Below are 55846 nucleotides of genomic sequence, written 5' to 3' on the forward strand. Positions count from 1 at the left end.
CGGGAATCACCACGGCCCAGCCCTGCTGCAACGCGCCCTGGGCGATCACGAATTCGGCCGGGGCCACGATCTGGCCCAGGAACGGACCGGCCGAGAAATGCTGGATCGCGTAGGAGGGTGCGCAGTAGCCGGCCAGGGAATCCTCGGCGATCTGCATCGAGACCAGTTTGCCCGGTGCCGAACCGCGTGGTTTCAGAACCGTCGCGACCGCCGGGATCGGTCGGTCACGACTGTCGTTCGATCGGTACGAGATCTGCCACGCGTCGACATTGACCGGGATCAGCCCGAGATTGGCCACCCGCACCTGCCGCGCGGCGATGATCTCGCCGGGCTGCGTCGCCGCGACGATCTCCGGTGCCGGATGGTAGAAGCCCGGGTCCAGCTCGGGCGGTAGCGGAATCGGGGCCGCGGGTGCGACCGGCGCGGGTTCGGCGCCGGCATGCGGCGGATGAGCCACCACTGCGGCCGGAACGGTCAATGCCGCCGCCGCGGCGAGGACACAGGTCGTCCGGCGGATGCGGCGCGTCCAGGATTCGGTCACACTCGGCTCCTTCACTAATGCGAGACTGCTCCGTCTCACATATGCAGCGAACTATGGCACAGGTGTGATCGCCGTCGCAAGAATGTCGCACGCCGGCCGGCGATGCGCGGCTCGACGAGGTGCGGTCGAATGTGGTGTGGCTAGGCCGATTCCTCGGTCGGCGCGGGCGCCCAGCGCTCGTCCACCTTCGCCAGCCGCCAGTAGGCGATCGCGACGACCCAGGCGAGGACGAACAATCCGACGATCGCGAATCCCGCGTTGTTGAGGTCGATACCGGCGATCCACTCTCCGACCGGGCCGCCGAAACCGGTGTCGTCGTGCAGCACCTTGATCAGCTCGATCGAGCCGATGAACAGGGCCACCGCGATCGACAGGCCGGTGATGGCCAGGTTGTAGAAGATCTTGCGCACCGGATCGGAGAACGCCCAGTCGTAGGCGACGTTCATGAACAGGCCGTCGATCGTGTCCATCACGCTCATCCCCGCCGCGAACAGCAGCGGCAGCACCACGATCGCGTACCAGGGCAGTCCCGCCGCCGCGCCGGACCCGGCCAGCGCGAGCAGCGCCACCTCGGTCGCGGTGTCGAAACCCAGTCCGAACAGCACACCGACCGGATAGACGTGCACCGGCCGTCCCACCATCCGCATCACCGGCGCCAGCAGGCGTGCCAGGAATCCGCGCGAATCGAGCGCCGCCTCCAGTTCCGCGCGATCGTATTCGCCGCTGTGGCGCAGACGGCGGAACACCCGCCAGATGCCGATCAGCGCAACCACATTGAGCAGGCCGATCAGATACAGGAACGATCCGGAGGCCACGGTCGAGATGGTGCCCAGCGTCTTGCGGGTCGACGAGTCCTCGTCGACCAGGGTGCCCACCACGTGCGCACCCGCCACCACCAGCGTGGCGAGGACGAACACGATCGTGGAATGCCCCATCGCGAACCAGAATCCGACCGATTTGGGGCGTTTGCCGTCGCTCATCAGCTTGCGCGTGGTGTTGTCGATGGCGGCGATGTGGTCGGCGTCGAAGGCGTGGCGCAGCCCGAAGGTGTAGGCCGTGATGCCCAGTCCGATGCCGAAGACCTCCGTGCCGATGCGATAACCGTGCGGGGCGATCGCGCCGAACAGCAGGCCGAATCCGATCAGATGCATCAACGCGACCACACCGAGCAGCACCGCCGCTTCCAGCCAGTCACGCCGGGACCAGTCCCGCAGCACATCGCGAAGCAGGCGACGACGAGTGGACATGTGCCACAACCCTTCTGGGGAACCCGCGTCCCCGTCCGTGCACAGCGACGAAAGGGGTCTGGCTGACAGCATGAGCTGAACACAGTGGCGCGACCGCACCGGATTGGCACCGGTTTCCCGTTCCCATCGCGAGAACTCTGCGGACTATACCAACGGACCGCACCCGTGCGGCCACGGTCTTCGCAGGTCGCAACGAGGGTGGTGACAGGATTCCCGATCGATGAAATGTCGGGTATGCCCCCGTGTGCCCGGGAAATCGAGGAGACTCGGCGTAACACAGTCCGTAGTGCGACGACTCTGTGCGGGTGCCAGCTCCACAGGGTCAGCGTTTCAGCAATGCCGTTTCTGCAATGCCAGGGGAGCCTTCATGTCGCAGTCTTCTGCCGCGTACCCGAGTATGGTGCCGGTCGGGGTGGATACCGCTCGGGTGTACTCGAGTGATCGACGCGTATTTCCGGCAACCGAATCGTCGTGATTCAAAGGGGAGGCTCGGCAATTCACAACACCTAGGCTCGGCCGAGCCGACGCGCACCACCGTGCCGTCGTGCGCAGTGTCGAGAGGAATTACCTGATGTCCGGACGTATCCGCACCGCAATATCCGTCTTCGCAGCCGGTACGGCTGCCGCTGTGCTACTCACCGCCTGCGGCAGCGGAGGATCCGCCCACACCGAGAACGGGGTGACCTCGCTTCGGTATCTCGGCTGGACCGATCAGGTCACGCTTCCGGAGCTCGCGGAGAACCTCGGATTCTTCGACGGCAAGATCGAACTCGACTACGTCGGCAACACCATCAGCGGGCCGCAGGAAATCCAGACCGCCGCGACCGGGCAGGTCGACTTCGGCGGGGCCTTCGCCGGTGCGGTCGCCAAGCTGGCCGGCGCCGGGGCGCCCATCACCGCGGTGGTCAACTACTACGGATCGGACGAGAAGTCCTTCCAGGGCTATTACACGCTCGACAACAGCCCGATTCGTTCGGCCGCGGATCTGGTCGGCAAGAAGGTCGGCGTGAATACGCTCGGCGGCCAGAACGAGGCCGATATCCACGATGCGTTGAAGAAGGCCGGACTGAGCGTCGACCAGATCAAATCGGTGCAATTGGTGGCGCTGCCGCCGCCGAATATCGAACAGGCGCTGCGACAGGGACAGATCGACGCCGCGGCATTGAACGGCCAGTTCCAACAGCGTGCGGTGGCCAACGGCGGAGTGCGACCGATTTTCACCGAACTCGACGAGTACGGCGGCCCGATCAACGGCGGACCCTATGTCTTCCGCAACGATTTCATCGCGAAGAACCCCGATGTGGTCCGCACCTTCACCACCGGCGTCGCGAAGGCGATCGAATGGGAGCGCAGCACGCCGCGGGATCAGGTGATCGCGAAATTCACCGAGATCATCAACGCCCGCCACCGCGCGGGAGAGGACACCTCGACGCTGAAATACTGGCTGTCCGTGGGGGTTCCGGCGCGCTACGGCAAGGTCTCGGACGAGGATTTCACGCGCTGGCAGAGCTGGCTCGAGGATACCGGGGCCATCGATCACAAGCTGGATCCGAGCAAGTTCTACACGAACAAGTTCAACTCGCTGCTGCAGCCGTCGGACGCTTCCGGGAAGTAGCGCGCGCACGCGTCCTGCCACGGCGACGGGCCGGTAGCGGCGAGCCGACCCGTCGGTACGGCATCATCGGTGCCCATGAGCGACTCCGTATCCACCGGCGGCGCCCGCGGCCCGGCGCACCGCCTCATCCGGATGACCGGCCGCGACCCCGACGAACCGGGGCGCGTGTCCTCGCCCCTGGAGCTCCTGTTCGATCTGACCTTCGTGGTCGCGGTCGGCACCGCGGCATCGTATTTCGCCGAGATGGTGGCCGACGGGCATGCGGGCAAGGCGGCGCTCGCCTTCGTGCTGGCGATGTTCGCGATCGTCAACGCCTGGATCAATTTCAGCTGGTTCGCCTCGGCGTTCGACACCGACGACTGGCTGTACCGCGTGCTCACCATGGTGGTGATGATCGGCGTCGTGGTCTTCGCCCTCGGCCTGCCCGCGATGTTCCATTCGGTCGATGTGGGCGATCACCTCGACGTGCGGGTGATGGTCGTCGGCTACATCGTGATGCGGATCGCGATGGTGCTGCAGTGGTGGCGCGCCGGACGGGAGTCGCCGTCCTTCCGGCACGTCGGCTACGGGAGCATCCGGTGGACGATCATCGCCCAAATCGGCTGGGTGATCATCGCATTCGTGCACATGCCGCTGCTCGTGGCCGGGGTGGGATGCGTACTGCTCGGCGTGCTGGAACTGCTCGTACCGGTGCTGACGCAGGGCCGCGCGAGTGGTACCCCGTGGCATCCGCACCACGTGGCCGAACGCTACAGCCTGTTCGCCATCATCGCGCTCGGTGAGGGCGTGGTCGGCACGGTCGCCTCCTCGGGCGGGCTGCTCGGCGGCAGCGAAGGCGGGCAGTGGAGTGCCGATGCGATCGCGATCGTGGTCGCCGGCGTAGGCCTGACCTTCGGCATGTGGTGGGTGTACTTCACCACCCCGTTCGGCGAGATCCTCGTGCACCGCCGCAACCGCGGCTACCTGTTCGGTTACGGCCACATCCCGCTCTACATGGGTATCGCCGGCGCCGGCGCGGGCCTGCACGTCGCGGGCCTGTCGCTCGAGCACCACTCCCGCATCGGCCCGGTCGCGGTGGTCCTCGCTCTGGCGCTGCCGGTGGGCGTGTACCTGCTGATGGTCTATCTGCTGCACACCCTGCTGCTGTCGGCCCCGGACCCGTTCCACATCCTGCTGCTCACCCTCACGGTCGTGGTCCTGGCCGTCGCGGTGGTCCTGGCCGCGCTGGGCGCCTCGATCGCCGTATGCCTACTGGTGGTGATGATCTCCCCGTTCATCACCGTGGTCGGCTACGAAACCATCGGCTATCGGCATCAGCGCGAGATGCTGGCGAATCTGGAGTGACGCGAGCGAGCCCGTCACCGTGCCTATCGAGGACCTGGCGACCAGTACGGCGTCCGATCCTGCGGCTGCTGCGCGGAATGCTGCTGCGGCGGGCTCCACAACGGCACGTCCTGGTGCTGCGGCGGAGTCCACATCGGGACGTCCTGGTGCTGCGGGGGAGTCCACATCGGCAGGTCCTGGTGCTGCGACGCCTCGGAGGCGGAACCTGCCCGCCGCCGCCCCGGCGCTTTCGCCAGACTGACGATCAACAGAACCGCTCCAGCGATGAGAATGATGATCCCCAGGATCACCACCAAGCCGATGAGTGCCGCCACGAACAAAGTTGTAGCACAAGGTTTTCCGGTGGTCCCGGAAATGGGAAGGCAGCTCGCCCAGAGGATCGGGCCGTGGACGGTGAAGTTTCCCGAACCCGGCACAGATACGCACCCGGCACCGATACGCACCCGGGCAAAGCAAGAGGCCCTGACCAGTGGATCGGTCAGGGCCTCTGCCGTGTCTCCACACACGAGTCGGGGTGACAGGATTTGAACCTGCGACCTCTTCGTCCCGAACGAAGCGCGCTACCAAGCTGCGCCACACCCCGTGAGTTGAGCCTGTCGTAGCTTACAGCAGGGGGGAGCGGATCATTAAATCCGCTGGTCAGCGGGCAGGGAGGGGGCGGATGGTGGAGAGGATGCGTTTGGCGGTTTCCTTGTCCACGGACTTGTCGACGCCGGTGTCGGCGGCGACCGTCATGACGAAGTTTCCGTTTTCGCTGGGGAAGGCGAACGTGTAGACCGCGAAGGTCGTGGCGCAGCCGGGGGCCGGCGGGGGCGCGCTGCCGGTGGTCTCCACGAAGGCACCGTGCAGCTGCCCGTCCAGCGAGACCATCGGCTCGGCGGGGGCCGGGGCGGCGACGGTGGCGTTCGACCAGCCGAACTTGGCCATGCGGGCCCCGATATCGGCGGCGGCCGCGGACGGGTCCGTCTGGGGAGACATGGTGAGGAAGGCGTTGGTCCGGGTGTAGTTCGGACAGTAGTTCTTGCCGTCCTGTGCCAGGCCGGCGATTTCCAGCGGATTCGATCCCGAACCCCAGGCGGCCGTGCCGACCGGATCGATCTTCCACTCCGGAGGCGCGTCGTAGGCCGCACCGCGATCGAGGATCTGGACGACCTGGTAACCGGGAACCATCGGTGGCGGCGCGGCGCCGGGCTGCGGCTTCGGCGCCGTCTGCTGCGGGCGCGAAGGTGGTGGGGGAGGCTGGTTTTCGCTACTGAGCGCACTGACCATGGACGGCTTGCCGGAACCCGCGGCGGCCGGCGAGTCGGAATGCCGGCTCGCGACCACCGCCACGGTCGCGCCGATCGCCACGACGACCAGCACCCCGATTCCGCTGAGCAGCAGAGCTTTCCGCCGCCGAGGCGGCTGCTCGGCCGGCACCTGCAGCAGCGCGGTGTGCGGATGCTGAGCCGTCGGCGGTCCCCAGGACGCTTGTTGCGGCGCGGGATGTGATCCGACCCCCAATTGCCAATCCGGCTCGGGGCGACCGTTGCCGTGCGGTGCCGAGAACTGTTGCTGGGAGGGAGTATTCGCGCCCGGCATCGAGCTTCCCGGCCACTGCGGCATTCCGGGTTGCACGCCGAAGGCGGTGGTGGGGGCGTCGGGTCCGCCCGGGTTGCCGAAACCGTGCGGCGAAGGAGCGAAGCCGGACGGCGCGTGCGGCCCCGGGACCGCATTCGAGCCATGAGAGGTATCTCCGCTCGCGCCGCCCTGTGGCGTCCACGGATGGGCCGGAGCGGATTGCCCTCCGGCAGCGTCGTTCCCACCGAACAGCGATCCGGGCGACCGGTCCGCGTCCGGCGCCGCGGGCTTGGCGGGTTCGGCCGGAGAACCGGAGCGTCCGGGATCGCCCGCGCCGCCGGGAACCGTGGGAATCGACTGCGGCCGAGCCCACGGAGAGCCTTGCGACACAGGGAAATTCGCACCCGGCACCCGCCGGATCGCCAGTGTCGGCGGGGTCTCGTTCGAGTCGGGAGTGGGTTCTCGTCGCGCGGTCTGGTCGTCGTTCCGCTCGAACCCACTGTTCACCGTGTACCCCTGCCTGATGTCGTGCCTCGGCACGCCACCCTAGCGCGCCACGGCCTCCGATTCCGAGACGCCATGGCCACTGTCGGCGATGGGGCCTTTCGGCGGTGCGGCCACCAGCGTCAGCAAGGTCGCCTCGGGGCGGCAGCAGAAGCGGTACGGCGCCCACGGCGAGGTACCCAGGCCCGCGGACACGTGCAGTCGCGTGTGCGCACCCCAGCGCGACGGACCCTTCACCCGGGACCGATCGATACCGCAGTTGGTGACCAGCGCGCCGAATCCCGGCAGGCACAGCTGTCCGCCGTGGGTGTGGCCGGCCAGCACCAGGTCGTACCCGTCACCGGCGAACCGGTCGAGCACGCGGGGCTCGGGCGAATGGGTGAGTCCGATGCTCAGATCGGCCAGTGGGTTCGGCGAGCCGGCGACGGTGTCGTACCGGTCGCGGGACAGGTGCGGATCGTCGACTCCGGCCGTGGAGATCTTGATTCCGGCGACCTCGAGATCGCGCCGCACATGGGTCAGATCCAGCCAGCCGCGTTCGGTGAACGCCGCGCGCAGATCCTGCCAGGGCAGCGGATCCCCGTGCACTCGCTTGTGGTTCTTGTCGAAGTACTTGAGCGGGTTCTTCGGAACGGGCGCGAAATAGTCGTTACTGCCGAAGACGAAGATGCCCGGACGGGAGAGCAACGCCGTCAGCGACTGCACCACCGCGGGCACCGCCTTCGGATGCGCGAGGTTGTCGCCGGTGTTGACGATCAGGTCCGGCTCCAAGGCGGCCAGTTCGCGAACCCAGGCCTGTTTGAGTTTCTGGCCGGGCGTCATGTGCAGGTCGCTGATGTGCAGCACACGCAGGCTCGACGAGCCCGGCTGCAGCACCGGCATCGTGGCCTCACGAAGGACGAAGGCATTGCGTTCGATCAGCGAGGCATAGCCGATTCCGGCCACTGCGGTACCGGCGGCCGCGGCGGCGACCTTAGCTCCGGAGCCCAGCGCTGCTCGTCGAAGTGCGGGGGACGAGAATACGGGCATCAGCCCAGAATAGGCGACCACTGTGACGAATACCGAGTGTGATTCCGCACAGGCATCCGGTTTGCCGGGCGCTGTCGTGCCCGTCCACCCGGCTCGACACGCGGAAATGCGGTGGGAGGGTCCGCCGACAACGGCTAGCGTGTGGCGCATGTCGGAACTCAAATCGAAGTTGCGCGCCGATCTGACCGCGGCGATGAAGGCCAAGGACACGTTGCGCCTCAGCACGCTGCGCATGCTGCTGGCAGCCGTGCAGAACGCCGAGGTCGCCGGTGCCGAGGCGAAGGAGCTCTCCGATGCCGAGGTGATCGCGGTCCTCGGCAAGGAGGCCAAGAAGCGCAACGAGGCGGCCGTCGTCTACGAACAGAACGGCCGCGGCGAACTGGCCGCCAACGAGCGCGCCGAGCAGGAGATCATCGACGAGTATCTGCCGACCCCGCTCACCGAGGCCGAGGTCGCCGATATCGCCGATACCGCCATCGCCGATGTGGCCGAGCAGTTGGGTGAGCGCCCGGGCATGAAGCAGATGGGCCAGGTCATGAAGGTCGCGACGGCGCTGGCCGCGGGCCGGGCGGACGGTTCGCGGATCTCGGCCGCGGTCAAGGCCCGGCTGTAGGCTCGCCGGACAAAGCAGGAGGCCGGCGAATGTGTCGCACATTCGCCGGCCTCTCGCGTATCGCTACCGGGGGATCGGAATCGGAATCGGTGGCAGCCGCGGTATCTGCGGCAGACCCGGGAGCACCGGCGGCGCCGGCGGCGGGCCGGGCTTCGGGATCTCCCGCTGCGTGCCGTCGCTGACGAGCACCGTGATCACCGATCCGGGAATGGCCGAGCCGTTCGGCGTCGTAGCGGTGACCGTCCCCTTGGCGGCCGATCCGGGCGTGGTGACCGTCGACACCTGAAAGCCCGCGCCGATGAGCACCGAGCGCGCCTCGGACTCCGACATGCCGTTCACATCCGGGATCTGCGCGTTGTTCGAGCCGCGCACATATTTGTCGTCCAGCGGCGGCAGTGCGGGCGGCGGGAATTTGTCGAGTACCGGTTTGATACCGCCGAACCAGCTGCGAGCCGGTTCGTTACCGCCGTAGAGGTTACCGTCGCCGCAGGTGCGCAGCGGGAACGAGCAGATCTCGCCGGGCGTCGGGGAGTCGCCGTAGATGTAGGCGGCGCCGGCCATCGAATTGGTGAAGCCGAGGAAGGCCGAGGACCGGTGGGTTTCGGTGGTTCCCGTCTTGGCCGATACGGGGGCGTTCCAGCCCACCGCACGGGCAGAACCGGCCGCGGTACCGCCCACGGCGTCCTGGCTCAGCGCATTGGCCAGGGTATTCGCCAACCCGGGCTCGACGACCTGTTCACAGGCCTGCTGGGTGAGCGGAACCTGCTTACCGTCGCGGTCGATCACCTCCGCGATCGGCGAGGGCGGGCACCACTTTCCGCCGGATGCCAGCGTCGCGGCGACATTGGACAATTCCAGCGGATTGATCGCGACCGGGCCCAGGGTGAACGAGCCGAGATTCTGCTGTTTGATCATGTCCGCCAGGCTCTGATTACCGTGGCCGGAGGTGCCCGCCTCGGCGTAGGAGCGCATCCCGAGCCGGACCGCCATATCGACCGTGGGCGTCACGCCGACATCCTGGATGAGCTTGACGAACGCGGTGTTCGGAGACTGCGCCAGCGCCTCCGTCACCGACATCGGCGATCGGTAATTACCGGCGTTCTTGACGCAATAGGTGGCCGGCGGACATCCCGCGGCACCACCGTTACCCATACCCTTCGCGGCGAAGAACGAGGGCACATCCAACTGAGCGCTGGTGCCCAGGCCCTTCTCCATCGCGGCGGCCGTGGTGAAGATCTTGAAAATCGATCCGGCACCGTCACCGACCATCGAATACGGCTGGGGCTGGACGGTTTGATGCGCACCCTGATCCAGACCGTAGGTGCGGCTCGAGGTCATCGCCAGGATGTGGTGGGAGTCCTGGCCGGGAGCGATGATGCTGGTGACCTCGGCGATATTCTCCAGATTCGGATCGGTGTTTGCCGTGACGGCGGCCTTGACCGAATTCTGCACCGCCGGATCCAAGGTGGTGCGAATCAGATATCCGCCCTTGTCCATCTGATCCTTGCTGATTCCCGCATTGGCGAGATATTGCAGCGCGTAATCGCAGAAATAACCACGGTCACCTGCGGCGATGCATCCGCGCGGCAGCCCCTTGGGCTCCGGCAGCACACCCAGCGGCTGTTCCTTGGCGGCCCGGAATTCGTCGGCCCGGCTCGGAATGTTCTGAATCAGCGTGTCCAACACGGTATTACGCCGCTCCAGCACGCCCTTGGGGTTGGTGTACGGGTTGAGTTTGGAGCTGGACTGGACCATACCGGCGAGCATGGCGGCCTGCGCGACCTTCAAATCCTTGGCGTCGACGCCGAAATAGGTCTGCGCGGCGTCCTGAATGCCGTAGGAACCGTTGCCGAACGGCACCAGATTCAGATAGCGGGTGAGGATCTCGTCCTTGGTGAGTTCTTTCTCCAAGGTCAGAGCCATTCGGATTTCGCGCAGTTTACGGGCCGGCGTGGTCTCGATGGCGGCACGGCGTTCGGCGTCGGTTTTCGCGACCACCAGCAGCTGGAAGTTCTTCACGTACTGCTGGTCGATGGTCGAGGCGCCCTGCTGTACCTCACCGCTCGAGGTGTTGGTCAGGAATGCGCGCAGCGTGCCCTGCCAGTCGACGCCGCCGTGTTCGGCGAAGCGTTTGTCCTCGATGGAGACGATCGCCAACTTCATATCGTTGGCGATCTTGTCGCTGGGGACCTCGAAACGTCTCTGTTCGTACAGCCACGCGATGGGGGCTCCGGTCGCATCGACCATCGTCGACACCGCCGGCGCGGTACCCGCCACCAATTCCGCGGAAACGTTGTCCACGGCATCGGCTGCGCGGTTCGACATGTACCCGAAGCCGCCGGCGAGCGGGAACAGCAATCCGGCGACGAGTACGGCCGCTAGGACGCAGGCGCCGGCGAGCCTCGCGAGCGTTTGTGAGATCGGCACGCGCCCCAGCCTAATTGGCCCGCCGTCACATGCGCGGTGCGCGGTCGGCGGCGCGCCATGACAGCTGGTCGCGAGGCTTCCGCAGGGACGGGCGTACCAGAAAATACGGGCACGGTCTTGCGCTCGCCCCATACCTTTACCTAGATTGAGAACCCAGTGTGATAGAGCTAACACTCAAAGTGGAATGTGGTGCGGAGCGCAGCGGGGTTGGGTTGCTGTGGGCTGCACGCGATTCCGGAGCGCCGTTGACCCGGTGTTCGGACTGCAAAGGGGCACACCAAATGCACATGACTACCCCCATCGCTCGATTGGACGTGGAGCAGGCCGAAGCGAGAATCGCCTGGGTGTCCCAGGCCCGATGCAAGGAAGTGGATCCCGACCAGTTGTTCGTGCGTGGTGCCGCCCAGCGCAAGGCGGCCACCATCTGTCGGCATTGCCCGGTGCTCATGGAGTGCGGTGCCGACGCCCTCGACAATCGAGTGGAATTCGGTGTGTGGGGTGGGATGACCGAGCGGCAGCGGCGTGCGCTGCTCAAGCAGCATCCCGAGGTGACCTCGTGGGCGGACTTCTTCCGTGCCCAGCGTCAGCAGAAGGTCGCGATGTAGTCGAGTACCGGTACGGTCCGAGCCCGCGCGTGCGGGCTCGGACCGTTTTACGGCCGATGACGTGCGGAATCGGGGCCGCACGTCAGCGCCACCGGGGAATTCAGGCCGCGTCGGACCCGGCGAGCTGGTCGCCGACCGCGCGCAACGCGTCCAGATCGGACACTTCGAACGGCAGGGCGGTGACCGTCACGATCGGCACCCGTGGATGGGCGCCGGTGAAGCGGTGCAGCAGATGCTGTTCGCGCTTGGCGGTGACCGCGCGATGGGCGTGGATGCGCAGGATGTCGGCGGTCAGCGTCGCGGGATCGGTGGCGGCGTCGGCGGCCACTGCCTCCTTCGTGGTGCCGTCGGCATCGCTGCCGGCGCCGGGGCTCAGCCGGTCCGCGGCGGCGGTCGCCTGAGCCGACGAGAGGGTGCACAGCACCGGATGGGTGCGGTTGAGCACCAGCCCGGCCAACGGCATTCCGTCGGTGGAGAGCCGATCCACGAAGAACGACGCCTCGCGCAGCGCGTCCGGTTCGGCCGCGGCGACCACCACGAAATGGGTGCCGGGCCGCGAGAGCATGGCGTAGGTGCGCTCGGCGCGGTCCTGGAAGCCGCCGAACATCGACTCCAGCGACTGCAGGAACAGCGAGGCGTCCTTGAGCATCTGCCCGCCCACGACCGTGGACACCCCGCGCACGGCGAGGCTCATCGCGCCGGTGACGAAGCGGCCCACGCCGCGGCCGGGCGCCATGATGACGCGGATCATCCGACCGTTGAGGAAATTGCCGAGCCGCTTGGGCGCGTCGAGGAAGTCCAGGGCATTGCGTGAGGGCGGCGTGTCGACGACGACCAGATCCCACTCGCGCTTGGCGACCAGCTGGCCCAGCTTCTCCATCGCCATGTACTCCTGCGTTCCGCCGAAGGAGGAGGCGACGGTCTGATAGAAGGGGTTGGCGAAGATCTGCTCGGCCTTGTCCGGGCTGGTGTGCTCGAGCACCATATCGTCGAAGGTGCGGCGCATGTTAAGCATCATCGCGTACAGCTCGCCCTTGGCCGTCTCGGGCAGTTGCACGCGCTGGGGTGCGTTGCCGAGGTCGGTGACGCCCAGCGACTGCGCCAGCCGCCGCGCCGGGTCGATGGTCAGCACCACGACCTTGCGACCCTGTTCGGCCGCGCGCAGGGCGATCGCCGCGGCGGTGGTGGTCTTGCCGACCCCGCCGGAGCCGCAGCACACCACCACCCGGGCGGTCGGGTCGGCGATGATGGCCTCGACATCCAGCAGCGGAGTCGCCGGCGGGATCAGCGGGCTCGGATGGCTCATCAGCGGACTCCCTGCGCGCTCAGATGTTCGGCCAGTTCGTACAGTCCGCCCAGGTCCATACCGTCGGGCAACGCCGGCAGATACAGGCGGCTGATATCCACCTTCGCCAGTTCGGCGGAGCTGTCGTCCTGCGCCTGCAGGGTTGCCGAATGTTCCACGGCTTCCCGGATCAGACCCTGGAAGTCGTTGTCGTCCACCGTGATTCCGGCCTCGGCCAGTCCCGCCCGGACGGCGTCCAGATCGACGTCACCGGCCGCGACGCGGGCGCGCACCGGCGCGGGGAGAAAGCCCTCGGTGGCGCGATTGACGATGACCGTGCCGATCCGGAAATCCGATTCGGTCAGCTCGGCGATCGCGTCCGAGGTCTCCTGCACCGGCAGGGCCTCGAGCAGGGTCACCAGGTGGACGACGGTCTGCTCGGAATGCAGCAGCGCCGCCACGCCCTCGGCCTGCGCGGCGATCGGCCCGCCCTTGGCGACGTCCGCCATGGCCTTGGTGACATCGAGAAATCCGGCGATGCGACCGGTCGGCGGGGCGTCGACGACGATCTCGTCGTAGACGCGCCGACCGGATTTGTCCGTGCGGACCGCGCATTCCTTGATCTTGCCGGTCAGTATCACGTCGCGCAGACCCGGTGCGATCGTCGTGACGAATTCGATGGCGCCCATCCGGCGCATCGCCCGGCCCGCGAAGCCGAGGTTGTAGAACATGTCGAGATATTCGAGGAAGGCGTGTTCGATATCGAGGGCCAGGGCCATCACCTCACCGCCGCCGTCGGCGGTGGCGATCTTCGTTTCGGTGGGCGGCAGCGGCGGCAGATCGAACAATTGGGCAATCGATTGGCGGCCCTCCACCTCGACCAGCAGTACCCGGCGCCCGCCCGCGGCCAATGCGAGCGCCAAAGCGCCTGCGACCGTGGATTTTCCGGTCCCGCCCTTGCCGGACACGTAATGCAGCCGCGCTTTGTCGGCTCGGTCCGGCCACCCTAATTTCAGTCCCGGCTCTTGCGAAACGGGTACTGCTGTCGGTACTCCCACGTTCGCGAGCCTATAACCCGTTACGAAACAGCGACCAGAGGATCGCCCTACTGTCTCGTAGGCCACAGCGCACTTCCGTACGAGCCGGAAATGTGCTGATCGGTCCCCGACGAGTCTCTCGGCCGCACCGTTCACCGTCGGTTCACCCAGTACGCTTCTGCGACATGAGCGATGTGACGGTCTGGGAATACGCGACGGTGCCGCTGTTGACGCATGCGACCAAACAGATTCTGGATCAGTGGGGCGCCGACGGCTGGGAGCTGGTCACGGTGCTGCCGGGGCCGACCGGTGAACAGCACGTGGCCTATCTGAAGCGGCCCAAGCAGTGACGGCCGGCACGGACTGGCGCGCCAACCTCGAACGACTGGGTCTCGCGCTGCCGCCGGTCGCGGCTCCGGCGGGCGCCTACATTCCGGCGGTGCGCAGCGGTTCGCTGGTCTACACCGCCGGCCAGCTGCCGTTCGTCGACGGCGCGCTGTCGGCGACGGGCAAGGTCGGCGCCGACGTGAGCGTCGAGGACGCCGCGCGGGCCGCGGGCCTGTGTGCGTTGAACGCGCTGGCGGCGGTTGACGATCTGGTCGGTCTGGACGCGGTCGTGCGAATCGTGAAGGTGGTGGGGTTCGTCGCCTCGGCACCGGGTTTCACCGATCAGCCGCTGGTGATCAACGGCGCATCCGAGCTGCTGGGCGAGGTGTTCGGCGCGGCCGGAGTGCACGCCCGCTCCGCGGTCGGGGTATTCGAGTTGCCCAAGAACACTCCGGTCGAGGTGGAGCTGATCGCCGAAGTGCGGTAGGCAAGGTAGATGACCCTCACTCATCCCGCGTACGGACAACTGCGGCCGGTCACCGGTACCGCTTCGGTGTTGTTGGCCGACAATCCGAACCAGATGACGCTCGAGGGGACGAACACCTGGATTCTGCGGGCGCCGGATCGATCCGACTGTGTGGTGATCGATCCGGGGCCCAAGGACAAGGCGCACAGCGAGGCGATCGCCCGCGCCACCGACGGAAATATCGCGCTGACGTTGATCACGCATCACCATCACGACCACACCGGCGGCATCGACCGGCTGGTGAAACTGACCGGAACGCCGGTACGCGCGATGGATCCGAAATATCTGTCCGGCTCCTCGGCGCCGCTCACCGACGGTGAGGTTATCGAGGCGGCCGGGCTGCGCCTGACGGTGCTGGGCACCCCGGGCCATACCCGAGATTCGGTCAGCCTGCTACTCGACGACGCGCTGATCACCGGCGATACCGTGCTCGGCAGCGGGACGACGGTGCTGGAGTCGCGCGACGACGCGCTCGGCGACTATCTCGACTCCCTCGAACTGCTCGCCCGGCACGCCCCCGGCCGTGCGCTGCTCCCGGCGCACGGCCCCGATCACCCGCAGGCCGAACCGGTGATCGGCTACTACATCGAACATCGGCATCAGCGCCTGAACCAGGTGCGGGTGGCGTTACGCGAACTCGGTGAGAACGCGACGCCGCTGCAGGTCGTGGCGAAGGTGTACGCCGATGTGGACAAACGGCTGTGGCCGGCCGCGCGCAGCTCGGTCAAGGCCCAGCTCGCCTATCTGCGCGGCCGGAACTGATCCGGATGCGCCGGAGCGCGGTGGGAAATCCCTACCGCGCCCGGCGAGCCAGCCGCTCCGAATCGGAGATCAGCACGCTCTTGCCCTCGAGCCGCAGCCACCCGCGGTGGGCGAAATCGGCCAGAGCCTTGTTCACCGTCTCGCGCGAGGCGCCGACCAACTGAGCGATCTCTTCCTGGGTGAGGTCGTGGGTGACCCGCAGGGCGCCGGCCTCCTGGGTGCCGAATCGCTGCGCGAGCTGCAACAGCGCCTTGGCGACTCGACCAGGGACATCGGTGAAGATCAGGTCGGCCAGGTTGTTGTTGGTACGCCGGAGGCGGCGGGCGAGCACCCGCAGCAACTGTTCGGCGATCTCCGGCCGCTGGTCGATCCAGGCCTTGAGCGCATCGCGATCCATGGTCACCGCACGCACCTCGGTCACGGTGGTGGCCGTGGAGGTACGCGGACCCGGGTCGAAGATCGACAGCTCGCCGAACATATCCGACGGGCCCATGATGGTCAGCAGATTCTCGCGTCCGTCCGGGGAACGGCGGCCGATCTTCACCTTGCCCGACGTGATGATGTACAGCCGATCGCCGGGCTCGCCCTCATTGAAAATGACATGGCCACGTGGAAAATCCACCGGCTGAAGCTGTTTGGCGAGAGCAGCCACCGCGGTGGGCTCGACGCCTTGGAAGATGCCTGCTCTGGCGAGGGCCTCGTCCACGAATGTGCTCCTTATGGGAATTGACGGTGCTTACTGCGGCGTCAGCGGGTCCCTACGTGGTACGCAGGCTGCCGCCTGGCTCGGCGTCGCTCGCCACAGTGCTGGACCGAAGCGTTCGGCCGACAGTGCAGTCTACTTGCCATCCACGCAGCGTAGTGACAGACACCACGTAACGTGCGGTTTGTGAACGGGCGCGGCGTCGCGGAAAGTTCCCGGGCTCGAGTATTCGCGGGTCGGGCGCGTCGGTATCGCCGGAGGGCGGAATCGGTCTAGCTGGCTTGGGCGACGTCCAATTCGTCGCGATTACGGCGGCGGCCGCCGGAGCCGGCGTGTGCGGGCACGCCCAACTTGGCCAGCTCGTTGACCTCGGCATTGCTGGCCCTGTCCAGATATTGCTGGACCTCTTCACCCGGTTCGAGCAGCTTGCGCAGGCGGTTTTCGACACGTTCCATGAACAGTGCGAAAAGCATCAACACCACCGGGAAGAGCACCACAGCGAGTCCTTGCATACGGGTGAGTAAACACGGAGAAGGTCTCAGATGGAACACGGGAGGAGTTCGCGATCGCGCTCGCGTCGGTGCGGTTCCGTATGGTGGACGAGTGCGTGAACCCAGATCCACCGCCGTGAACGGGCACGAGACGGCCGCGACGGCCACCGATGCGGCGTCGGTCACAACGACCGAATCGAGTTCTCCGGCTCGAAAAAAACTTCCGCAGAAATCCGCGCGGGCGAACTCGAAACCGGCCGCCCGATTCGCCGACGAAACCCGGCTGGGTCTGGTACGCCGCGCCCGGCGGATGAATCGCACGCTGGCGCTGGCATTTCCCGACGCGCACTGCGAACTGGATTTCACCACCCCGCTCGAATTGGCCGTGGCCACAATCCTTTCCGCGCAATGCACCGACGTCCGGGTGAATCAGACAACTCCGGCATTGTTCGCCCGGTATCGCGACGCCAAGGCCTATGCCGAGGCCGATCGCACGGAACTCGAGGAATACATCCGGCCCACCGGCTTCTATCGCAACAAGACGAGTTCACTGATCGGGCTGGGACAGGCGCTGCTGGAACACCACGACGGCGTCCTGCCGCACACGCTGGCCGAATTGGTGAAGCTGCCGGGTATCGGGCGCAAGACCGCCAACGTCATCCTCGGCAACGCCTTCGATGTGCCGGGAATCACTGTCGACACCCATTTCTCGCGGCTGGTGCAGCGATGGAAATGGACCACCGAGGACGACCCGGTCAAGATCGAACACGCCGTCGGCGAACTGATCGAGCGCAAGGAATGGACGATGCTCTCGCATCGGGTGATCTTCCACGGCCGCCGCGTCTGCCATTCCCGTAAACCGGCGTGCGGCGCCTGCCTGCTGGCCAAGGATTGCCCCTCCTTCGGAATCGGCCCGACCGACCCCGTGACGGCCGCCGCACTGGTGAAGGGACCCGAGGCCGAGCATCTGCTCGAATTGGTGGGCCGGTGAAGTCGGTTCCCGCGGCGTGGCGATGGGCGTTCGTCGTTCTGATAGCTGTGGTGGCGCTCGCCGTCGCGGTCTGGCCGCGCGGCGACCACGACGGTCCGTCCGTGACCGCCACCGCGGTGCAGGGCGGGCCGGCGTCCGCCTCTGACGGTCAGCGGGCCGCGGCCGGGTTGGCCGACTGTCCGCGTCCGGGCGCCGCGGCCACGCAGCCGCCCACGCCGGCCGCCGGTCCGCTGGCCGCAATCACGCTCGAATGTCTGGCCGACGGCCGTCCGGTCGATCTCGGCGCGGCGCTGGCCGGGCGCCCGGCGCTGGTGAATCTGTGGGCGTATTGGTGTGAGCCGTGCGCCCGGGAACTGCCCGCGCTGCAGCAATTCTCGGCACGCGCGGGTAGCGCGCTGACCGTCGTGACCGCGCACAGCGATCCCGACGAGGGCAAGGCGCTGGCCCGGTTGCGCGACCTCGGTGTGCGTCTGCCGGGTATGCAGGACGGTGCCGGAAAGGTGCGCACGGCGGTGCGAGCGCCGGCCGTGCTGCCGGTCTCGGTACTGGTTCGCGCCGACGGTTCGATCGCGAAGGTGGTGGTCCGGCCGTTCGACACCGCCGACGACGTCGCCGCCACCGTCGCGCAGGAATTGGGGGTGCGGGTGTGAACGGGCAGGCAGTGCGCACAACCGTGGAGGGCCTCGTCCGTGCCCGATAGATCCGAGATGAACGACAATTCGACAGCTGAGGACCGGCCGCAACAGCTCGCCACCGATATCCCGGGGTGGTTGCGCGGCGTGGCCGACCACGAACCGGCCGATCCGACGGGCGTGAATCAAGTACTCAAACGCACCGCGGGCAAGGTGGCCGCGGCCGCTCTGCGTCCCCGCGAGGCCGCCGTCCTCGTCCTGTTCGGCGGTTCGCCGGAGCCCGATGCCGGAACCCGTGGCGGTCTCCCGGCCGACGCCGACGTGTTGTTGACCCAGCGCGCCGCCACCCTGCGCCAGCACCGCGGGCAGGTCGCTTTTCCCGGCGGCGGGGTGGAACCGGGTGACGACGGTCCCGTCGGCACCGCGCTGCGCGAGGCGCGCGAGGAGACCGGTCTCGACCCCGTGGGCGTGGAACCGTTCGCCATCCTGCCCAAGATCTTCGTCCCGCCGTCCCGGTTCGACGTCACGCCGGTGGTCGCGTACTGGCGCACGCCCGGTGAGGTGCGGGTGGTCAGCGAAACCGAGGCCGCCCGCGTGGTGCGGGTGCCGCTGGTGGATCTGATCGACCCGGCGAACCGGTTCGTCGTTCGCCATCCGCTGGGGTACATGGGACCGGCGTTCGCGGTCGATGGCATGCTCGTCTGGGGTTTCACCGCCGGTGTGCTCGCCGGTCTGCTTGCGGTATCGGGATGGGAGCGGGACTGGGATCACCACGATGTGCGTGATCTGCAGGCCTCGCTCGCGGCAGTGGGGATGACGTTATGAGTAGTTCCGGGTGGCTCGACCTCGCGGTCTTGATCATCGCGCTGCTGGCTGCCACCTCGGGGTGGAGACAGGGCGCGGTGGCCTCGGCGCTCGGATTTCTCGGCGTGGTGCTCGGCGCGGTAGCCGGCATCCTGATCGCGCCGCACGTCCTGCAGCACATCAGCGAGGGGCGTCAGCGCGTCCTGGTCGGCGTCGTGCTGATCGTCGCGCTGGTGATCGTCGGCGAAGTGGCGGGCATGGTGCTGGGCCGCGCCGCGCGCAGCGGAATGCGGCACCCGTTCACTCGCAGTATCGACAGCGTGGTCGGTGCGGCGCTGCAGTGTGTGGCCGTAATGGTCACCGCCTGGCTGCTGGCGTTGCCGCTGGCTTCGTCGTCCCAGCCGGGTATCGCGGCCGCGGTCAACGGCTCCCGGGTGCTCGCCGACGTGAACCAGGTCGCGCCGAACTGGCTGCGCCGGGTGCCGAACGAATTCTCCAAACTGCTCAACACCTCGGGCCTGCCGGAGGTGATCGGCCCGTTCGGCCGGGCGCCGATCGCGGCGGTCGAGCCGCCGGACCCCAGCGTTCTAGACACGCCTGTCGCACTGAATCTCCAGCACAGCGTGTTGCGGGTGAACGGTGTCGCGCCGAGTTGTCAGCGCGCGCTGGAAGGTTCGGGCTTCGTCGTGGCGCCCGAGCGCATCATGACCAACGCGCACGTGGTCGCGGGCACCTCCACCGTGCAGGTCGACACCGCGCGCGGTCGCCTGGACGCGACCGTGGTGCTGTTCGACCCGGCCAAGGATGTCGCCATCCTGGCCGTTCCCGGACTCAACGCGCCGGTGATCCCGCTCGCCCCGTCGCCCGGAAAGTCCGGGCAGAGTTCGATCGTCCTCGGCTACCCCGGCGGCGGCCCCTACACCGCCAGTGCGGCCCGGGTGCGCGAGACGCTCGAGCTGACCGGTCCCGACATCTACAAGAGCAACACCGTCGAACGCCAGGTCTATACCGTGCGCGGCCGGGTGCGCGCCGGCAACTCCGGTGGCCCGCTGGTCGACACCGACGGTGAGGTGCTGGGTGTGGTCTTCGGCGCGGCGGTCACCGACGACGACACCGGTTACGTGCTCACCTTGAAGGAGGTCGAATCCGATCTGCAGGCCGCGTCGAATTCGACCGCGCCCGTCGGCACCGGTGACTGTGTCCTGAGCTGACCCGCTGCCGGCCCACCTTCAGGGCGAAGCCGCGGCGCCGACGCCGGCGCTGCGGACGTGTCGGGGCCTGCGCGTCCGGGGGCCTGCCGTGCCCTAGCGGTACTGCGCGGACCGAGGCCTCCCGTGCGCTAGCGGTACTGCGATGGACGGGGCCTGCCCTGCGCTAGACGTACTGCGCGGTCGCCGGATCACCCAGCAGTTTCGACAGTTCCGCGGTGACGGCGTCCGGATTCTCCTGGTGGGCGAAGTGCCCGGCCTGCGGGATCGTGACCACCCGGCGATCCGGTGAGAGCTTGCCCACGCCGCGCACGGTCGATTCGAGCATGTAGTGGTCGGCGTCGCCGCGCAGGATCAGCGTCGGCACGCGGACGGGTTCCCGCATCGCCGACAGGAAGCGGCGGCCGTCGGGACGCCACTGACTACGGAAGGCCCAGCGCTGATATTCCAGGGCGCAGTGCGCCGCACCGGGTATGCGGATCGCCGAGCGCATGCGCTGGGCGGTGTCGACGAATTCGGAGGTGCCCGCCCACTGCGGCCGCACCCGCTCGCGCACGAGACGTTCGATTTCGAATCCGTCCTGGCGGGTGAGCCGGCGCTCGCCGTACCGCGGCAGCTGATACCGCAGGAAATTCGGCAGATAGGCCGCGCGCTGGCGACGATCGCGCAGCACGGCACGTTTCAGCGCCACCGGATGCGGTGAGGCGATCAGCGCGATCGAGCGCACCACCCGGGGGTGCAGAACCGCGGTCGCCCAGCACACGAGTCCGCCCTCGGCATGGCCGACCAGGGTCGCGTCGGTGTGCCCGAGCGCTCGCACCAGGCCGGCGATATCACCGGCCAGCGTCCAGCCGTCGTAGCCGCGCGGCGGTTTGTCGGAATCGCCGTACCCGCGCAGATCGACCGCGACCGCGCGGTAGCCGGCCTGGGTGAGCCCGGTCAGCTGATGCCGCCACGACCACCAGAAATCGCCGAAGCCGTGCAGGAGGACGACCAGCGGCCGCGCGGGATCGCCCACCGCATCGTCGGGGCCGCCCTCGGCGATGTGGAATCGGATGCCGTTGGCGTGCACGTCGCGATGCGTCCACGGGCCGTCGAAGCGGACGCTGGACGGATCGGGAAGCGGATTCGACGACACGCCGAAAGCGTAATAGCCGGACTATGCCGTCGGCTTGGCGGCCGGGCCGTCGGCGTGCGATCCGAAGCCGTGCGGCAGCACCGTCCGGGTTTCCTTGAGCGATTCGATCGTCTTCTCCGGCGCCCGCAGTTTGCGGACCTTCCGGTAGCCGAGCAGCGCCAGCACCGCCACCACCACGATCATCAGCGCGAAGACGATCAGGAACGCCGCCCACCGGTACAGCCACACATCCAGCAGTTCGGCGAGGAAGAAGAAAAAGAAGAACGACGAGAACAGCAGCACCGTCAGGGCGCCGATGAAGAAGACGCTGCCCTGCAGGCCCTTCTTGATCTCGCCGGTCACCTCGGCCTTTGCCAGCTCCACCTCGGCGCGGACCAGGGTCGACATCTGCTCCGCGGCGTCGCGCACCAGATCCCCGACGCTGGCATTCGCGGTGGTATCGACCTCGGACAGCGGAATCGAGGTGATGGTCCGGTTTCGGCCCGCGTCGTTACCGCCGTTTGTGAAGCTCAATTGCTCGACCCTTCTCCATGTCCCGGTGCTGTCCGGCCTTCACTCGTATTCGGTGGCCGCACTCGCGTCTCGCCGCGCCTGATGCGCCCGCCCACGCCGCAACAGTAGCGCCGAACCGAGTAGAGAGGCCGTCAAGGACGTCATCAACACGGCGGCTTTCGCCAGTTCGGTCGCGGCCCGGTCGGGCAACGCGAGTTCTGCCACCAAGAGGCTAACGGTGAAACCGATCGCGCCCAGTACCGACAGGGCCGACATATCCCGATTGCCGAGACCCACGGGCCGAGCGGCGATTCCGAACCGGATCGCCAGCCAGCTCGAGCCGAAGATGCCCACGGTCTTGCCGACCAGCAGTCCGGCGATGATCGCCAACGACAGCCGGGAGGTGAACAGCTCACCGAAAACGCCGGCGGACAACGGAACTCCGGAGGCGAACAGCGCGAACAGCGGGACGCACACGCCGGCGGAGATCGGCTGGAACAGATGCTCGAGCCGGGCGGCCGGCGCCTCGTCCTCCTCCGGATCCGGGCGTACCCGGGTCAGCAGCCCGCAGATCACCCCTGCCAGCGTGGGATGAATCCCGGCCTCGTGCAGGGCATACCACGACAGCAGCGCCAGCGGCACGTACACCAGCGGGGTGCGGATACGCAGCCGCTGCGCCAGCGCCCAGCCCACGAAGCAGGCGGCGGCGCCCACCAGCCAGATCAGCACCACCGTGGTGGTGAACAGCACCGCGATCATCACGATCGCCATCAGATCGTCGACGACGGCCAGGCTGAGCAGAAACACCCTCGCCCCGGCCGGAATTCGCGAGCCGGTCATGGCCAGTACCGCGAGCGCGAAGGCGATATCGGTCGCGACCGGAATCGCCCAGCCGCGATCCATGCCCGGGACACCCCAGCCGATGACGAAGGCGATCACCGCCGGGGTGATCACGCCGCCCATCGCGGCCACCACCGGGAGCGTGGCCCGTTTCCGGTCCGCCAGCTCACCGACGACGAATTCGCGCTTGAGTTCGAGCCCCGCGACGAAGAAGAACACCGCGAGCAGACCGTCCTTGGTCCAGTCGCCCAGGGTGAGGTCCAGATGTAACGGTGGGATCGCGAGAGTGGTGTCCACCATCGCGAAATAGCCGTCGCGCCAGGGCGAATTGGCCCACAGCAGCGCTACCGCCGCCGCGGCGAGCAGCAATGCGCCGCCGACGGTTTCGGTGCGGAGATAACGAGCGAGCTCGGAGCGCAGCGCGACGATCACGGAGATCCTTTCGGGAGCGGACGGCGACTGCGGCGGGCACTCCCGCAACGGGCTCACCAACCACACGCCGACCAGACTTCCCGGCACTCCTTGACAAAATTTTACCGGTTCAGGCGTGGCTGTTTACGGCCGCCTTCAGGCTTCGCGGAGGCGAACGGCGGAGCCCACGCCCGGTGCGGTACCGGACGTGGGCTCGAAAAGCCGGTCGATCAGGCGTTGGAGGCGCGGATGGCTTCGAACACGTTGGGGTCGACCAGGGTGGAGGTGTCGCCGAGTTCGCGGCCCTCGGCCACATCGCGCAGCAGACGGCGCATGATCTTGCCCGAGCGGGTCTTGGGCAGTTCGGGAACGATGTGGATTTCGCGGGGGCGGGCGATCGGGCTGATCTCGCGGGAGACTTCGGCCTTGAGCTCGTCGACGAGTTGCTGTCCGGAGTTGTTCGAGCCGCCGGTGAGGATGACGAAGGCGACGATGCCCTGTCCGGTGGTGGCGTCGCTGGCGCCGACGACCGCGGCTTCGGCGACGCTGTGGTGTCCGACGAGGGCGGATTCGACTTCGGCGGTGGAGATGCGGTGGCCGGAGACGTTCATGACGTCGTCGACGCGGCCGAGGACCCACAGGGCGCCGTCGGCGTCGATCTTGGCGCCGTCGCCGGCGAAGTACCAGCCCTGGGCGGCGAAGCGTTCCCAGTAGGTGGCCTTGTAGCGTTCGTCGTCGCCCCAGATGCCGCGCAGCATCGACGGCCACGGCTGGTCGAGGACGAGGTATCCGTTGGCTTCGGTGGATCCGCGTTCGACCGAGTTGCCTTCCTCGTCGACGACTTTCGCGGTGATGCCGGGCAGTGGTGCCATGGCGGCGCCGGGTTTGGCGGGGGTGATGCCGGGCAGCGGGGAGATCATGATGGCGCCGGTTTCGGTCTGCCACCAGGTGTCGACGATGGGTGCGGTGCCCGCGCCGATGACTTCGCGGTACCAGCGCCACGCTTCGGGGTTGATCGGTTCGCCGACCGAGCCGAGCACGCGGATCGAGGACAGGTCGTGGGCGTCGGGGATGTCGCGGCCCCACTTCATGAAGGTGCGGATCAGTGTGGGCGCGGTGTAATAGATTGTGACGCCGTACTTTTCGATGATCTGCCAGTGCCGGTGCTCGTCGGGGAAGTTGGGGGTGCCCTCGTAGACGACCTGGGTGGCGCGGTTGGCCAGCGGGCCGTAGACGATGTAGGAGTGCCCGGTGACCCAGCCGATGTCGGCGGTGCACCAGTACACGTCCTGCCCTGGTTTGTGGTCGAAGACGTAATGGTGGGTGTAGGCGACCTGGGTCAGGTAGCCGCCCGAGGTGTGCAGGATGCCCTTGGGCTTTCCGGTGGTGCCGGAGGTGTAGAGGATGTAGAGCGGGTGCTCGGCATCGAAGGCGCTGCAGGCATGGTCCGTTGATGCCTGGGCGACGGTTTCGTGCCACCACCGGTCGCGGCCCTCGGTCCATGCGATCTCGAGATTCGTGCGCCGCACCACCAGCACGTGTTCGACGCTGTGCGGGACGTCGCCGTGGGCGTAGAGCGCCTCGTCGACGGCTTCCTTCAGCGGTGCGGCTTTGCCGCGGCGCCACTGGCCGTCGGTGGTGATCACCAGGCGGGCCTCGGCGTCGTCGACGCGCTGGCGCAGGGCGCTGGGGGAGAAGCCGGCGAAGACCACCGAGTGGGTCAGGCCCAGCCGGGCGCAGGCCAGCATCGACACGATGGCCTCGGGGACCATCGGCATGTAGATCGCGACCCGATCCCCGGCGACCAGGCCGAGTTCGGTGAAGTAGTTGGCGGCCTGGCACACCTCGGCCTGCAGCTGGGCGTAGGTGATCGAGCGGGAATCGCCGGGCTCACCTTCCCAGTGGATGGCGACCTGGTCGCCGTAGCCGTCGTCGACGTGGCGGTCCACGCAGTTGTAGGCGATGTTGAGCTTGCCGCCGGTGAACCAGCGCGCGAACGGGGCATCGTCCCAGTCCAGCACCCGATCCCACGGCTGATGCCAGTGCAGTCGCTGCGCTTGTTCGGCCCAGAACCCCTCGCGATCCGCCGTTGCCCGCTCGTAGATGGACGCATCGGCATTGGCTGCCGCGGCGAATTCGGCCGTAGGCGGGTACACGTCTCGGTGCTCAGCGGTGGTGTCGGTCATCTCGCCTCCATCGGGCCTGTCCATCGGATACGCGTCGGCCGCAGCGTGACCGCGGCCACGATGTGACCCTAACGGACTGTGACCTGCGCCGCGTATCGGTCCCGAACGGCGGGCTCGGGAAGCGGACCCCGGTGGGCCGCGGGATGCGCTCGGCTAGCGTGTGGGGCGTGAGCGACGTGCTGCAACCCCTGGTCGACCTGCCCGGTGTCCGCGAGGCGGCCGACCGCGCCCGCGATGTGCTCGCCGAAGTCCACCGGCACAAGGCGAACCGGCGGGGCTGGCCGACCACGGCGGCCGAGGCGGCGGTCCGCGCGGCGCGCTCCTCGGCGGCGATCGACGGCGGCGCCACCGAACTGCCCGCCGACGGCCGGGTCGCCGATCCGATTCTGGCGGGAGCGTTGCGGGTCGGGCAGGCCCTCGACGGTGACGCACTGCGGAATCTGGTCGGCGTGTGGCAGCGGGCGCCGCTGCAGGCGCTGGCTCGTCTGCATCTGCTCGCCGCGGCCGATCTGGTCGACGACGAAGTCGAACTCGGCCGGCCGCGCCCGGAGCCGGGCATCGCCGAACGACTCGATCTACTGGCTCAGACCGTACTGACCTCGAGCGCGCCGGCCCCCGTGCTGGCCGCGGTGGTGCACGGTGAGCTGATGTCGTTGCGTCCCTTCGGCTCGGCCGACGGCGTGGTGGCGCGGGCGGCGTCCCGGCTGGTGGCCGTCGCGAGCGGCCTGGATCCGCACAGTCTGGGCGTACCGGAGGTTTTCTGGTTGCGACGCCGCCAGGCCTACCTCGACGCCGCGGCGGGCTTCGCCGACGGGACGGCCGAGGGTGTGGGCGGTTGGGTGGTGTTCTGCTGCGGCGCGCTGGAAGACGGTGCCCGCGAGGCTCGATCGATCGCCGATGCGGCGGCATGAACGCGGCGCGTGAGCGCTGATCACAGCGAGTGCGAAACGGGTCCGCACATCGAAGCGGGCGGCGTAGCCGTCGTCGGCCTCACCGCCCGCTAGCACGGACTACCCGGTTACCAAGCGTGCTTGTCGGGTTGTGTTCTGCGGCCTCGGCGATCATCCGAACCCCGCCGGTTCATCCCCGCAACCTGTGCGAGGCCATTGCCGACGTGAATTCGAATTTCGCAGGCCCACAACGCTTCTGCCCTTGTCGCGGCGCGCTCCGCGTGGGTGCCTGGCGTCCGTGCTGGGAAGTGCGGATGGGAGATCGAACCTTCTCTTCCGTTCCGATCTTGGCCTTCCGCCCCTCCGTGCGTCCATTGTTACTCTGTGAGACCCCTCACATCAAGGGTCGAAAGGACATTACTCATAATCGGCGTGTGGCCCCTCGAATTGTGGTTACATCGATGGATTGCGCGTCGTTGACCAGCCGCGATGCGCTCGGAGCGCCACCCTCAGCGGCGCCGGCGCAGCAGCCGGTAACTGAGGGCGCCGGCCAGTACCGCGCTCACTCCGACCACCGCCGTGGCGGCCACCGTCGTGGTCGACGGCGCGGGAATCCGCGACCACAGTGACACCGGATTGGAGAAGGTCAGGATCGGCCAGTCCCGGGCCACCGCCTCGCGTCGCAGGTTCCGGTCGGGGTTGACCGCGGTGGGGTGTCCGACCGCCGACAGCATCGGCAGATCGGTGATCGAATCGGAATAGGCGTAGCAGCGCGACAGGTCGTAGCGCTCGGACGCGGCCAGCTTCTCGATCGCCTCGACCTTGCCCTCGCCGTAGCAGTAGAACTCGACTTCGCCTGTGTACTTACCGTTTTCGACCACCATCCGAGTGGCGGCGGTATGCGTCGCACCCAGCGCGGCGGCGATCGGGGCGACGATCTCCTCACCCGACGCCGAGACGATCACGACGTCGTGGCCGCGGATCTTGTGGTCGGCGATCAGATCCGACGCCTCCGCGTAGATCAGCGGATCGACCAGTTCGTGCAGTGTTTCCGCGACGATCGAGCGCACCTGCGACACGTCCCAGCCGGCGGTCATCTTCGTCAGATGTTCGCGCATCCGCTCCATCTGGTCGTGGTCGGCGCCGGAGAGCAGGAACAAGAAGTGCGCGTAACTGGATTCCAGTACGGTGCGCCGATCGATCAGGCCCTGCGCGAAGAACGGCCGGCTGAAGACGAACGCGCTCGACTTGGCGATGACCGTCTTGTCCAGATCGAAGAACGCGGCGATCCGGGGTGCGGACGAAGCGTCCGTCGTCCGGTGCGCGCGATTCGCTGCTGCATCGTTGCGGTGTCGCGGGTGCCCGGTATCCCCGGCGGCCCGATCGTTCGTAGCTGTTTGGTCGCCCTCGGCCGTCACGGCTCCAGAATAGGGAGCTTCCCCGGTGATGCGGCGTTCAGCCCGGCCGCACGCCCCGTCCGATGCCCCGGGAGCCGCCCGCTCCGGGCCGAAACTTCGTCGCGCGATGGACTTGCATTGCCGCCGGTTTCTGGGTGTAGTATTGCTGGCACCTGGACATGGTCCAGGCGCGTTCAGCCCGACCCCCCGGGGCTGAACCCCGACGGCCCCAGCCTCCTCCCCCCCCGGCTGGGGCCGTCCTCTATTTCCGGACCGTTCAGCTGTTACTCGGCGTGCAGTGTTTGTCCACAGCCCGCGAGTTGTCCACATTCGGCGTTGGGGCCCTGGTTCGCCCTGCCGATCCGGGTGAGGCTGGCTGACATGAATTCCGTTGCAGCAGTTCCTCCTCCGGCACTGGTGCTGGTCGGTGACCACCGGCTACGCGACGAGGTGCGTCGCATAGCGGCCGCCGCCGACCGTGGCCTGGACGAACGGTCCATGCCTGTCGGCAGGCATGCCTGGGCCGCGGCCGCGCTGGTGATCATCGATCTCGCGGCGGCGCGTACCTGTGCGGCCGCCGGATATCCGCGGCGCTCGGGCGTCGTGCTGGTCGGCAGCGGTGAACCGGATCTCGACCATTGGCAGGCCGCCGCGGCGGTCGGAGCCGAGCAGGTCATCGCGTTGCCGAGCGCTACCGAAACACTGATCGAGGCCTTCGCCGCCTACGCCTGGCGCGATCCTGGGGACGGAGTCGTCCTGGCCGTCGTCGGCGCAGGGGGCGGTGCCGGGGCCTCGGTCTTCGCCGCGACGCTGGCCCTGGCCGCCGCGGACCGGCGATTCCGGCCGCACATTCTGCTCATCGACGGCGACCCGCTCGGCGGTGGCATCGATCTGCTGCTGGGTATCGAGTCGGTGCCCGGTCTGCGCTGGCCCGAACTTTCCGTCGAGGACGGCCGGGTGGCCGCGCAAGCCCTGCACGACGCTTTACCCGCCGCCGCACCGGGACTCGGCGTACTGGCCTGCAGCAGACCGGCCGGCTCCGGACCGGACGATATCGGCATCGGCGCGGCCCGCGCCGTCGTCGAGGCCGGCCGCGGCGCCGGCGATCTGGTGGTGTGCGATATCTCCGGCAGTCGGGGCCCGCATACCGATCATCTCCTCGATGCCGCCGATCTCGTCGTCTTCGTGGTGCCGGCCCGGTTGCGTGCGGTGGCCGCCGCGGGGGCGGTCGTGGCGGATATCCGTCGTCGAAACCCCAACCAGGCCTTGGTCGTTCGAGGCCCCGCACCGGGCGGGCTGCGCGGTCGCGATGTCGCGGAGGCATTGGGGCTGCCCCTGCTGGCCGCCATGCGCGCCCAACCCGGACTCGCGGCCGAACTGGAACGCGGTGGACTGACGCTCGGCCGCGGGCCGCTCGCGGCGGGAGCGGAGTCGGTGCTGTCCGCATTGCCGGAGGGGGCTCGATGAGCGGGGTGGTGAGTGCCGAACTCCTGGACCGGGTTCGGGAGCGACTGGCCGCCCAGCCGGGTGAACACGATCCGGCCCGCCTGGCCGCCGCCATCCGCGCCGAAGCCGGCCGAGTCCTCGGCGATACGGACCTGTTGCGCGCATTGCGCCTGCTGCAGACGGAGATGACCGGGGCGGGCGCGCTGGAACCGTTGCTGCACGACGCCCTGGTCTCGGATGTGCTGGTGACCGCGCCCGATGCTGTGTGGATCGATCGCGGTAGCGGTCTGGAGCGCACCTCGATCCGCTTCCCTGACGAAGCGGCCGTCCGGCGCCTGGCTCAGCGCCTGGCGCTCGCCGCCGGCCGCCGGCTCGACGATGCGCAACCGTGGGTGGACGGGCGGCTGCCGGAATACGAGCGAGCGCCCGGTGAGAGCTTCGGCGTGCGGCTGCACGCGGTCCTCGCGCCCATCGCACAGGGCGGAACGTGTATCTCGCTGCGGATACTGCGCCCGGTCGGCCACAGCCTGCGCGGACTGACCACCTCCGGAACGCTCACACCGGAGTCGGAACTGCTGCTGGAGAGGATCATTCGCGCACGGCTCGCCTTCCTCGTGGTCGGCGGCACCGGCGCTGGAAAGACCACGTTGCTGTCGGCTCTGCTGGCGCACGTCGACCCCGCCGAACGCATCGTGTGCGTCGAGGATGCCGCCGAACTGTCGCCGCCGCATCCGCATGTCGTCCGGCTGGTCGCGCGTATCGCCAATGTGGAGGGCGCGGGTGCCATCACGGTCCGGGACCTGGTCCGTCAGGCGCTGCGGATGCGGCCGGATCGGATCGTCATCGGAGAGGTGCGCGGGGCCGAGGTGGTGGACCTGCTCACCGCACTGAACACCGGACACGACGGAGGCGCCGGGACGGTGCATGCGAACTCGCCACGGGAGGTGCCCGCTCGTCTGGAAGCCCTTGCGGCACTGGGCGGAATGGGGCGGGCAGGGCTGCACAGTCAGCTCGCCGCGGCCGTCCAGATCGTGCTCGCGATGCGGCGCCGCCCCGACGGTGGGCGAGTCCTGCAGGAAATCGGGCTGGTGACCCGCGAAGGGGAGGCGGGTGTGCGCATCGAGACGGCCTGGTCCGTGGATCCCGTTGCGGCACCGGCGAACACCGCACTCCAGCGGTTGCTGAACGAGCGGTTGCGGCAATGACCCTGAGCTTGCTGTGCGGCGCCGCAGCGCTGCTGCTCCTGCCGACCACGCCCCGGAGGCACCGACTGCGTGTGCTGTGCGGACGACCAGAGGAAACGCGAAACAACCCGAGCCGCTGGATTATTCGCGGCGTGGCTGCTTCGGCGGTGGGGGCGGCGGTCGTCTTCGGTCCCGGGTCCGCGGGTGCGACCGCGGTGCTCGTCACAACGCTGACCGTGCGTTCGAAGAACCGCCGCGAGGAACGCCGCCACGACGACGAATGCCGGAAACTGCTGGAAGGGCTGGAAGTGGTGATCGGTGAACTGCGCACCGGCGCGCATCCCAGCGCTGCCGCCGCCGTCGCGGCCGCGGAGATCGGTGGAGCGGCCGGAGCGGCCTTCGCGGTGAGCGCCGCGCGGGCCAGGCTCGGCGGTTCGGCCGCGGACGGATTGCGCGGACGTCCCTGCGCCGTCACGACCGAACTGGATCGCGTCGCGGCTGCGTGGGAGGTGGCCGAGCGTCACGGCCTGGCATTGGCCGAACTGTTGAGTGCGGCCCGCGACGACCTCGCCGGGCGAATGCGGTTCAGCGAGCGCACGACCGCCGCCCTGGCGGGTGCGCGGGCCAGCGCCGCGGTGCTGGCCGGACTCCCGCTCCTCGGCATCGCGCTCGGACAGCTGATGGGCGCCCACCCCCTGCAGGTGCTGATGAGCCGAGGGGTCGGAACCATCGTCTTTCCGCTCGGCGCCGGGCTCATCGGTGTGGGATTGCTGTGGGCGGATGCCATCACGCGACGGGTATCGGTATGAACGGTCTGTCGATGGCACTGCTCTGTTCCGGTGCCGCGCTGCTCGCCCTGCCGGGCCGAGTCACATCGGTTGCCCGCCTCCGTGCGGCCCACGGCGTCGCTCCGGCGCCGCGGAAGGTTCCGCGCCCGGCCACCGGCGACCCCTTGGCGGTGGCCTCGGCTCTGGATCTGCTCGCCGCGTGTCTGCGGGCGGGACTGCCGACCGCCACGGCGGCCCGCGCGGTTTCCTCGACCGCCCCGGAACCCTTCGCGTCGGCGCTGCGGCGGGCGGCGGAACTGCTGGCGCTCGGTGCGGACCCGGTTTCCGCCTGGGAGCGCGCGGCCAGGGAAGCACCCGTCGCGGAGATGTACGCGCTCGCCCGGCTGGTGCGCCGTTCGGCCCGCTCCGGTGCGGCCCTGACCGGCGCGGTCTCCGAACTCGCGGACAAGTGCCGCGCGGCGGTCGAGGATGCGGCCGCCGCGCGGGCGGAACGCGCGGGCGTGCTCATCAGCGGCCCGCTCGGGCTGTGCTTCCTGCCGGCCTTCGTCTGCCTCGGCATCGTCCCGGTGGTCGCCGGACTGGCCGGTCGAGTACTGGGCGGTGGGTTGTGGTGACCACACCAGAGATTCGGTGCGGATCCGCCGCGCCGACCGTAGAGAAAGGGGAGACCGATGCTGGCGGCAACGCAATCGGTTGTGCGAGAACTACGTTCGCGGCTGATCCAGGTACTGGTGACCGACGACGGGATGAGTACCGCCGAATACGCCATCGGCACGATCGCCGCAGCGGCGTTCGGAGCGGTGCTCTACACCGTGGTCACCGGCGATTCCATCGTGAACGCGCTGACCAAGATCATCGACAGGGCGCTGAACACCACCGTATGAGGTTCGCTCGTCCGGGCGAACGGGGTGCGGTCACGGTCGAGGCGGCGATTGCGCTGGCGGCCGTGATAGTGGTCGTCGTGCTCTGTCTGGGGGCGTTGCTGGCGGCGTCGATGCAGATCCGCTGTATCGACGCCGCTCGCGAAGCGGCACGTCTCGCCGCGCGAGGTGCGGAGGCGGAAGCTCTGCCGGCAGCGCAGCGGGTGGCGCCGCCCGGCGCCGATATCGAGTTGCGCGCGGAGGGCGACCGGATCGTGGCCACGGTTCGAGCGCGGGCGCCGCTGCTCCCGATGCTGCGGTTACGGGCCGAAGCGGTAGCGGTACGCGAACCGGGCGAGCCGCAATGACACCGGCCACAGTGCCCGCCGCGTGCCGCGGCCGCGGATGCGCCGGCGGTGCCACCGTCACGGCATGTCTGGCACTCACCGCGCTGCTCCTGGTGACGGTCGTGATCGTGCAGTTCGCGGCAGTGGTCTGCGCACGCCATCGAGCGCAGAGCGCGGCCGATTCGGCGGCATTGGCCGCAGCGGGCGCACTGGATTCCGGCGCTGAGGCGGCCTGCGATCGAGCGGATTCGGTAGTGCGGCACATGCGGATGCGGGTACGGACGTGTTCGGTCCGGGATTGGGATGTGACGGTAACGGTCGATGGTTCGGTGACGCTCGCTCTTTTGGGCAAGCGATCAGTTGTGGCGGTCGCGCGGGCCGGTCCGGTGAGTGCGGGAAAACGATCATGAATACCGGACGGTTGGTGTGAGTAAGAATGGGTGACCGGAGCCACACCGCAGTGCCGTAAGTGCGGTGGATTTCCCATTCGGTCGTCATTCAATTCCGGCGGCGCAATTGTGCAAGCATTCGACGCTGCGGGATTCCGATAAATGCACACATGTGAATGCCCACATGGCCGTTATTCGCTAGGGCAATGTGCCGGTTAACATGATCGACTTCCTTTTTATTCCCGGTCGCGCCGTAGGACTCGATGGCGGCAGGCAGTCCGTGGGACCGGGAAGCGACGACGTCTACCGACGGTGTCCGCATCGTCACGAAACGGATTCGGGCAGGTCATGGCCCGAAATGTTGTCCGTGCGGGTCAGCTCGGCGCATCGTCGGGCAGATCGGCGAGGACGGCCGTCAGCAGCGCGGCCGCACCCTTCTTGTCCAGCGGGGAATTCCCGTTGCCGCATTTGGGGGATTGGACGCACGAGGGGCAGCCTTGCGGGCACGAACAGGAGGTGATGGCCGCCCGCGTCGCCGCCAACCAGGTCCGCAAGCGGGTGAACCCGCGCTCGGCGAAGCCGGCCCCGCCCCGATGGCCGTCGTAGACGAAGACGGTGGGTAGCCCGGTATCGGGGTGCTCGGCGATGGAAACGCCGCCCACGTCCCAGCGGTCGCAGCTCGCGACCAGGGGCAACATCCCGATCGCCGCATGTTCGGCGGCGTGCAGGGCGCCGGGTACGCGGCGCGGCTCGATCCCCGCCGCGGCCAGCAGGCGCGGTGTGACGGTGTAGAGCACGGCCTGGGTCGGCAGTGTCTGCTCCGGCATATCGAGTTCGACGAGGTCGAGAACCTCTCCACTGGGAAGCGTGCGCAGATACCCGACCACCTGGCGGGTCACCCGGACCCTGGCCAGGGCGGCGGTGACGTGCCCGTACACCCGCTCGTGCGTGCGCTCGTCGATCGCCACCGAGGTGACCATGCGGGCGCTGGTGGTCCATCCGGGCTGCTCGGCGTGGACGAAGGCGACGCCGGCCTCGAGATCCAGTTCGTCGACCACGTAGGTCTCGCCCTGATGCAGGTGGACCGCCCCGGCGTGCAGCGTCGCGGGAGCCCGGCCGGAATCCGCGCTGCCCAGTAGCCGGCCGCTGGTCGCGTCCACGATGGCGATCTGGGAGCCGATGCCGCCGCGCACATCCACGTCGTCGTGTGGGTAGGCGCTCGACGTCGGATACCAGCGAGCCTGACCGCCGCCGTTCTCCCGGCGCTTGATCAGGCCCTGCGCGGCTAGATCGGCGGCCACGTCCCGGACGCCGAGGTCGTCGATCTCGGCGTCGGTCAAGGGGTGTTCGCAGGCCGCACACAGCAGGTGCGGGCCGGCGACGTAGGGGTTGTGCGGATCGGTGATGGTCGCCTCGACCGGCTTGTCCAGCAGGGCGTGCGGGTGGTGGACGAGGTAGGTGTCGAGCGGATCGTCGCGGGCCACCAGCAGTACCAGCGAGCCCTGGGTGCGACGTCCTGCGCGGCCCGCCTGCTGCCAGAACGAGGCGACGGTTCCCGGGAAACCGGCCATCACCACGGCATCCAGCCCGGCGATGTCGACGCCGAGTTCGAGTGCGGTCGTGGTGGCCGCGCCCAGCAGCGACCCGTCCGCCAGGCCGTTCTCCAGTTCCCGCCGGTCCTCGGCCAGGTATCCGGCCCGATAGGCCGCCACTCGCCCGGCCAGCGCCGGATCCACCTCCGCCAGCATGCGCTGCACGTCGATGGCGACGACCTCGGCGGCCCGGCGGGAGCGAACGAAGGTCAATGTCCGGGCACCCTCGACGACCAGGTCGGTCATGATCCGGGCGGCCTCGGTGGTCGCCGCCCGTCGGACCGGGGCGCCGTTCTCGCCACTGAGGTCGCCGAGCAGCGGTGGTTCCCACAGGGCGACCGTTCGCGCACCCTGCGGGGAGCCGTCCTCGGTCACCGCGGTCACCGGCGCACCGATCAGCCGTGCGGCCGCCGCGGCCGGATCGGCGCTGGTGGCCGAGCACAGGACGAAGGTCGGATTCGCGCCGTAATGCGCGGCCAGCCGCCGCAACCGGCGCAACACCATCGCGACCTGGGACCCGAATACACCGCGATACGCATGGCATTCGTCGACCACCACGTAGCGCAGCCGCCGCAGCATCCGCGCCCAGCGCTGATGCGCTCGCAGTAAGCCGATGTGCAGCATGTCGGGATTGGTGAACAACCACCGCGCATTCGCCCGCCCCCACTGCCTGACCTCGGGCGGAGTATCGCCGTCGTAGGTGGCCGGATGGATATCGCGCAGGCCGCCGGCATGGGTCAACTGCGCGGCCACGCGGAATTGATCGGCTCCGAGCGCTTTGGTCGGCGATATATACAGAGCGGTCGCTCGCGGATCCCGCCGCAGGTCGGTCAATACCGGAAGTTGATAACCCAGGGATTTGCCCGACGCGGTCCCGGTGCAGACCACGACGTGTGTTCCCGAAGCGGCCAGCTCCGCGGTTCGAATCTGATGCGTCCACGGTGCCTCGACACCGGATTCCCGCAGGGCGTCGACCACCTCCGGAGCAGCCCAGGAAGGCCAGTCGGTGATGCGCGCCGGCCGGGCCGGGAGTTCGGTCACATGGGTGATACGACTCTCCGCCTCGGGCACTCCGAAAAGGACACGATTCAGCAACGATGTCCCGTAGCCGATCGCTTCTGCGGGCGTGGGGGCCGATCGCGGGCCTTTCGGATTCATCGGACCGAGACCGTGCGACGCGAAGAAAGTGTGAACCGTGTGTGCCGCCCTCGCCCGAGCTGCCAATTCACTACCGAGTAGCGACCTGCGTCACAGTCTGTTTGCCTGACGCTCGCTCGGTTATCGCTAAGCAAACCTACTTCAAGTTTGGATTTGGGCATTGTGCCCCTCACCTGCACATTCGCAAGATCATCTTTTTTGCAAATTGTCGGTAACTCGGCTGTCGAATTGCGCGCGGACATGGTTCACTAGTTCTCGGTCGCAAGCTTCTGTGTTCGAGGGAACGGATCAAAGGTCCAAACCATCAGCAGGATCGATGTTGCGAACGGTGTGCTTGAAGCTTCCTGCAGGGGGAACAGAGTACAGCGGTCGGAACGGACCCGGTGGACCAACCTAACTTGTCCGCCGTTCCGGTATGGAAAGAGAAGGAACAGAATGGCACAGGGAACTGTGAAGTGGTTCAACGCGGAGAAGGGGTTCGGCTTCATCGCGCCCGAGGACGGCTCCGCTGACGTCTTCGTCCACTACTCCGAGATTCAGGGTTCGGGCTTCCGCACCCTCGAGGAGAACCAGAAGGTCGAATTCGAGGTCGGCCAGGGCACCAAGGGCCCGCAGGCCACCGGAGTTCGCGCGCTCAGCTGAGCGAGTAACCCAACAAGGTCCGATCTCTCGTCCCTCACCGCGAGCACGCGGTGAGGGACGAGTCATATGCGGGGGAAGTAGACTCGATCGAAAACCGGGGCTTTTCGATGTGATCGAGTTGCCCACAAGGGGGTTTTTCTGCAGTTCGCAGCCATTTCGGTTCGGACGGTACCGACGGGGAAGTACCGCGCAGAACAGCCGAGACTCCAGGGTCGCGGGGCCGCAGTGCGGACTCCACGACAGCGAAACACGGTATAAACGTCTCTGGCGGGAGACATTTGTCTCTCCCTCTTGCCCCAGCCGCGCGCCGCGCGCCTGCGCCGCGCGGGTCGACAGGAAAGGTGTGTTCGCCGGTGGCAACACGAGACCGCGGTGCATCGCCGACTCCCGATGCGGCTTCCGCCGGGCCCGACGCGGCCGCATCCGGCCGGGGGCGTCCCCTGCGTCGTCTCGTCATCGTCGAGTCGCCGACCAAGGCACGCAAGATCGCGCCCTATCTGGGCCGCGGTTATACGGTCGAGGCATCCGTCGGCCATATCCGGGATCTGCCGCGCGGTGCCGCGGACGTGCCGGCCAAATACAAAGGCCAGTCCTGGGCTCGGCTGGGTGTGGATGTCGACCACGATTTCGAGCCGATCTATGTCGTCAGTCCGGACAAGAAGGCCAAGGTCTCGGAACTGAAGACGCTGCTGCGTGATGCCGACGAACTGTATCTGGCCACCGACCCCGACCGCGAGGGCGAGGCCATCGCCTGGCACCTGCTCGAGACGCTGAAGCCGAAGATTCCGGTCCGGCGAATGGTGTTCCACGAAATCACCGAGCCGGCCATTCGTGCGGCCGCGGCCGATACTCGCGAACTCGACAACGACCTGGTCGACGCCCAGGAAACCCGGCGCATCCTCGACCGCCTCTACGGCTACGAGGTCAGCCCCGTGCTGTGGAAGAAGGTCATGCCGCGACTGTCGGCGGGCCGTGTGCAGTCGGTCGCGACCCGCATCGTCGTGCAGCGCGAGCGCGAGCGCATCGCGTTCCGTTCCGCGGAGTACTGGGATATCGCGGCGAAATTCGACGCCGGCGGCGGCCAGAGCGACGAGGCCAACCCGCGCATCTTCGGCGCGCGGCTGGTCACGGTCGACGGTGCACGCGTCGCGGGCGGCCGGGATTTCGGATCCGATGGTCAGCTCAAGGCCCGCAACGGTGTCACCGTCCTCGACGAGGCCGCGGCACGGCGGCTGGCCGCGGCACTGGACAAGGCGGATTTCCAGGTCACCTCGGTCGAATCCAAGCCGTACACGCGGCGGCCCTATGCGCCCTTCATGACCTCGACGCTGCAGCAGGAGGCCGCCCGCAAGCTCCGCTTCGGGTCCGAGCGCACGATGCGGGTAGCGCAGCGGCTGTACGAGAACGGCTACATCACCTATATGCGTACCGACTCCACGACGCTGTCGGAGTCGGCGATCAGCGCGGCGCGGGCGCAGGCGACCCAGTTGTACGGGCCCGAGTTCGTGCATCCGACGCCGCGGCAGTACACCCGCAAGGTCAAGAACGCGCAGGAGGCGCACGAGGCGATCCGGCCCGCCGGTGACACCTTCGCCACGCCGGGCCAGCTGCACGCCCGGCTGGACCAGGACGAGTTCCGGCTCTACGAACTGATCTGGCAGCGCACGGTCGCCTCGCAGATGGCGGACGCGCGCGGCACCACGCTGACGGTCCGGATCACCGGCCGCGCCGGTACGGGCGAGGAATGCGTGTTCTCCGCATCCGGGCGCACCATCACGTTCGCGGGCTTCCTCAAGGCCTATGTGGAAAGTGTCGACGAGGATGCGGGCGGTCAGTCCGACGACGCGGAATCGCGGCTGCCCGCGCTGACCGAGGGCCAGGGCGTCAACGCCACCGAGCTGACGCCCGATGGGCACACGACCAATCCGCCTCCGCGCTACAACGAGGCCTCGCTGATCAAGGCGCTCGAGGAACTGGGCATCGGACGCCCGTCGACCTACGCCTCGATCATCAAGACCATTCTGGACCGCGGCTACGTCTACAAGCGCGGTAGTGCGCTGGTGCCGTCCTGGGTGGCGTTCGCGGTGGTGGGCCTGCTGGAGGAGTACTTCGGCCGCCTGGTCGATTTCGATTTCACCGCGGCCATGGAAGACGATCTCGACGCCATCGCCGGCGGTCGCGAGCAGCGCGGAAATTGGTTGACCAGCTTCTATTTCGGTGGTGACCACGGCGCCGAGGGTTCGGTGGCGCGTTCCGGCGGACTGAAGCGGATGGTCGGGGAGCGGCTCGACGATATCGATGCCCGCGAGGTCAACTCGATCAAGATGTTCACCGACGACCAGGACCGCGACATCGTGGTCCGGGTCGGGCGCTTCGGTCCGTATCTGGAGCGCATGGTGCAGAACCCGGACGATCCGGATGGCGATCCGATCTCCCAGCGCGCCAATCTGCCCGACGATCTGCCGCCGGACGAATTGACGCCCGAGGTCGCGGAAAAGCTGTTCGCGACCCCGCAGGAGGGGCGCTCGCTCGGTGTGGATCCCGAAACCGGACATCGGATCGTGGCCAAGGAAGGTCGCTTCGGGCCGTATGTCACCGAGATCCTGCCCGAGCCGGAGGCCGATCTCGACGCCAAGAAGGGCGCCAAGAAGGCCGCCGCGCCCAAACCGCGAACCGGGTCGCTGCTCAAGTCGATGGATCTGTCGACCATCACCCTCGAGGATGCGCTGAAGCTGCTGTCGCTGCCGCGGGTGGTCGGCAAGGATCCCGAATCCGGTGACGAGATCACCGCGCAGAACGGCCGCTACGGCCCGTATCTGAAGAAGGGCACGGACTCTCGCTCGCTCGCCACCGAGGACCAGATCTTCACCGTGACCTTGGAAGAGGCTTTGAAGATCTACGCCGAACCCAAGCGGCGCGGACGGCAGGCGGCGAGTGCGGCGCCACTGCGGGAGTTGGGCAACGACTCCGCCACCGGCAAGCCGATGGTGATCAAGGACGGGCGGTTCGGCCCGTATGTCACCGACGGCGAAACCAACGCCAGCCTGCGCAAGGGTGACGAGGTGGAGTCGATCACCGACGAGCGGGCCTCCGAGCTGCTCGCCGATCGCCGCGCCAAGGGGCCGGTGAAGAAGGCGGCCAAGAAGACCGCGAAGAAGGCACCGGCGAAGAAGACCGCGGCGAAGTCGACGGCGAAGAAGACCACCGCGACCGCCAAGAAGACCACCGCGAAGAAGACCGCGGCCAAGAAGGCGCCCGCGAAGAAGGCGGCGGCGAAGTCTCCGGCCGAGTCGTAGCGCGCGGCCCGAGTCGTAGCGGGAGCGTCTCGGTGCCGGTCGGTTTGTCGGTGCGGCCGATTAGGGTGTAGCGCGTGGCAGGTGTCTTCGATCGGCTCGTGGGCCAGGACTCGGTCGAGTCCGAGTTGACCGCTGCCGCCGTGGCGGCGCGCGCCGGAATCGCGTCCTCGGCGATGACGCACTCCTGGCTGTTCACCGGGCCGCCCGGATCCGGCAGATCCGTTGCCGCACTGTGCTTTGCGGCCGCGCTGCAATGTACGGCGGAGGGCACGCCCGGTTGCGGGCACTGCCATGCCTGCACCACCACCATGGCCGGCACCCACGGCGATGTCCGGCGGGTGATTCCGGAGGGCCTGAGCATCGGCACCAAGGAAATGCGCGAGATCGTGCAGGTCGCGGCCCGGCGCCCCAGCACCGGGCGGTGGCAGGTGGTGGTGATCGAGGATGCCGATCGATTGACCGAGGCCGCGGGCAACGTGCTGCTGAAGGTGGTCGAGGAACCGCCCGAGCGGACCGTGTTCCTGCTGTGCGCGCCGTCGGTGGACCCGGAGGACATCTCGGTCACTCTGCGATCCCGGTGCCGGCATGTTCATCTGGTGACGCCGTCGGTGGACGCCATCGCCCAGGTGCTGCGCGAGCGTGACGGGCTGGCCCCGGAACAGGCGGCGTGGGCGGCCTCGGTGAGCGGCGGACATGTCGGTCGCGCCCGCCGCCTCGCGACCGACGAGCAGGCCCGCGCCCGCCGTACCCGGGCATTGTCGCTGGTCTCGGCGGTCGCGCGTCCGGCCGCCGCCTACGCGGCCGGTGACGAGCTGGTCAAATCCGCCGAGGAGGAGGCCAAACAGGTCAGCGCGGAACGGGACGAGCGCGAGCGCGACGAGCTGGCGACCGCGTTGGGCGCCGGCGGCACCGGGAAAGGCGCCGCCTCGGCGACCCGCGGTTCCGCCGGGGTGCTGAAGGACCTCGAGCGCCGCCAGAAATCCCGCGCCACCCGCACCAGCCGCGATGCCCTCGACCGGGCGCTGATCGACGTCGCGGGCCTGTACCGCGACGCGCTGGCTCTGCGTTTCGGGACGTCCGCCGCGAATCCCTCCCCGGCGATCACTCTCACCCACCCGGACCTGTCCGATCAGATCCGCGATCTGGCCGACGAGGTGCGGCCCGAGGGACTGCTGCGTTCCATCGAGGCCGTCCTCGCCTGCCGCGAGGCCCTCGACCTGAACGTCAAACCCCGCTTCGCCATCGCCGCGATGGTCGCCGGGCTCATCGCGGCCCGCTCCGCCTGAACCACCGCGCAACCGACCGTCGGCGATGTCAGCGACAAAAGTGCTCAAAGGGCGAGTACTTCAACGGGCAGCATGGTGTTCGACGAGAGGACGAACCGTGATGCGAAAACTCCCTGCTGTCAACCGCTTTCCCGATGCCGCCGCCTGGGCCGATTGGCTCGACGGTCACCACACCGACGACGACGGCGCCTGGCTGCTGATCGCACGCAAAGGATCGTCCGCGCCCCTGATCGCCATCGACGATGCGGCCGAGGTGGCCATGTGTTACGGCTGGATCGACGGTCACCGGCGCGCGCGCGACGACCGCTCGTTCCTCCAGCGCTACTCGCGCCGGCGACCCGGCAGCACCTGGTCCCAGGTGAACGTCGTGCGAGCCGAGGCCCTGATCGCCACGGGCCGGATGCGCCCACCCGGCCTCCGTGCGGTCGAGGACGCCCGCGCCGACGGTCGCTGGGATGCCGCCTACGCGCCACAGCGCTCGGCATCCGTCCCGGCCGAGCTGTCTGCGGCTCTGGCCGAAGACGCCGATGCGGCGAACCGCTTCGCCGCCCTGGACCGAACCGCCCGCTACCTGCTGGTCCTTCCCCTGCTCAAGGTCCGAACCCCAGCCGCCAAGGCTCGCAGGATGGCCGAAATCATGGCCACACTGCATCGATGACCTGCCGTTTTCGTGTTCGGTCGCCGAAGACGATAGACTCGCACCGCCGAAAGGCACGCCGCCTTAGCTCAGTCGGTAGAGCGCTTCACTCGTAATGAAAAGGTCGGGGGTTCGATTCCCCCAGGCGGCTCCATACTTCCTGGTAGAGCCGGTCTCCGGCTCCTATGATTCGGACCCCGAGGGGCCGCAATCACAACTAATTCGGCTGCCGTCACAGGTCAGCGCGTTCCGCTGACAGCACGGTCCAGCGCATCGGCAGCAGCCGGGTGGGCACGGCCGCGAGCCATGTAGCGCCGCTGGATCATGGCCGGATCGACGTGCATCAGGACGTCTGCGGTGACCCGGGCCGACAATCCGGCGTCGCCGAGGATGGTGGCCACGGCTCCACGGTAACTGTGGGCGGTGACGTCGTCGGGGATGCCCACGCTCGTCTAAGTGCGTTGATACGTCGCGGGCCCGCGCCGCGACCGACCGTGCTGTCGCTAGGAGACTTGCGCGTCGATACCGCCGGGCGGCGCTGCTGGCGCTCGGACACCGAAATCACCCTGACTGCGGAGGAATACGCTCTGCTGGAGATGTTCGCCCGTCAGCCTGGGATGGTGCTGACTCGCGAGGTGCTCACCGAGCACTGCTGGGACTTCGCTTACGAGTCGCGCTCCAGCGTCGTCGATGCCCACATCCGCAGCTTGCGCGACAAGATCGACCGCCCCTTCGGCGTCAGTTTCCTCGAAATCTGACAGCATGGCCAAAACGCCGCCAGGTGATACCTGGCGGCGTCAACTTGAACTCGCGCCTGGCTCTCGGAGTATGAGGTCGGCTGGGCTGATGGTGCCGTGCATCAGCTGTCGTCTTCGGCCCGCCCGGCACCAGGCCGACCCGCGAGGGCGGTGAGTCCGGCAACGACCGCCGGGACGAGAGGTCCCGGAAGGCGTCGTCGACCGGGGTGATGAAAGGCGGGCGCTGGGGTTCTGTCCAGGGACTCTTCCCCTGTGGTCGGGTCTACGGTGGGCGGTATGGACAGCAGGGAAATCGCGGTCACGGTAGGTGAGGAAGACTGGGCCACCTTGCATCAGGCCGCCGAAGCGGCCGGCATGAGTGTCGAGGCCTACGTGTCCTGGGGTGTGCGGATCCTGGCCATGCAGGCCCGTCCCGGGCGCCGAGAACCCCGGCCGACCTCGCCGCCGCGGCGACGAGAAGACGCGGGCGCCGAGGAATCCGAAGCAGCGGCGTGGGCCGAAACCTTCACTCAGCGACTGTCGCACCGCGCCGACCGTCTCCATGAGACCGAGAGCTGAACCATCAAGGTGCGGAGGTAAATCGGTATGCGGTCGGATTACCACGCACACCTGCGCCAGCTCGCCGAGCTGCTGCACGCGATGAGTGAACGCGACCGCGTGGCGATCGCCGCTGCCACCCACGCGGTGGTCAACGCCGACATCGACCAGGCCGAAGCCACCCTGGACCTGGTCGGCCAGGTCGAGACCATGCAGCGAGAAACCGAACAGGAAGCCCTACGGCTACTGGCCCTGCAGGCCCCGGTCGCCGGCGAGCTGCGGCAGGTGGTCACCGCCATCCAGCTCAGCGGGAACCTGCACCGCATGGCGGTGCTGGCCGGGCACATCGCCACCAGCGCGCGCCGCCGCCACCCCGATCATGTCGTTCCTGAACCGGTGCGGCCGCTGATCGAACGTATCGGTTTCACCGCGCTCGCGATCGCCACCAGCGCCGCCGCCGTCCTCGACACCGGCGACCCGGACGCCGCCGCCGGTCTGGACGCCCATGACGACACCATGGACCAGCTCCACGAACAACTCCTGGCCGTGGTGCTCGATCGCGACTGGTCTTACGGGATCACCGCCGCGGTCGATCTCACCCTGCTGGGCCGCTACTACGAACGCTTCGCCGACAACGCTGTGGAAGTCGGGCGCCGCACCATCTTCCTCACTACCGGCGAAACCACCCACCACCGGACACCTACCGACATGTGACGCCCCGCGCCCGGGGCGCCAGGCCACGGCCTTTCATGGCGAAGAGGGCCCCGGGCGAGCAGACCGCACACTGGCCCGCTGCCCCAGGGTCTACATGTACGGCCAGTGGTCGGCGTCGCGGTGAGTGCATCGTTGCAGGTGTGGGTCGTCGATGGTGTGGAGCCAGCGGACCGGTATACGGATCGTTTCGAGCGAGGGAACGCGGGCCGGCAGGCCGTTGTGGTCGATCAATGAGCCCACCCCGCAGTAGCCCTGCTCAGGTGCGAGACCGATGGCGGCCGCCTGGTCGTCGGTGAGCATGATCGCGGCGTGGGCGCGTTCGATCAGCCGTATGCCTTGGGCGGTCGCCGGCTCGGCGGTGGGGTCGACGCTGGTGACGGTGAGCCGGAACCGGGCGCCGGTCATGAGGCCGGCCATCCACATGCTGGTGCCGGGCCGCTCGCGGTCGGGGTAGCGGGCGGCGGGTAGTCGATGAGGAACCAGCACCACGTAGGTGTGCCCGATCCGGATGTCACGGGCTCGCACATCTTCAGATTCGTTCCCACACGGCGCCGGGGTTACATGGGGCGCTGAACTCTCAGGACCTTCCCATTCAGCACCCGGGCTCGCCGGATCGAGCACTCGATCCGCGCGACGATGCGGGTTGTGGTGCTGGTTCAGTGGCCGGTGGCCGAGATCCGTTCGGCGCCGGGCCGCAGCCGGAACCGGCGGTGTTGGAAGTCCCAGAATCGGTAGATCGGCCACTGCAGCGTGTGGGATAGGCAGGCGGCCCAGATGATCAGCCGGTGCTGGTAGCGGACCTGGAATCCGTGGTGTTCGATGGTGGCCAGCCCGATGTGGTGGAACTGCCATTGTCGTCGGGGGCTGGTGCGCCGGCGCCGGGCCGAGGTCTGGGCACGCATCGTGGTCAGCTGGTCGATGCGCAGGCCTCGTAACGTCAGACACAGCGCCAGGTCCAGGTCCTCGGCCACGTCCGCGCGGGTTTGCACCGCCTCGCGCACCTGCTCCCACGCTTCGCCCCGCAAAGCCATGTTGGGGCCGTACATGTTTGCCACCGGCCCGCCGAGTTTCCCCAGGCGCAGCAGTAGGTGCTGGCCGAAGCGCAGGAGGAATCCGATCGGGGAATCGTGGTAGGTGCACAGTCCGGTTACTGCGGCGGTGTCGGGGTGGGTGGTGAGGTAGTCGCGGATGGTGGCGGCCCAGTCGTCGGCAACGAGGGTGTCGGCGTCGGTGCGGGCGATCACCTCGCCACGCGCTTTGTCGAATCCGGCATTGCGTGCTGCGGGGATGCCGCGCACCGGCTCATGCAGCAACTGCACTTTCGGGTGGCGGCCGGCGAACTCGTAGACCACCTGTGCGGTGTCGTCGTCGCTGCCGTTGTCGACCACGATCACTTCGTCGACCGCGTCCTGGGCGACCAGCCGCGACAGGGTTCGCTCGATCACGTGCGCTTCGTTGAGAGCGGGAACTACCACCGACAAGATCATCGAACATCTCCTGTAGGGAAGGGTTGGACGAATCGAGAAGTGGATCGGGCCGGCCACCTGATCAGGGCAGAGCGCGCGGGGAGCGCGTTCTCATCCGGTCACGCCGAGATCGGCGCCGTTGTTGCTGTGGTCGGGTGAGTGTGCCGGGTGGGGCTGAGTGTGGCCGCCAGTGGTGCAGTGCGAGCAGGTGTTTGCGCGGCGGGGGTGCACGGTGGCGGTGCGGGGAGTGGGTCCGTGCAGGGTGAAGTGGCGGCGTTCGAAGTTCCAGAACCGGTAGATCGGCCATTGGAGGGTGTAGGCGATCCACGCGCGCACGGTGAGCATGTGGTGCGCGGGTGCGATGGGGTAGCCCTGGTTGGCGAGGGTGTGCAGGCCGCACTGCTGGTATCGCCACCATTGGCGGGGGTGGGTGCGGTATCGGCGCGCGGAGGTGCGCACATGCATGTGCACGGGGCGGTCGATGCGCAGGCCTCGTTTGCTCAAACACAAGGCGAGGTCGAGGTCTTCGACGATGTCGGCGCGCATACACACCTGCGCGCGGACTTGCTGCCAGGCGCACGCGCGGATGGCCATGTTCGCGCCGAACATGTTGGCGACGCGGCGGCTGGGCTTCCCGTGTCGCTGTTGCAGTCGCACAGCGGTTTTCAGGAACACCCCGACGGGAGAGTCGTGGAAGGTGAGCGGCCCGGTCAGTGCCGCGGTGTCTGGGTGAGCGGCCAGGTGCTCGCGGATGGCGCGGGCCCAGCCCGGCGCGACGAGGGTGTCGGCATCGGTGCGCGCGATGATCGCCCCGCGTGCGTGGTCGAAGCCGGTGTTGCGTGCCCAGGCGATTCCCAGGCGGGGTTCGTGCATCAGGACGATCCGGTCATCGACGGCGGCGTAGTGGGCGGCGATCGAGGCTGTGGCGTCGGTGCTGGCGTTGTCGACAACCACGATCTCGTCGATCTCCGGCTGCGCGAGCAGGTGGTCGAGTACGGCCGCGATCGACCGCTCCTCGTTGAACGCAGGCACGACCACCGACAGCGCCGGTGCGGAATCGGGCAGGGGCACAACAGCTCCTGATCTGTATGGGTACGGGTAACGACACTCACTGCTTGCACGACAACGCTTTCGGTGCCGGCCCCCCGGCCGCCGGCACCGTCCGCGGGGACACAGTCCCCACCGTCGTGCACGTCGGACCGCGCCAACGGCGCCCCGAAGTGCAACGGCGCCACAGTTATTCGCCGCTGCTGCGCGCACGGATATGTGCCGGCCACCGGTACGGGGACAGAACCGACCGCAGGTCCGCCAACACCACCCACACCCCCGGCATCGGTCCGGTGGAGGCGGGACACAAAAAACTTCGAACACAATTTCCCCGGGCGGTTTCGGCGCCGGATCAGAAAATCGGTGATCTCCACAGGAACGTGAGTTCATCGCATCCTTCCCGAACCGTGAGACAGGTTCAGGACACGCGCGAGATAGGTGTTCACACATCATTGTTTCGGCTTGTCGATCGGTTTTTGATTCCCTCGAAGCTGTGTGTAATGTTCCGGCTCGAGCTCAGGCAGGAGCTCCGCTCGCAAAAAGGCAACAACGTCCGCACAAGGGGGTGATTACCCGTGATTCTCACTTTCGTCGTGAACCTGCTGCACTCGCTGCTCGGCATCGTCGGGCTGTGATTGCGAAACCGGCCGGCTCCGACCCCGGGGAACACGGCCGGTATTTCTCTCCGATCACCGTAAAACGCTGGTCATACCCCATTTCTGCTGGTGGGGTGCAGCGTCGTGGCAAACCGGCCCGGAGGCCATCCACACCTCTGGGTTACGCGAATGATCAATACACCGGTACGCAGTGCAGTGATCGAATCCGGTGGTTTATCTGCACTGCGTACCGTTGTCGACGGCACTGAATTATATTACCGGGACCCTATCCCTGGTAATATAATTCAGTGCCCGGCGGGGTGAATTCTCGGGATCTCCTTTTATAGCAGTCGCGGACGGTGTTTCAGGCCAGAGTGTCGCCACCCGGAAACGGAATTCTGCTAGATCTCACACCTATGCCATTCGATTAAACGGTGGATGGCGCCGTGGCTTCCTGGGCCGCAACTGCCGACGCCCCATCCTCGTTTCCCACTACCGCACTCGGGCGACCGCATTCGGGTTCGGCACCGAAACACCCCTGGCGCAGAAGGGGCTCTCTTGGTGAGATCGAGATCGGCTGCACACCACCACACCGGCAGCCGCGATCCGAGATGGCAGTTCGCCGATTGCGGTGACACACTGATCATTTCGACCTCTCCGGGCACGGCCACCATCGAAATGACCGGCCCGCTCGCTGCCGCAGTCGAGGTATTCCTGCACGCCAACCGCCTCGACGGCCCCGCCATCGTGATCGGCGGCCACGACACCAGCCGCCTCTATCTGGTGACCGGTCTCGACCGCACCCGGCTGGCCGCGCGCTACCTCGAAACCGCCGGCGCGCGCATCCGTACCGGCACCCACAGCATCGACATTCCCCCCGCCGGGCCGCGGCGATGGCAGATCGGCGACGGCACCCGCGACTGGATCCCACCGATAGTCGCTTTCGCAGCAGCCGCCCGGGCCGCACACTCCTTCACCGTCACCCGCGAAAACCATGCTCCGGCCCACCTCACGCGGGAAGTCAGTCACGTATGAGACTGCTCGTCGCCGCGGTGAACAGTCCTCCGGATTCGATGTCGGTTCATCGTTTCCGGCCGCTCACTCCTACCTCGATGGGGTGAAAATCCTTACGGTCAACGGTCGCTTTCGGATCACCTTTCGGCCTCGGTGCGGGACGAGTGGGGCGGGGCAGGTAGATCGGCAGTTCCGGCGCTGGTGACGTCGCGTTCAGGCAAGCCGGATGATCGGTGCTGCTCCCTGATCGAGAATGCCGGCTGTGGGATCATCCGCGTAGAACAGGTGTGCCCCCACGTTCTCGCAACCCGGGCGGGGCGGACTCTTACTCTGGTCGGTTCTGCGGTGGGATGCGGGTGTGGGCGGTGAGCAGCACGTGGTCGAAGGTGCTGACAACGTCGGGGCTGGAGGGCGGCACCAGGGTAAGGTCGGCGATGAGTTGGGCGGCGAGGTCGCGGAGTTTGGTGTTGGTTTCCTGCGAGCGCCACGACAGCACCGCGAAGGCTTGGCGAGCGTTGATGCGGTACATGCGCATCAGGACGCCTTTGGCCTGCTCGATCACCGCGCGGGCTTCGATGAGCTCCGGCATGGTCGCCGTCAGGGTTTCGCGCTCGTACTCGGCGAGGGTGGCCGTGCAGTCGATGTAGAACCCGGCCGTTCCGATCGCGGTGCCTGCCTCGTCGACGATGCGGTCGGCGACGACCATGACCTCGCGTTCAACGTCGTTGGTGTCGAGGAATCGGTGGTGGCTCGAGAATGCCACGCCCTGCTCGATGGAGCGGGCGATGGCTTTGGCGACATCGTCACGGTCGTCGGGATGTTTGTGCGACAGCATCAGCTCGGTCGTGGGCTCGATCTCTCCTGGGGTGTAGCCGTGCATCCGGTAGACCTCGTCGGACCATTCCCATCGTTGATCGGCGAACCAGAACCGAAACGACCCTGCCTTCGGCGGGGCCTCAGCCATGACCTTGTCGACGGTGTTTGTGCTGTTCGTGCCGTTCTCGCCCACGGGCCGATTATTGTCGCGAATCGGTACCACGGCACCTGAACAGAACAAATCGGTTCGGAGAGTGACCTCCGATTCCGTTCACTGATCAGAGGCCGGCGGCGCCCGACGACTCCGGTCGACGTCGCGCCACGCAAGGTGATTGCTGCCCTTGCGGGCGACCGCGACCACGTCGCGGCGGAACTTCTCGGGATATGGCTTCGGCATGGCAAACGTCCTTCCAGCGAGGAGAAGTCCGCACAGGTCAGGAGTCAACCGAACCAGGGGCAGTCCCGTGGGTGGGGATGGCGAGTTCGGTGAGTAGGTCGCGGATGCGGCGTTCGATGTCGTCGCGGATGGGGCGGACCGCGTCGAGGCCGAGGCCGGCGGGGTCGTCGAGTTTCCAGTCGCGGTAGTCGACGCCGGGGAAGTAGGGGCAGTTGTCGCCGCAGCCCATGGTGATGACGATGTCGCTGGTTTGGACGGTGTCCGGGGTGAGGATTTTCGGGGTTTGGGCGGTGATGTCGATTCCGACCTCGGCCATGGCTTCGATGGCGGCGGGATTGATCGCGTGGGCGGGTTCGGTTCCGGCGGAGCGGACTTCGACGCGGTCACCGGCGAGATGGGTGAGGAAGCCTTGGGCCATTTGGGAGCGTCCGGCGTTGTGGACGCAGACGAACAGCACGCTGGGGGTGGATGCCATAGCGGGGCAGGGCCTTTCGAGATACTGAGGGGTTAGTCGGGGAGGTCGAGGTCGGCGGCCGCGGCGAGCGTGGTCGCTCGGTCGATCGCCGCCGGCGTTCTGGTGGCGGGGGCGGGAGTGGTCACGGTGTGCTCCGAGGTGGCTGGTCGCGGGTGAGCTCGAGACGGAGTGCTTGGACGCGGGTGGTGAGGTCGTCGCGGATCAGGCGCATCCGCTCGATGCCCTGTCGGGAGGCTTCGTCGGTGTCCCACACCAGCATTCGCGGCCCGATCGGTGAATCGAGACGGGCTTGGCGGCCGATCGCCACGATCACGTCCACGGCGGCGGCGAGGGCGGGGTCGATGGGTTTGGGGCGCTGTTTTTCACGCACACGAACAACACCGACGGCGTCGCGGTCACTGCGTCAGCTCCGCTGCGGCGCCGGTCGTGGTGTGGGGGAAGCGGTTACGCAGTGCCAGGGAGACGTAGACCAGGCCGACGAGGACGGGGACTTCGATCAGGGGACCGACGACTCCGGCGAGGGCTTGGCCGGAGGTGGCGCCGAAGGTGGCGATCGCGACGGCGATGGCGAGTTCGAAGTTGTTGCCCGCGGCGGTGAACGCGAGGGTGGTGGTGCGTTCGTAGCCGAGGCCGATCAGGCGGCCGTAGAGGTAGCCGCCGCCCCACATGATCGCGAAGTAGGCGAGCAGCGGGATCGCGATGCGTGCGACATCCCATGGCCGGGAGGTGATTTGGTGGCCTTGCAGGGCGAACAGGATCACGATCGTGAACAGCAACCCGTAGAGGGCCCAGGGACCGATTCGCGGTATGAGTTTCGATTCGTACCAGTCACGCCCGCGAGCGCGCTCACCCAATCGGCGGGTGAGGAATCCGGCGACCAGCGGGATGCCGAGGAAGATCAGTACCGATTTCGCGATCTGCCACGGTGAGGTGTCGATGGTGGTTTGTTCCAGGCCGAGCCATCCGGGCAGGACCGAGAGGTAGAACCAGCCGAGTACGGCGAACATGACGACCTGGAAGATCGAGTTCAGGGCGACCAGGACGGCGGCGGCTTCGCGGTCACCGCAGGCGAGGTCGTTCCAGATGATCACCATCGCAATGCATCGGGCGAGGCCGACGATGATCAGCCCGGTGCGGTACTCGGGCAGATCCGGCAGCAGCAGCCAGGCCAGGGCGAACATGAGCGCGGGCCCGATCAGCCAGTTCAGCACCAACGAGCCGATGAGCAGGCGGCGGTCACCGGTGACCGAATCGAGGCGGTCGTAGCGAACCTTGGCCAGCACCGGATACATCATCACCAGCAGCCCGATCGCGATCGGCAAGCTGATCCCGTCGACCTCGACCGCGGACAGGCCGTCCCCGAGGCCGGGGATCAAACGCCCGAGCAGCAGGCCCGCGGCCATCGCGACACCGATCCAGACCGGCAGGAACCGGTCCAGCGTCGACAACTTCCCGACCACCGCCGGGTGTTCGGTGTGTTCGGTTGTCGTCATGCCGGGACCTCCGATCCGGCACAGCGGCCCAGCACGAGCGACAAGCGGTCCAGTGCTTGCGGCACGACGCGGTAGTACACCCAGGAGGCGCGGCGTTCGCTGGTGACCAGCCCGGCCTCGCGCAGCACCTTCAAATGGTGGGAGATGGTCGGCTGGGTGACATCCAGCCCGTCGGACACATCACACACGCAGGCTTCGCCGCCGGTGCGGGCGGCGATCGCCGAGAGCACGCGCAGTCGGACCGGGTCGGCGAGGGCTTTGAACATCACCGCGAACTCGGCCGCCTCCGCCCCGGTCAACGCGTTTCCCACCGTCGGAGTGGGGTCGCAGCCGACCGGCACGGTCACCGGCACCTCTGGTTTAGACATGCATCGATATTGACTGATATCGATACTGAGAGCAAATGAACTCGAGTGACGAGCTTCGGGCGCGCCTGACGAACTCGACCGTCCCGCGCGGCCATCACAAGCGGGCCGTGATCCCGCCGCGTCGGCACACTCCGCCCCGCGAACCACCGCGGAGCAATCGGACGCGGCCGCAAGGTCACGGCCGCATCGACACCAACCGTGCGGATCAGCTGCAGCAGCCGGCTCCGGAAGCGATCGCCTTCTCCTTCGCCTCACTGGTGCAGCACGCGGCGGAATCGTCGACAGCGGTCTCGGCGGTCGGTGCGGCGCCGGTGCCGCAGCACGCCTGTACGGTCTCGGCGTCTCCGGTGGCGAATTCGGGTGCGGTGCCGAAGTTCTCGGTGTCGGCGAGGACGGTATAGACCTCCCACTTCTCGGCGTTCGGGCCGGTGACCCAGACCTTGTCCTGGGTGGCGAAACAACATGTGGTCGCAATCTGCTCCTCGGTGAACAGTCCGGCCTCCGACAGTCGTGCGATCTCGCCGTGGACCTGCTCGGAGGTTTCCACCTCGACCCCGAGGTGGTTGATCGTGCCGCCCTGGCCGGTGTTCTCCAGCAGGACCAGCTTCAACGGGGGCTGCTCGATGGCGAAGTTGGCGTAGCCGGGCTTGCGCTTGGCCGGTTCGGTGTTGAACAGCGTGGAGTAGAAGGCGATCGCCTGCTCGAGGTCGTCGACGTTGAGGGCGAGTTGCACGCGGGACATGAGAACCTCCACAGTAAGACATATATCGAAAAGCTGGACGAGGTCGAGTCTGCCACCTTTTCGACATATGTCAATCCGATGGATAGAGTGGTGGCATGCCCAAGGCTCTGCCCGTGATCGATATGTCCGCGCCGGTGTGCTGCGCGCCTGTGGCGGCGGGCCCGGTCGACGATGCCGCCGCCCTCGAGGTCGCGCTGCGGCTCAAGGCTCTCGCCGACCCGGTGCGGGTGAAACTGATGTCGCTCCTGCTGGCCAGTCTCGACTCCGGTGAGAACGGTGGCGATCTCGCCACTGCGGTCGGATTGTCGGAATCCACGGTGAGCCACCATCTTTCGCAGCTACGCAATGCCGGTCTCGTCGACTCCGAACGCATCGGCATGAAGGTCGTCCACCGCGCCAAGCGTGACGCCCTCGCGGCCCTGTGTGTGGTCTTGGACCCCAACTGCTGTCAGTGACACCACTTCGTCCTGTCCATGGGATCGGCTCTTGCCGCCGAAGCCCGCACGAGTCTCGTGGTACGCGACGGTGCGGTTGCCGCGCTGGAGCGGCGGCCTGCATGGTTCTACTGCCTTGTGGTCGACGTGAAAGACGCGTAGCGCGGTCACGGTTGTGGGAAAAATATGGGATGTGTCGGAATTCCGGCGCGATGAATCAATGGGAATATTCAGCTTCGACATTCTGTTCGGGTCCGATCGAATTGGTATTACCGATCCCGTTACGGTGATTTCCGCGGCTGGTTCGGTCGGGTGCCGGTCGAGCGGCTGCACTGGCTCGTCGGCGGCTGCCGGGTGGTGGCGGCTCTCAACTCGCAGGTCGTTCTCGCTGGTCAGCGCGGGTTAGGGCGGCGCGAAAACGGAGCAGAGCGGACACTGCTAGGGAATTCTCGGTGGCCGGCTTTGCCGCGGCAGGGCGTTTCAAGTCGTATAATCCCGTTATGGCGGATGACCAGTCCTCCACAGAATTTCCCGAGGCGCCCGTTCTTGTGGTGCAGACGCGAGAGCGCGTCTATCGGCTGCACGCGGGAGGTTCATACAATGTCGGCCGCGATCTGGCGGCCGACATAGTCGTCACCGATCCGCGGGTATCTTCCGTGCACGCCGTCTTGGAGCGTGGGTCGGACGGTTGGGAAATCGAGGACGCGCACAGCCTCAACGGCACCTTTTTCGACGGTCAGCGCGTCGACCGGATGCTGATCGATCATGACGAGACGTTCCAGCTCGGTCACGCCGTGAACGGCGAGCAGTTGCTCTGTTCGGTGGAGGGGCAAAAAGGACAGCGCGGCGGCGAGTCGTCCGGCGATACCGGCGGCGACACGATGCTCGTCCCCGATCCCGGCTACCAGCTCGATGATGAAGACACGATGACGACGTTCCATCCGGGGGGCCGCCCCCGGCGGGTTGCGCGGTCGTCGCCTCCGGCGGCTCACCCCAGTGCGGTCGTCCGGATCGTCTCGGACACATTCCGGATCGGGCGGGCCTCCGACAACGACATCGTCGTGCCCGACCTCATGGTCTCCCGTCATCACGCCGAACTGCGAGTGACCGGCGCAGGCCGGTATCGGGTCGTCGACCTCGACAGCCACAACGGCACCTACGTCAACGGCGCCCGGGTCGATTCGGCGGACCTGTCCGAATCCGACTTGATCGGCATGGGGCATACCACCTACCGGCTGGTCGGCGACGAACTGCGGGAGTACGTCGACACCGGTGACGTGTCGGTCTCGGTGCAGAACCTCATCGTGCGGACACCGGAAGGCAAGGTTCTCCTCGACGAGGTGAGCTTCCCGATTCCGCAGCGCTCGCTCGTCGGGGTCATCGGACCCAGTGGAGCGGGCAAATCGACGTTGCTCGGCGCGGTGACCGGGTTGCGTCCGGCGACAGAGGGGACGGTTCGTTACGACGGACGTGACCTCTACACCGACTACGACGAACTCCGCCACCGCATCGGACTGGTTCCGCAAGAAGACATCCTGCACAGCCAACTTCCGACGCGGCGCGCGCTCCTGTACGCGGCCGAACTCCGCTTCCCCGGTGACACGCGCCCCGAGGAGCGCGAGCAGCGGGTCGATGAGGTCCTCGCCGAGCTCGGCTTGGCCCGGCATGCCGACACGCGCATCGATAGGCTCTCCGGTGGCCAGCGCAAAAGGGTGAGCGTCGCACTGGAGTTGCTGACCAAACCGTCCCTGCTGTTCCTCGACGAGCCGACCTCCGGCCTCGACCCGGGCCTGGACAAGACGGTCATGGAAATGCTGTCCGAACTGGCCCACGACGGGCGCACCGTGATCGTCGTCACCCATAGTGTCGCGAACCTCGATTCCTGCGACCGCCTCCTCGTGCTGGTACCCGGCGGTCGGCTGGCCTATTACGGACCGCCCGCGGAGGGGTTGCAGCAGTTCGGGCAGCGCAGTTGGGCCGAGGTGTTTCAGTCCTTCGACCGCGAGGAGGACCGCGACTGGGCTGCTGAATTCCGGGAATCGCCACGCTTCGAGCAGTACGTGGAGGTCGGGCCGACCGACGATGTCGGCCCGGCGGACGTACACGCACCGGCACCCCCGCCCGCGCCGCAGTCCAAGCTCAGCCAGCTCAGTACGGTGTGCCGGCGATATCTGGCGGTCATCGCCTCGGACCGAAGTTACCTGGCGCTGCTCGGCGTGATGCCGCTGATTCTCGGTGGCTTGATCGCCGCGGTGCCGTCGGGCGAGGGTTTCGCCGGGGCGCCCGGAACCAACACCGATGCCCCCACCAAGCTCATGATCTTGGCATTCGGTGCCTGTTTCATCGGCACCGGCAACTCGATTCGCGAGATTGTCAAGGAGCAGACGATCTACCGCAGAGAACGCGCGGCCGGACTGTCCGCGGGGGTCTACCTGATGTCGAAGCTCCTGGTCTTGGGCGTGATCACCATCCTGCAGGCGGCGGTGCTGTTCTTGATCGGCACCATCGGGGTGAGCATGCCGGCGAAAGGCGTATTCACCTCGGTCCCGCTGGAGTTGATCCTGGCGATGGCGATACTCGGCATCGCCTCGCTGGCGTTGGGCTTGCTGGTCTCGGTGTCGGTCAACACCTCGGAGAAGACGCTGCCACTGCTGATTGTGCTGTCCATGGCGCAACTGGTGTTCACCGGCGGTTTAGTACGGCTGCCCGGCACCCCTGTTCTGGAACAGCTGTCCTACCTGTCGCCGTCCCGCTGGGGCTACGCTGCGGCAGCGGCCACCCTCGACCTGGACACCCTGTCGCCGCACAATGGCGCACCCGACCCGCTGTGGCGACATACCCTGGGCACGTTGCTGCTCGACATGGGGGTCCTCGCCGGCCTGGGGGCCGTCTTCCTCGCGCTGGCCGGATACCGGCTGTATCAGCTGCGTCCACGGCGGCGCGGCGCCCGCACCGCGCGGATTTGACGCCGACCGATTACGGCACGACCTCGCAGACGTCGCCCGGATCGACGTCGTCGTAGAAGCCTTCGCGCCCCGAGGGTCGACCGGATGCAGCCGTGCGATTTCTCCTCGATCGGACCGCCTCTCGGGGATGATGGTGTTGGGTGTGGCGGATTGCATCCATCGCTTCACGGACCGGCCAATGCACGGTTCGGATTCGACAGGAGCGGATATGGCCGACGGCTCCGGCTCAGACAGCGGCTTCGGACGATCAACGGCCGGACTCGAATCCGGCGCGGTGGCCGCCTTCGTAGCCGCGTGGGAATCGGCTGACCCGGCCCCGGCCATCAGCGATTACCTGCCCGACGCGGAGACCTTGCGCTTGGCCGCGTTGATCGAACTGATCCGCGTCGACCTGCGCCGGCGCTGGCTGCGCCGGCCCGCGCTCACGCCGTCCGGCGGACCCGGGCCGCCCCGCAAGCGGCTGCGGGACTACTGCGCGGAATTCGCCGAGCTGTCGCCGGACCGCGTTCCGGCCAGCCTGGTCTATGAGGAGTTCGTGATCCGCCGGCACAGCGGCGAGCGGGTCGATCCGCGCGAATATCTGCGCGAATATCCCGCGCAAGCGCCCGAGCTGAGTGAGTTGCTCAATACCGACGACCAGGATCAGAGCACTCAACGCGCCGGTGCGGACCCGACTGCCATCGCCTCGACCATGGTCTCCCCCGAAGGCGCCCGCACCACGGGCGACCTGTCCGCCGAACAGGAGACGACGGGATCGCAGGTCGCTCGGCTGGACAGCATCCGGGTAGGCGAT

At 67.6% G+C, this 55846-nt stretch carries 55 protein-coding genes, 2 tRNA genes and 1 pseudogene (2 of these 58 only partly in view); 31 read left to right on the plus strand and 27 right to left on the minus strand.

Annotated features, from left to right (window positions below; translation table 11 throughout):
- Positions 1-541 carry the beginning of a lipase family protein gene (locus ACPCUW_RS06410; protein ID WP_423423987.1) on the minus strand. Its footprint begins 860 nt before the window's first position, so 541 of the gene's 1401 nt are visible here — the first part of the coding sequence; its start codon is at positions 539-541; its stop codon lies beyond the left edge, outside the window.
- Between the two features lie 140 nt (positions 542-681).
- Positions 682-1788, minus strand: coding sequence for a HoxN/HupN/NixA family nickel/cobalt transporter (locus ACPCUW_RS06415; RefSeq protein ID WP_423423988.1), 1107 nt, complete (start codon positions 1786-1788; stop codon positions 682-684).
- Positions 1789-2359: 571 nt separating this feature from the next.
- On the opposite strand from ACPCUW_RS06415, the gene ACPCUW_RS06420 reads away from it, so the two are divergent.
- Together ACPCUW_RS06420 and ACPCUW_RS06425 are read left to right on the plus strand one after the other, a co-directional pair.
- Positions 2360-3403, plus strand: a complete 1044-nt coding sequence (locus ACPCUW_RS06420) for an ABC transporter substrate-binding protein (RefSeq protein ID WP_064906098.1) — start codon at positions 2360-2362, stop codon at positions 3401-3403.
- 75 nt (positions 3404-3478) lie between these two features.
- On the plus strand, positions 3479-4747 hold the full coding sequence (locus ACPCUW_RS06425) for a low temperature requirement protein A (RefSeq protein ID WP_305779520.1): 1269 nt from the start codon (positions 3479-3481) through the stop codon (positions 4745-4747).
- Between the two features lie 23 nt (positions 4748-4770).
- Here ACPCUW_RS06425 and ACPCUW_RS06430 read toward each other — a convergent pair whose 3' ends face one another.
- From ACPCUW_RS06430 to ACPCUW_RS06445, 4 genes are all read right to left on the minus strand, one after another.
- Positions 4771-5061 (minus strand): hypothetical protein, encoded by a 291-nt coding sequence (locus ACPCUW_RS06430; protein WP_305779519.1) that lies wholly within the window; start codon positions 5059-5061, stop codon positions 4771-4773.
- Positions 5062-5256: 195 nt separating this feature from the next.
- Positions 5257-5330: transfer RNA gene (locus tag ACPCUW_RS06435), tRNA-Pro, on the minus strand.
- A 56-nt stretch (positions 5331-5386) separates the two neighbouring features.
- Positions 5387-6814 (minus strand): hypothetical protein, encoded by a 1428-nt coding sequence (locus tag ACPCUW_RS06440; protein ID WP_423423989.1) that lies wholly within the window; start codon positions 6812-6814, stop codon positions 5387-5389.
- Positions 6815-6853: 39 nt separating this feature from the next.
- Positions 6854-7840, minus strand: a complete 987-nt coding sequence (locus tag ACPCUW_RS06445) for a metallophosphoesterase (RefSeq protein ID WP_063019085.1) — start codon at positions 7838-7840, stop codon at positions 6854-6856.
- Positions 7841-7988: 148 nt separating this feature from the next.
- Between ACPCUW_RS06445 and ACPCUW_RS06450 the strand changes: the two genes are divergently transcribed.
- Entirely contained in the window at positions 7989-8453 is a 465-nt protein-coding gene (locus ACPCUW_RS06450; RefSeq protein ID WP_063019084.1) for a GatB/YqeY domain-containing protein, read from the plus strand.
- A 63-nt stretch (positions 8454-8516) separates the two neighbouring features.
- Here ACPCUW_RS06450 and ACPCUW_RS06455 read toward each other — a convergent pair whose 3' ends face one another.
- Entirely contained in the window at positions 8517-10880 is a 2364-nt protein-coding gene (locus tag ACPCUW_RS06455; RefSeq protein ID WP_030516438.1) for a penicillin-binding protein, read from the minus strand.
- Positions 10881-11161: 281 nt separating this feature from the next.
- Between ACPCUW_RS06455 and ACPCUW_RS06460 the strand changes: the two genes are divergently transcribed.
- Positions 11162-11485: a WhiB family transcriptional regulator gene (locus ACPCUW_RS06460; protein WP_030516437.1), complete on the plus strand. Its 324-nt coding sequence runs from the start codon at positions 11162-11164 to the stop codon at positions 11483-11485.
- A 100-nt stretch (positions 11486-11585) separates the two neighbouring features.
- Here ACPCUW_RS06460 and ACPCUW_RS06465 read toward each other — a convergent pair whose 3' ends face one another.
- Together ACPCUW_RS06465 and ACPCUW_RS06470 are read right to left on the minus strand one after the other, a co-directional pair.
- Positions 11586-12791, minus strand: coding sequence for an ArsA family ATPase (locus ACPCUW_RS06465; protein ID WP_063019083.1), 1206 nt, complete (start codon positions 12789-12791; stop codon positions 11586-11588).
- On the minus strand, positions 12791-13828 hold the full coding sequence (locus tag ACPCUW_RS06470; protein WP_305779517.1) for an ArsA-related P-loop ATPase: 1038 nt from the start codon (positions 13826-13828) through the stop codon (positions 12791-12793). The genes ACPCUW_RS06465 and ACPCUW_RS06470 overlap by 1 nt, the downstream gene beginning before the upstream one ends.
- 164 nt (positions 13829-13992) lie before the next feature.
- Between ACPCUW_RS06470 and ACPCUW_RS06475 the strand changes: the two genes are divergently transcribed.
- Genes ACPCUW_RS06475 through ACPCUW_RS06485 form a run of 3 tightly spaced genes read left to right on the plus strand, consistent with a single transcriptional unit; the run spans position 13993 to position 15422 of the window.
- Entirely contained in the window at positions 13993-14157 is a 165-nt protein-coding gene (locus ACPCUW_RS06475) for a DUF4177 domain-containing protein (protein WP_085997207.1), read from the plus strand.
- Positions 14154-14621 carry a RidA family protein gene (locus ACPCUW_RS06480; RefSeq protein ID WP_030516434.1) on the plus strand — a complete coding sequence of 156 codons (468 nt, stop codon included), beginning with the start codon at positions 14154-14156 and terminating at the stop codon, positions 14619-14621. Before ACPCUW_RS06475 ends, ACPCUW_RS06480 begins: the two co-directional genes overlap by 4 nt.
- Before the next feature lie 9 nt (positions 14622-14630).
- Positions 14631-15422, plus strand: a complete 792-nt coding sequence (locus ACPCUW_RS06485) for an MBL fold metallo-hydrolase (protein ID WP_423423990.1) — start codon at positions 14631-14633, stop codon at positions 15420-15422.
- Positions 15423-15453: 31 nt separating this feature from the next.
- Here ACPCUW_RS06485 and ACPCUW_RS06490 read toward each other — a convergent pair whose 3' ends face one another.
- Positions 15454-16128, minus strand: a complete 675-nt coding sequence (locus ACPCUW_RS06490; protein WP_019044571.1) for a Crp/Fnr family transcriptional regulator — start codon at positions 16126-16128, stop codon at positions 15454-15456.
- Positions 16129-16397: 269 nt separating this feature from the next.
- Positions 16398-16637, minus strand: coding sequence for a hypothetical protein (locus ACPCUW_RS06495; RefSeq protein WP_030516432.1), 240 nt, complete (start codon positions 16635-16637; stop codon positions 16398-16400).
- 262 nt (positions 16638-16899) lie between these two features.
- Here ACPCUW_RS06495 and nth point away from each other — a divergent pair, with 262 nt between their 5' ends.
- The 4 genes from nth to ACPCUW_RS06515 are packed head-to-tail and all read left to right on the plus strand — an operon-like array spanning position 16900 to position 20254.
- Entirely contained in the window at positions 16900-17607 is a 708-nt protein-coding gene (nth, locus tag ACPCUW_RS06500) for an endonuclease III (protein WP_062962212.1), read from the plus strand.
- Entirely contained in the window at positions 17604-18257 is a 654-nt protein-coding gene (locus ACPCUW_RS06505) for a TlpA family protein disulfide reductase (RefSeq protein ID WP_423423991.1), read from the plus strand. Before nth ends, ACPCUW_RS06505 begins: the two co-directional genes overlap by 4 nt.
- A 57-nt stretch (positions 18258-18314) precedes the next feature.
- The gene (locus ACPCUW_RS06510; RefSeq protein ID WP_063019586.1) at positions 18315-19064 is read left to right on the plus strand and encodes an NUDIX hydrolase; all 750 of its coding nucleotides are present in this window, start codon (positions 18315-18317) and stop codon (positions 19062-19064) included.
- Positions 19061-20254, plus strand: coding sequence for a MarP family serine protease (locus ACPCUW_RS06515; RefSeq protein WP_305779514.1), 1194 nt, complete (start codon positions 19061-19063; stop codon positions 20252-20254). Before ACPCUW_RS06510 ends, ACPCUW_RS06515 begins: the two co-directional genes overlap by 4 nt.
- Positions 20255-20417: 163 nt before the next feature.
- On the opposite strand, the gene ACPCUW_RS06520 is transcribed toward ACPCUW_RS06515, so the two are convergent.
- The 4 genes from ACPCUW_RS06520 to acs all read right to left on the minus strand — a co-directional run bounded on the left by ACPCUW_RS06520 (position 20418) and on the right by acs (position 25318).
- Entirely contained in the window at positions 20418-21389 is a 972-nt protein-coding gene (locus ACPCUW_RS06520) for an alpha/beta fold hydrolase (protein ID WP_305779513.1), read from the minus strand.
- A 21-nt stretch (positions 21390-21410) separates the two neighbouring features.
- Positions 21411-21902: a phage holin family protein gene (locus ACPCUW_RS06525; RefSeq protein ID WP_030518808.1), complete on the minus strand. Its 492-nt coding sequence runs from the start codon at positions 21900-21902 to the stop codon at positions 21411-21413.
- 39 nt (positions 21903-21941) lie between these two features.
- Positions 21942-23153 carry a Na+/H+ antiporter NhaA gene (gene nhaA, locus ACPCUW_RS06530; protein WP_423423992.1) on the minus strand — a complete coding sequence of 404 codons (1212 nt, stop codon included), beginning with the start codon at positions 23151-23153 and terminating at the stop codon, positions 21942-21944.
- Positions 23154-23362: 209 nt separating this feature from the next.
- On the minus strand, positions 23363-25318 hold the full coding sequence (acs, locus tag ACPCUW_RS06535; RefSeq protein WP_423423993.1) for an acetate--CoA ligase: 1956 nt from the start codon (positions 25316-25318) through the stop codon (positions 23363-23365).
- A gap of 167 nt (positions 25319-25485) precedes the next feature.
- On the opposite strand from acs, the gene ACPCUW_RS06540 reads away from it, so the two are divergent.
- Complete coding sequence (locus ACPCUW_RS06540) at positions 25486-26229, plus strand: oxidoreductase (RefSeq protein ID WP_423423994.1); 744 nt, start codon at positions 25486-25488, stop codon at positions 26227-26229.
- A 488-nt stretch (positions 26230-26717) separates the two neighbouring features.
- Here ACPCUW_RS06540 and ACPCUW_RS06545 read toward each other — a convergent pair whose 3' ends face one another.
- Positions 26718-27497 (minus strand): HAD family hydrolase, encoded by a 780-nt coding sequence (locus ACPCUW_RS06545; RefSeq protein ID WP_063010244.1) that lies wholly within the window; start codon positions 27495-27497, stop codon positions 26718-26720.
- 489 nt (positions 27498-27986) lie between these two features.
- On the opposite strand from ACPCUW_RS06545, the gene ssd reads away from it, so the two are divergent.
- The 7 genes from ssd to ACPCUW_RS06580 all read left to right on the plus strand — a co-directional run bounded on the left by ssd (position 27987) and on the right by ACPCUW_RS06580 (position 32640).
- Complete coding sequence (gene ssd, locus ACPCUW_RS06550) at positions 27987-29072, plus strand: septum site-determining protein Ssd (protein WP_423423995.1); 1086 nt, start codon at positions 27987-27989, stop codon at positions 29070-29072.
- Entirely contained in the window at positions 29069-30256 is a 1188-nt protein-coding gene (locus ACPCUW_RS06555) for a TadA family conjugal transfer-associated ATPase (protein ID WP_423423996.1), read from the plus strand. The genes ssd and ACPCUW_RS06555 overlap by 4 nt, the downstream gene beginning before the upstream one ends.
- 131 nt (positions 30257-30387) lie before the next feature.
- Positions 30388-31044, plus strand: coding sequence for a type II secretion system F family protein (locus ACPCUW_RS06560; RefSeq protein ID WP_308248095.1), 657 nt, complete (start codon positions 30388-30390; stop codon positions 31042-31044).
- On the plus strand, positions 31041-31637 hold the full coding sequence (locus tag ACPCUW_RS06565) for a type II secretion system F family protein (protein WP_423423997.1): 597 nt from the start codon (positions 31041-31043) through the stop codon (positions 31635-31637). Before ACPCUW_RS06560 ends, ACPCUW_RS06565 begins: the two co-directional genes overlap by 4 nt.
- Positions 31638-31694: 57 nt before the next feature.
- Positions 31695-31907, plus strand: coding sequence for a DUF4244 domain-containing protein (locus ACPCUW_RS06570; protein WP_063010178.1), 213 nt, complete (start codon positions 31695-31697; stop codon positions 31905-31907).
- Positions 31904-32251: a TadE family type IV pilus minor pilin gene (locus ACPCUW_RS06575; protein WP_063010176.1), complete on the plus strand. Its 348-nt coding sequence runs from the start codon at positions 31904-31906 to the stop codon at positions 32249-32251. The genes ACPCUW_RS06570 and ACPCUW_RS06575 overlap by 4 nt, the downstream gene beginning before the upstream one ends.
- Positions 32248-32640 (plus strand): Rv3654c family TadE-like protein, encoded by a 393-nt coding sequence (locus ACPCUW_RS06580; RefSeq protein WP_423423998.1) that lies wholly within the window; start codon positions 32248-32250, stop codon positions 32638-32640. Before ACPCUW_RS06575 ends, ACPCUW_RS06580 begins: the two co-directional genes overlap by 4 nt.
- A gap of 353 nt (positions 32641-32993) precedes the next feature.
- On the opposite strand, the gene ACPCUW_RS06585 is transcribed toward ACPCUW_RS06580, so the two are convergent.
- A complete protein-coding gene (locus ACPCUW_RS06585; protein ID WP_423423999.1) occupies positions 32994-35369 on the minus strand; it encodes a DEAD/DEAH box helicase in 2376 nt (791 codons plus the stop codon).
- A 435-nt stretch (positions 35370-35804) separates the two neighbouring features.
- Between ACPCUW_RS06585 and ACPCUW_RS06590 the strand changes: the two genes are divergently transcribed.
- From ACPCUW_RS06590 to ACPCUW_RS06610, 5 genes are all read left to right on the plus strand, one after another.
- A complete protein-coding gene (locus tag ACPCUW_RS06590; protein ID WP_011206895.1) occupies positions 35805-36011 on the plus strand; it encodes a cold-shock protein in 207 nt (68 codons plus the stop codon).
- Positions 36012-36451: 440 nt separating this feature from the next.
- Positions 36452-39307, plus strand: coding sequence for a type I DNA topoisomerase (gene topA, locus ACPCUW_RS06595; protein ID WP_396928577.1), 2856 nt, complete (start codon positions 36452-36454; stop codon positions 39305-39307).
- 74 nt (positions 39308-39381) lie between these two features.
- The gene (locus tag ACPCUW_RS06600) at positions 39382-40593 is read left to right on the plus strand and encodes a DNA polymerase III subunit delta' (RefSeq protein WP_064902444.1); all 1212 of its coding nucleotides are present in this window, start codon (positions 39382-39384) and stop codon (positions 40591-40593) included.
- A gap of 100 nt (positions 40594-40693) precedes the next feature.
- Positions 40694-41251 (plus strand): YdeI/OmpD-associated family protein, encoded by a 558-nt coding sequence (locus ACPCUW_RS06605; protein WP_423424035.1) that lies wholly within the window; start codon positions 40694-40696, stop codon positions 41249-41251.
- 57 nt (positions 41252-41308) lie between these two features.
- Positions 41309-41384: transfer RNA gene (locus ACPCUW_RS06610), tRNA-Thr, on the plus strand.
- A gap of 85 nt (positions 41385-41469) precedes the next feature.
- Here ACPCUW_RS06610 and ACPCUW_RS06615 read toward each other — a convergent pair.
- Positions 41470-41667, minus strand: a pseudogene (locus tag ACPCUW_RS06615) (site-specific integrase); the annotation flags it as partial.
- Between the two features lie 75 nt (positions 41668-41742).
- Between ACPCUW_RS06615 and ACPCUW_RS06620 the strand changes: the two are divergent.
- The 3 genes from ACPCUW_RS06620 to ACPCUW_RS06630 all read left to right on the plus strand — a co-directional run bounded on the left by ACPCUW_RS06620 (position 41743) and on the right by ACPCUW_RS06630 (position 43239).
- A complete protein-coding gene (locus tag ACPCUW_RS06620; protein WP_423424000.1) occupies positions 41743-41988 on the plus strand; it encodes a winged helix-turn-helix domain-containing protein in 246 nt (81 codons plus the stop codon).
- 276 nt (positions 41989-42264) lie between these two features.
- Entirely contained in the window at positions 42265-42546 is a 282-nt protein-coding gene (locus tag ACPCUW_RS06625) for a hypothetical protein (RefSeq protein ID WP_423424001.1), read from the plus strand.
- 27 nt (positions 42547-42573) lie between these two features.
- Positions 42574-43239 (plus strand): phosphate signaling complex PhoU family protein, encoded by a 666-nt coding sequence (locus ACPCUW_RS06630; protein WP_423424002.1) that lies wholly within the window; start codon positions 42574-42576, stop codon positions 43237-43239.
- 90 nt (positions 43240-43329) lie between these two features.
- On the opposite strand, the gene ACPCUW_RS06635 is transcribed toward ACPCUW_RS06630, so the two are convergent.
- The 3 genes from ACPCUW_RS06635 to ACPCUW_RS06645 form a co-directional block, all read right to left on the minus strand.
- Entirely contained in the window at positions 43330-43764 is a 435-nt protein-coding gene (locus tag ACPCUW_RS06635) for a hypothetical protein (protein ID WP_423424003.1), read from the minus strand.
- Positions 43765-43895: 131 nt separating this feature from the next.
- A complete protein-coding gene (locus tag ACPCUW_RS06640) occupies positions 43896-44714 on the minus strand; it encodes a glycosyltransferase family A protein (RefSeq protein WP_423424004.1) in 819 nt (272 codons plus the stop codon).
- Positions 44715-44816: 102 nt separating this feature from the next.
- A complete protein-coding gene (locus ACPCUW_RS06645) occupies positions 44817-45776 on the minus strand; it encodes a glycosyltransferase (RefSeq protein ID WP_423424005.1) in 960 nt (319 codons plus the stop codon).
- Positions 45777-47026: 1250 nt separating this feature from the next.
- On the opposite strand from ACPCUW_RS06645, the gene ACPCUW_RS06650 reads away from it, so the two are divergent.
- Positions 47027-47383 (plus strand): hypothetical protein, encoded by a 357-nt coding sequence (locus ACPCUW_RS06650; protein ID WP_423424006.1) that lies wholly within the window; start codon positions 47027-47029, stop codon positions 47381-47383.
- A gap of 304 nt (positions 47384-47687) precedes the next feature.
- On the opposite strand, the gene ACPCUW_RS06655 is transcribed toward ACPCUW_RS06650, so the two are convergent.
- The 6 genes from ACPCUW_RS06655 to ACPCUW_RS06680 all read right to left on the minus strand — a co-directional run bounded on the left by ACPCUW_RS06655 (position 47688) and on the right by ACPCUW_RS06680 (position 51653).
- Positions 47688-48326: a PAS and ANTAR domain-containing protein gene (locus ACPCUW_RS06655; protein WP_423424036.1), complete on the minus strand. Its 639-nt coding sequence runs from the start codon at positions 48324-48326 to the stop codon at positions 47688-47690.
- A 286-nt stretch (positions 48327-48612) separates the two neighbouring features.
- Positions 48613-49050: an arsenate reductase ArsC gene (locus ACPCUW_RS06660; RefSeq protein WP_423424007.1), complete on the minus strand. Its 438-nt coding sequence runs from the start codon at positions 49048-49050 to the stop codon at positions 48613-48615.
- A gap of 121 nt (positions 49051-49171) precedes the next feature.
- Entirely contained in the window at positions 49172-49420 is a 249-nt protein-coding gene (locus tag ACPCUW_RS06665) for a hypothetical protein (RefSeq protein WP_423424008.1), read from the minus strand.
- A 25-nt stretch (positions 49421-49445) separates the two neighbouring features.
- On the minus strand, positions 49446-50543 hold the full coding sequence (gene arsB, locus ACPCUW_RS06670; RefSeq protein ID WP_423424009.1) for an ACR3 family arsenite efflux transporter: 1098 nt from the start codon (positions 50541-50543) through the stop codon (positions 49446-49448).
- The gene (locus ACPCUW_RS06675; RefSeq protein ID WP_423424010.1) at positions 50540-50911 is read right to left on the minus strand and encodes an ArsR/SmtB family transcription factor; all 372 of its coding nucleotides are present in this window, start codon (positions 50909-50911) and stop codon (positions 50540-50542) included. Before ACPCUW_RS06675 ends, arsB begins: the two co-directional genes overlap by 4 nt.
- 205 nt (positions 50912-51116) lie before the next feature.
- Positions 51117-51653 carry an ArsI/CadI family heavy metal resistance metalloenzyme gene (locus ACPCUW_RS06680; protein WP_423424011.1) on the minus strand — a complete coding sequence of 179 codons (537 nt, stop codon included), beginning with the start codon at positions 51651-51653 and terminating at the stop codon, positions 51117-51119.
- A 95-nt stretch (positions 51654-51748) separates the two neighbouring features.
- Between ACPCUW_RS06680 and ACPCUW_RS06685 the strand changes: the two genes are divergently transcribed.
- From ACPCUW_RS06685 to ACPCUW_RS06695, 3 genes are all read left to right on the plus strand, one after another.
- Positions 51749-52108, plus strand: a complete 360-nt coding sequence (locus ACPCUW_RS06685) for an Rv2640c family ArsR-like transcriptional regulator (protein WP_423424012.1) — start codon at positions 51749-51751, stop codon at positions 52106-52108.
- A gap of 479 nt (positions 52109-52587) precedes the next feature.
- Positions 52588-55053, plus strand: coding sequence for an FHA domain-containing protein (locus ACPCUW_RS06690; protein WP_423424013.1), 2466 nt, complete (start codon positions 52588-52590; stop codon positions 55051-55053).
- Between the two features lie 208 nt (positions 55054-55261).
- Positions 55262-55846 carry the beginning of a serine/threonine-protein kinase gene (locus ACPCUW_RS06695; protein WP_423424014.1) on the plus strand. Its footprint extends 1818 nt past the window's final position, so the window shows 585 of its 2403 coding nt (coding positions 1-585); the start codon lies at positions 55262-55264; its stop codon lies beyond the right edge, outside the window.

It is taken from the genome of Nocardia sp. AB354 (assembly GCF_049538315.1).
GTDB classification, from domain to species: domain Bacteria; phylum Actinomycetota; class Actinomycetes; order Mycobacteriales; family Mycobacteriaceae; genus Nocardia; species Nocardia nova.

Excerpts from the sequence above, each read along its gene's own strand:
- ACPCUW_RS06415 (WP_423423988.1), bottom strand. The coding sequence starts at position 1,788 with ATGTCCACTCGTCGTCGCCTGCTTCGCGATGTGCTGCGGGACTGGTCC.
- ACPCUW_RS06420 (WP_064906098.1), top strand. The coding sequence starts at position 2,360 with ATGTCCGGACGTATCCGCACCGCAATATCCGTCTTCGCAGCCGGTACG.
- ACPCUW_RS06425 (WP_305779520.1), top strand. The coding sequence starts at position 3,479 with ATGAGCGACTCCGTATCCACCGGCGGCGCCCGCGGCCCGGCGCACCGC.
- ACPCUW_RS06445 (WP_063019085.1), bottom strand. The coding sequence starts at position 7,840 with ATGCCCGTATTCTCGTCCCCCGCACTTCGACGAGCAGCGCTGGGCTCC.
- ACPCUW_RS06450 (WP_063019084.1), top strand. The coding sequence starts at position 7,989 with ATGTCGGAACTCAAATCGAAGTTGCGCGCCGATCTGACCGCGGCGATG.
- ACPCUW_RS06460 (WP_030516437.1), top strand. The coding sequence starts at position 11,162 with ATGCACATGACTACCCCCATCGCTCGATTGGACGTGGAGCAGGCCGAA.
- ACPCUW_RS06465 (WP_063019083.1), bottom strand. The coding sequence starts at position 12,791 with ATGAGCCATCCGAGCCCGCTGATCCCGCCGGCGACTCCGCTGCTGGAT.
- ACPCUW_RS06475 (WP_085997207.1), top strand. The coding sequence starts at position 13,993 with ATGAGCGATGTGACGGTCTGGGAATACGCGACGGTGCCGCTGTTGACG.
- ACPCUW_RS06485 (WP_423423990.1), top strand. The coding sequence starts at position 14,631 with ATGACCCTCACTCATCCCGCGTACGGACAACTGCGGCCGGTCACCGGT.
- ACPCUW_RS06495 (WP_030516432.1), bottom strand. The coding sequence starts at position 16,637 with ATGCAAGGACTCGCTGTGGTGCTCTTCCCGGTGGTGTTGATGCTTTTC.
- ACPCUW_RS06510 (WP_063019586.1), top strand. The coding sequence starts at position 18,315 with ATGAACGACAATTCGACAGCTGAGGACCGGCCGCAACAGCTCGCCACC.
- ACPCUW_RS06515 (WP_305779514.1), top strand. The coding sequence starts at position 19,061 with ATGAGTAGTTCCGGGTGGCTCGACCTCGCGGTCTTGATCATCGCGCTG.
- acs (WP_423423993.1), bottom strand. The coding sequence starts at position 25,318 with ATGACCGACACCACCGCTGAGCACCGAGACGTGTACCCGCCTACGGCC.
- ssd (WP_423423995.1), top strand. The coding sequence starts at position 27,987 with ATGAATTCCGTTGCAGCAGTTCCTCCTCCGGCACTGGTGCTGGTCGGT.
- ACPCUW_RS06555 (WP_423423996.1), top strand. The coding sequence starts at position 29,069 with ATGAGCGGGGTGGTGAGTGCCGAACTCCTGGACCGGGTTCGGGAGCGA.
- ACPCUW_RS06565 (WP_423423997.1), top strand. The coding sequence starts at position 31,041 with ATGAACGGTCTGTCGATGGCACTGCTCTGTTCCGGTGCCGCGCTGCTC.
- ACPCUW_RS06570 (WP_063010178.1), top strand. The coding sequence starts at position 31,695 with ATGCTGGCGGCAACGCAATCGGTTGTGCGAGAACTACGTTCGCGGCTG.
- ACPCUW_RS06575 (WP_063010176.1), top strand. The coding sequence starts at position 31,904 with ATGAGGTTCGCTCGTCCGGGCGAACGGGGTGCGGTCACGGTCGAGGCG.
- ACPCUW_RS06580 (WP_423423998.1), top strand. The coding sequence starts at position 32,248 with ATGACACCGGCCACAGTGCCCGCCGCGTGCCGCGGCCGCGGATGCGCC.
- ACPCUW_RS06585 (WP_423423999.1), bottom strand. The coding sequence starts at position 35,369 with ATGAATCCGAAAGGCCCGCGATCGGCCCCCACGCCCGCAGAAGCGATC.
- ACPCUW_RS06590 (WP_011206895.1), top strand. The coding sequence starts at position 35,805 with ATGGCACAGGGAACTGTGAAGTGGTTCAACGCGGAGAAGGGGTTCGGC.
- ACPCUW_RS06605 (WP_423424035.1), top strand. The coding sequence starts at position 40,694 with ATGCGAAAACTCCCTGCTGTCAACCGCTTTCCCGATGCCGCCGCCTGG.
- ACPCUW_RS06625 (WP_423424001.1), top strand. The coding sequence starts at position 42,265 with ATGGACAGCAGGGAAATCGCGGTCACGGTAGGTGAGGAAGACTGGGCC.
- ACPCUW_RS06630 (WP_423424002.1), top strand. The coding sequence starts at position 42,574 with ATGCGGTCGGATTACCACGCACACCTGCGCCAGCTCGCCGAGCTGCTG.
- ACPCUW_RS06650 (WP_423424006.1), top strand. The coding sequence starts at position 47,027 with ATGACCGGCCCGCTCGCTGCCGCAGTCGAGGTATTCCTGCACGCCAAC.
- ACPCUW_RS06655 (WP_423424036.1), bottom strand. The coding sequence starts at position 48,326 with ATGGCTGAGGCCCCGCCGAAGGCAGGGTCGTTTCGGTTCTGGTTCGCC.
- ACPCUW_RS06660 (WP_423424007.1), bottom strand. The coding sequence starts at position 49,050 with ATGGCATCCACCCCCAGCGTGCTGTTCGTCTGCGTCCACAACGCCGGA.
- arsB (WP_423424009.1), bottom strand. The coding sequence starts at position 50,543 with ATGACGACAACCGAACACACCGAACACCCGGCGGTGGTCGGGAAGTTG.
- ACPCUW_RS06675 (WP_423424010.1), bottom strand. The coding sequence starts at position 50,911 with ATGTCTAAACCAGAGGTGCCGGTGACCGTGCCGGTCGGCTGCGACCCC.
- ACPCUW_RS06680 (WP_423424011.1), bottom strand. The coding sequence starts at position 51,653 with ATGTCCCGCGTGCAACTCGCCCTCAACGTCGACGACCTCGAGCAGGCG.
- ACPCUW_RS06685 (WP_423424012.1), top strand. The coding sequence starts at position 51,749 with ATGCCCAAGGCTCTGCCCGTGATCGATATGTCCGCGCCGGTGTGCTGC.
- ACPCUW_RS06690 (WP_423424013.1), top strand. The coding sequence starts at position 52,588 with ATGGCGGATGACCAGTCCTCCACAGAATTTCCCGAGGCGCCCGTTCTT.